At 57.9% G+C, this 57,671-nt stretch carries 41 protein-coding genes and 2 pseudogenes (1 of these 43 running past the window's edge); 22 read left to right on the top strand and 21 right to left on the bottom strand.

The genetic code is table 11. From position 1 onward, the window contains the following. Positions 1 to 1,354, top strand: the 3' end of a protein-coding gene (locus KGB14_RS06945; RefSeq protein WP_223485130.1) for an efflux RND transporter permease subunit. 1,733 nt of this gene lie to the left of the window's left edge; only the last 1,354 of its 3,087 coding nucleotides appear in the window; its start codon lies beyond the left edge, outside the window; the stop codon is at positions 1,352 to 1,354. A gap of 208 nt (positions 1,355 to 1,562) precedes the next feature. Here the strand turns inward: KGB14_RS06945 and KGB14_RS06940 are convergent, their stop codons facing one another. Further along, positions 1,563 to 2,771 carry an MFS transporter gene (locus KGB14_RS06940; RefSeq protein WP_223485127.1) on the bottom strand — a complete coding sequence of 403 codons (1,209 nt, stop codon included), beginning with the start codon at positions 2,769 to 2,771 and terminating at the stop codon, positions 1,563 to 1,565. 146 nt (positions 2,772 to 2,917) lie between these two features. Then, entirely contained in the window at positions 2,918 to 3,988 is a 1,071-nt protein-coding gene (locus KGB14_RS06935) for an NAD(P)-dependent alcohol dehydrogenase (protein ID WP_223485125.1), read from the bottom strand. A 164-nt stretch (positions 3,989 to 4,152) separates the two neighbouring features. On the opposite strand from KGB14_RS06935, the gene KGB14_RS06930 reads away from it, so the two are divergent. Continuing rightward, complete coding sequence (locus tag KGB14_RS06930; protein ID WP_223485123.1) at positions 4,153 to 5,061, top strand: AraC family transcriptional regulator; 909 nt, start codon at positions 4,153 to 4,155, stop codon at positions 5,059 to 5,061. Positions 5,062 to 5,235: 174 nt separating this feature from the next. Here the strand turns inward: KGB14_RS06930 and KGB14_RS06925 are convergent. From KGB14_RS06925 to KGB14_RS06905, 5 genes and pseudogenes are all read right to left on the bottom strand, one after another. Beyond that, positions 5,236 to 5,595 (bottom strand): annotated as a pseudogene (locus tag KGB14_RS06925) (lactonase family protein); the annotation flags it as partial. A gap of 114 nt (positions 5,596 to 5,709) precedes the next feature. Next, on the bottom strand, positions 5,710 to 6,666 hold the full coding sequence (locus KGB14_RS06920; RefSeq protein ID WP_223485121.1) for a 2-hydroxyacid dehydrogenase: 957 nt from the start codon (positions 6,664 to 6,666) through the stop codon (positions 5,710 to 5,712). Between the two features lie 33 nt (positions 6,667 to 6,699). Continuing rightward, positions 6,700 to 7,458 (bottom strand): SDR family oxidoreductase, encoded by a 759-nt coding sequence (locus KGB14_RS06915; RefSeq protein ID WP_223485119.1) that lies wholly within the window; start codon positions 7,456 to 7,458, stop codon positions 6,700 to 6,702. Positions 7,459 to 7,500: 42 nt separating this feature from the next. After that, positions 7,501 to 8,193 (bottom strand): fumarylacetoacetate hydrolase family protein, encoded by a 693-nt coding sequence (locus tag KGB14_RS06910; RefSeq protein ID WP_223485117.1) that lies wholly within the window; start codon positions 8,191 to 8,193, stop codon positions 7,501 to 7,503. Positions 8,194 to 8,291: 98 nt separating this feature from the next. Next, positions 8,292 to 9,641, bottom strand: a complete 1,350-nt coding sequence (locus tag KGB14_RS06905; RefSeq protein ID WP_223485115.1) for an MFS transporter — start codon at positions 9,639 to 9,641, stop codon at positions 8,292 to 8,294. A gap of 585 nt (positions 9,642 to 10,226) precedes the next feature. Here KGB14_RS06905 and KGB14_RS06900 point away from each other — a divergent pair. Then, positions 10,227 to 11,159, top strand: a complete 933-nt coding sequence (locus KGB14_RS06900; protein ID WP_223485113.1) for a helix-turn-helix transcriptional regulator — start codon at positions 10,227 to 10,229, stop codon at positions 11,157 to 11,159. Positions 11,160 to 11,331: 172 nt separating this feature from the next. Here KGB14_RS06900 and KGB14_RS06895 read toward each other — a convergent pair whose 3' ends face one another. The 3 genes from KGB14_RS06895 to KGB14_RS06885 form a co-directional block, all read right to left on the bottom strand. Further along, a complete protein-coding gene (locus KGB14_RS06895; RefSeq protein WP_223485111.1) occupies positions 11,332 to 12,747 on the bottom strand; it encodes an amino acid permease in 1,416 nt (471 codons plus the stop codon). Between the two features lie 174 nt (positions 12,748 to 12,921). Further along, positions 12,922 to 13,977, bottom strand: coding sequence for an ornithine cyclodeaminase (locus KGB14_RS06890; RefSeq protein WP_223485109.1), 1,056 nt, complete (start codon positions 13,975 to 13,977; stop codon positions 12,922 to 12,924). A gap of 50 nt (positions 13,978 to 14,027) precedes the next feature. Further along, positions 14,028 to 15,062 (bottom strand): histone deacetylase family protein, encoded by a 1,035-nt coding sequence (locus tag KGB14_RS06885; RefSeq protein ID WP_223485108.1) that lies wholly within the window; start codon positions 15,060 to 15,062, stop codon positions 14,028 to 14,030. 119 nt (positions 15,063 to 15,181) lie between these two features. Here KGB14_RS06885 and KGB14_RS06880 point away from each other — a divergent pair, with 119 nt between their 5' ends. The 8 genes from KGB14_RS06880 to KGB14_RS06845 all read left to right on the top strand — a co-directional run bounded on the left by KGB14_RS06880 (position 15,182) and on the right by KGB14_RS06845 (position 24,357). Next, complete coding sequence (locus KGB14_RS06880; protein ID WP_223485107.1) at positions 15,182 to 15,682, top strand: Lrp/AsnC family transcriptional regulator; 501 nt, start codon at positions 15,182 to 15,184, stop codon at positions 15,680 to 15,682. Between the two features lie 366 nt (positions 15,683 to 16,048). Next, positions 16,049 to 17,326 carry a cystathionine gamma-synthase family protein gene (locus tag KGB14_RS06875; protein ID WP_223485106.1) on the top strand — a complete coding sequence of 426 codons (1,278 nt, stop codon included), beginning with the start codon at positions 16,049 to 16,051 and terminating at the stop codon, positions 17,324 to 17,326. A gap of 150 nt (positions 17,327 to 17,476) precedes the next feature. Further along, positions 17,477 to 18,907, top strand: a complete 1,431-nt coding sequence (locus KGB14_RS06870; RefSeq protein WP_223485105.1) for an amino acid permease — start codon at positions 17,477 to 17,479, stop codon at positions 18,905 to 18,907. Positions 18,908 to 18,967: 60 nt separating this feature from the next. After that, entirely contained in the window at positions 18,968 to 19,858 is an 891-nt protein-coding gene (locus tag KGB14_RS06865; RefSeq protein ID WP_223485104.1) for a LysR substrate-binding domain-containing protein, read from the top strand. 16 nt (positions 19,859 to 19,874) lie between these two features. Continuing rightward, positions 19,875 to 21,254 (top strand): threonine synthase, encoded by a 1,380-nt coding sequence (gene thrC, locus KGB14_RS06860; protein WP_223485103.1) that lies wholly within the window; start codon positions 19,875 to 19,877, stop codon positions 21,252 to 21,254. A gap of 22 nt (positions 21,255 to 21,276) precedes the next feature. Further along, a complete protein-coding gene (locus KGB14_RS06855; protein WP_223485101.1) occupies positions 21,277 to 21,714 on the top strand; it encodes an Lrp/AsnC family transcriptional regulator in 438 nt (145 codons plus the stop codon). Between the two features lie 176 nt (positions 21,715 to 21,890). Then, positions 21,891 to 22,934 carry a homoserine dehydrogenase gene (locus tag KGB14_RS06850; RefSeq protein WP_223485099.1) on the top strand — a complete coding sequence of 348 codons (1,044 nt, stop codon included), beginning with the start codon at positions 21,891 to 21,893 and terminating at the stop codon, positions 22,932 to 22,934. 10 nt (positions 22,935 to 22,944) lie between these two features. Further along, complete coding sequence (locus tag KGB14_RS06845; protein WP_223485097.1) at positions 22,945 to 24,357, top strand: aldehyde dehydrogenase family protein; 1,413 nt, start codon at positions 22,945 to 22,947, stop codon at positions 24,355 to 24,357. A 49-nt stretch (positions 24,358 to 24,406) separates the two neighbouring features. Here the strand turns inward: KGB14_RS06845 and KGB14_RS06840 are convergent, their stop codons facing one another. Continuing rightward, positions 24,407 to 24,652: a LysR family transcriptional regulator gene (locus KGB14_RS06840; RefSeq protein WP_411740776.1), complete on the bottom strand. Its 246-nt coding sequence runs from the start codon at positions 24,650 to 24,652 to the stop codon at positions 24,407 to 24,409. A 64-nt stretch (positions 24,653 to 24,716) separates the two neighbouring features. After that, entirely contained in the window at positions 24,717 to 25,595 is an 879-nt protein-coding gene (locus tag KGB14_RS06835) for an alpha/beta fold hydrolase (RefSeq protein WP_223485095.1), read from the bottom strand. 259 nt (positions 25,596 to 25,854) lie between these two features. Here KGB14_RS06835 and KGB14_RS06830 point away from each other — a divergent pair, with 259 nt between their 5' ends. Next, the gene (locus KGB14_RS06830) at positions 25,855 to 27,150 is read left to right on the top strand and encodes an MFS transporter (protein WP_223485092.1); all 1,296 of its coding nucleotides are present in this window, start codon (positions 25,855 to 25,857) and stop codon (positions 27,148 to 27,150) included. A 137-nt stretch (positions 27,151 to 27,287) separates the two neighbouring features. On the opposite strand, the gene KGB14_RS06825 is transcribed toward KGB14_RS06830, so the two are convergent. The 7 genes from KGB14_RS06825 to KGB14_RS06795 form a co-directional block, all read right to left on the bottom strand. Next, complete coding sequence (locus KGB14_RS06825; RefSeq protein ID WP_223485090.1) at positions 27,288 to 28,169, bottom strand: alpha/beta fold hydrolase; 882 nt, start codon at positions 28,167 to 28,169, stop codon at positions 27,288 to 27,290. Positions 28,170 to 28,185: 16 nt separating this feature from the next. Then, positions 28,186 to 28,977 (bottom strand): substrate-binding domain-containing protein, encoded by a 792-nt coding sequence (locus KGB14_RS06820; protein WP_223485088.1) that lies wholly within the window; start codon positions 28,975 to 28,977, stop codon positions 28,186 to 28,188. Between the two features lie 29 nt (positions 28,978 to 29,006). Continuing rightward, positions 29,007 to 29,945 (bottom strand): SMP-30/gluconolactonase/LRE family protein, encoded by a 939-nt coding sequence (locus KGB14_RS06815; RefSeq protein WP_223485086.1) that lies wholly within the window; start codon positions 29,943 to 29,945, stop codon positions 29,007 to 29,009. A gap of 24 nt (positions 29,946 to 29,969) precedes the next feature. Further along, entirely contained in the window at positions 29,970 to 30,914 is a 945-nt protein-coding gene (locus tag KGB14_RS06810) for an amidohydrolase family protein (protein ID WP_223485084.1), read from the bottom strand. A 63-nt stretch (positions 30,915 to 30,977) separates the two neighbouring features. After that, the gene (locus KGB14_RS06805) at positions 30,978 to 31,796 is read right to left on the bottom strand and encodes an SDR family NAD(P)-dependent oxidoreductase (protein WP_223485081.1); all 819 of its coding nucleotides are present in this window, start codon (positions 31,794 to 31,796) and stop codon (positions 30,978 to 30,980) included. 10 nt (positions 31,797 to 31,806) lie between these two features. Then, complete coding sequence (locus KGB14_RS06800; RefSeq protein ID WP_223485079.1) at positions 31,807 to 32,367, bottom strand: carboxymuconolactone decarboxylase family protein; 561 nt, start codon at positions 32,365 to 32,367, stop codon at positions 31,807 to 31,809. A 12-nt stretch (positions 32,368 to 32,379) separates the two neighbouring features. After that, positions 32,380 to 33,720: a cation:dicarboxylate symporter family transporter gene (locus tag KGB14_RS06795; protein ID WP_223485077.1), complete on the bottom strand. Its 1,341-nt coding sequence runs from the start codon at positions 33,718 to 33,720 to the stop codon at positions 32,380 to 32,382. 166 nt (positions 33,721 to 33,886) lie between these two features. Between KGB14_RS06795 and KGB14_RS06790 the strand changes: the two genes are divergently transcribed. The 10 genes from KGB14_RS06790 (at position 33,887) to KGB14_RS06745 (ending at position 50,729) form a co-directional block, all read left to right on the top strand. Further along, complete coding sequence (locus KGB14_RS06790; protein WP_223485075.1) at positions 33,887 to 34,828, top strand: LysR family transcriptional regulator; 942 nt, start codon at positions 33,887 to 33,889, stop codon at positions 34,826 to 34,828. A gap of 464 nt (positions 34,829 to 35,292) precedes the next feature. Beyond that, positions 35,293 to 36,312, top strand: a complete 1,020-nt coding sequence (locus KGB14_RS06785) for a substrate-binding domain-containing protein (protein WP_223485268.1) — start codon at positions 35,293 to 35,295, stop codon at positions 36,310 to 36,312. Next, a complete protein-coding gene (locus KGB14_RS06780) occupies positions 36,300 to 39,323 on the top strand; it encodes an EAL domain-containing protein (protein WP_223485073.1) in 3,024 nt (1,007 codons plus the stop codon). Before KGB14_RS06785 ends, KGB14_RS06780 begins: the two co-directional genes overlap by 13 nt. Positions 39,324 to 39,970: 647 nt before the next feature. Further along, on the top strand, positions 39,971 to 41,068 hold the full coding sequence (gene nspC / locus KGB14_RS06775) for a carboxynorspermidine decarboxylase (protein WP_223485070.1): 1,098 nt from the start codon (positions 39,971 to 39,973) through the stop codon (positions 41,066 to 41,068). Between the two features lie 26 nt (positions 41,069 to 41,094). Then, positions 41,095 to 42,339: a saccharopine dehydrogenase family protein gene (locus KGB14_RS06770; protein WP_223485068.1), complete on the top strand. Its 1,245-nt coding sequence runs from the start codon at positions 41,095 to 41,097 to the stop codon at positions 42,337 to 42,339. Positions 42,340 to 43,178: 839 nt separating this feature from the next. After that, entirely contained in the window at positions 43,179 to 44,582 is a 1,404-nt protein-coding gene (locus tag KGB14_RS06765) for an MFS transporter (protein ID WP_223485066.1), read from the top strand. Positions 44,583 to 44,800: 218 nt separating this feature from the next. Continuing rightward, positions 44,801 to 46,591: a type I secretion system permease/ATPase gene (locus tag KGB14_RS06760; RefSeq protein WP_223485064.1), complete on the top strand. Its 1,791-nt coding sequence runs from the start codon at positions 44,801 to 44,803 to the stop codon at positions 46,589 to 46,591. Further along, complete coding sequence (locus tag KGB14_RS06755) at positions 46,557 to 47,882, top strand: HlyD family type I secretion periplasmic adaptor subunit (protein ID WP_223485062.1); 1,326 nt, start codon at positions 46,557 to 46,559, stop codon at positions 47,880 to 47,882. Before KGB14_RS06760 ends, KGB14_RS06755 begins: the two co-directional genes overlap by 35 nt. A 38-nt stretch (positions 47,883 to 47,920) precedes the next feature. Then, positions 47,921 to 49,264 carry a TolC family protein gene (locus tag KGB14_RS06750; RefSeq protein ID WP_223485266.1) on the top strand — a complete coding sequence of 448 codons (1,344 nt, stop codon included), beginning with the start codon at positions 47,921 to 47,923 and terminating at the stop codon, positions 49,262 to 49,264. Between the two features lie 721 nt (positions 49,265 to 49,985). Next, the gene (locus KGB14_RS06745; protein WP_223485060.1) at positions 49,986 to 50,729 is read left to right on the top strand and encodes a LuxR C-terminal-related transcriptional regulator; all 744 of its coding nucleotides are present in this window, start codon (positions 49,986 to 49,988) and stop codon (positions 50,727 to 50,729) included. Between the two features lie 93 nt (positions 50,730 to 50,822). Here KGB14_RS06745 and KGB14_RS06740 read toward each other — a convergent pair whose 3' ends face one another. Beyond that, on the bottom strand, positions 50,823 to 56,900 hold the full coding sequence (locus KGB14_RS06740) for a DUF5801 repeats-in-toxin domain-containing protein (RefSeq protein WP_223485058.1): 6,078 nt from the start codon (positions 56,898 to 56,900) through the stop codon (positions 50,823 to 50,825). A 223-nt stretch (positions 56,901 to 57,123) separates the two neighbouring features. Further along, positions 57,124 to 57,671 (bottom strand): annotated as a pseudogene (locus tag KGB14_RS06735) (hypothetical protein); the annotation flags it as partial.

The following is a 57,671-nucleotide window of genomic DNA, read 5'->3' as shown; positions in this document are numbered from 1 at the left end:
GGCCAAGGTCGAGGCGTGGTTGGCTCAGCAGCCGGAAGCCAGGATCGTCACCGCTTACATTGGCCAGGGCGCGCCGCGATTCTATTTGGCGATGGCCCCTGAGCTCCCCGATCCATCCTTCGCAAAAATCGTCGTCCTGACGGCGAATCAGCAAGAGCGTGAGGCGCTCAAGATTCGCCTCAGACAAGCCACGGCCGATGGTTTGGCGCCTGAAGCCCGCGTGCGGGTGGCGCAGTTGGTATTTGGTCCTTATTCACCATATCCGGTGGCCTTTCGGGTGATGGGCGCCGACCCTGCGGTGTTGCGGGATATCGCCGCGCAGGTGCGTGAGGTCATGACCGCCAGCCCCATGATGAGGACCGTCAACACCGACTTGGGCGAGCGCGTGCCGGCACTTCATCTCACGCTGGATCAGGATCGCCTGCAAGCATTCGGCTTGACCTCGGCCGATGTCGCGCAACAGCTGCAATTTCTGCTCACGGGGGTGCCTGTCACCGAGGTGCGTGAGGACATTCGTTCGGTTCAGGTGGTCGCTCGCTCCGCGGGTGAGACGCGTCTGGATCCGTCGAAAATTGCCGCCTTCACGCTGACCGGCGCCCAAGGCCAGCGCGTGTCGCTGTCCCAGGTAGGGGCGGTGGATGTGCGCATGGAGGAGCCCATCCTGCGGCGTCGTGATCGGACGCCGACCATCACCGTGCGCGGTGACGTGGCTGAAGGTCTTCAGCCTCCCGATGTCTCCAACGCCTTGATAACGCAGTTGCAGCCGATCATCGAAAAACTGCCGGCGGGCTACCGCATTGAGTTTGCCGGCGCGATCGAGGAGTCGGGTAAAGCAAACAAGGCATTGCTGCCGTTGTTCCCGATCATGATCGCGCTGATGTTGCTGACCATCATCATTCAGGTGCGCTCGATGTCGGCAATGATGATGGTGTTCGCCACCGCGCCTTTGGGCCTGATTGGTGTGGTGCCAATTCTGCTGCTGTTCCAGCAACCGTTCGGGATCAACGCCTTGGTGGGACTGATTGCCTTGTCAGGGATTCTGATGCGCAACACGCTGATCCTCATTGGCCAGATTCACGCCAATGAGCAAGCCGGCCTGTCGCCTTATAACGCCGTGGTCGAAGCCACTGTGCAGCGCGCGAGGCCCGTGATTCTCACGGCATTGGCGGCGATGCTGGCGTTCATTCCGCTGACCCATTCGGTGTTCTGGGGAACGCTGGCCTACACCCTGATTGGCGGTACGTTTGCCGGCACCGTGCTGACCCTGGTGTTCCTGCCAGCGATGTACGCCCTTTGGTTCAAGATCAAGTCTGAAGCCTCACAGGAATTCTCGACGCATGTACGTCCTGTCTGATCGAGCGGGCAAACGTTCGCTTGGGCGAGCGTTAGGCCCTCTCAAGGCTGGCCGAAGACAATACGAAATCATGGCCCTGATAAACGGGGCCATGACGAAGAGAGCATCCCGGCATCCTCGGCTGCAGTGAATCGCTCAGGTTTGAACCACCCCATCACCTTTGCTCCACCGGAACCACAAGAAACGCCTTGGCGTATCTTGTGGTTTTTCATGCGATGTTGACCGATGCAACCGGCTCCCGCGTGGCTGCGCGTGCAGCCAGGAAGGCAAGAGCAGCCGCCACGCCCAGCAACGCAGCGCTCAACTCGAAGGTTGCTCGATAGCCGCTCGAGTCAAACACCAGCCCGCCAACGGTTGCGCCCGAGGCAATGGCCAGTTGAATGATCGCCACCATTAAGCCGCCTCCCGCTTCAGCAGCCTCTGGCAATGTTCTGGCCAGCCATGTCCACCATCCCACTGGAGCTGCCGTTGCAACCAGTCCCCAGAGACCCAACAAGACAGTGGTGGTGGTCGCCGAACTGCCGAATGAAACGAGCGCCAGTGCGATCACCGCCATCAATATCGGGATGACGATGAGGGTGCGATGCAGGCCATTTTTCAAGAAGGCTTCTATCAGGAAGGTTCCTGCGAGGCCCGCCAGCCCCAGGACGAGCAACATCAGCGACAGCATGGAAACACTGACGTGCGTAACCGTTTCAAGGAACGGGCGCAGGTAGGTAAACAGCATGAACTGACCCATGAAAAAGACACTGACCGCCACCATGCCTAGCGCGACCGGTAGGCTTTTCATCAGCCTGAAGACACTCCCAGTGCTTGAACTGCTTTGCGACTTCATCGCCGGAAGGCTAAACAGCAGCCAGACAGAGGCGATTACCGCGACCGGGATGACGCACAAAAATGCACCGCGCCAGCCGATCAACGCGCCAAGGAAACTGCCCAACGGCGCTGCAATCACTGTTGCCAGAGCGTTGCCGCCATTGACGATTGCCATGGCGCGAGTGATCTGGTCTTCAGGCACCAGGCGCATGGCGGTTGCCGCCGACAGCGACCAGAAGCCGCCTATCGCTACCCCGATCAACGCACGGCCGATCATGAATACCCAGTAATTCGGCGCGAAAGCGACCACTGTTCCCGAAATGATCATCAGCACAGTCAGTGACAACAGCAGAGGTTTGCGGTCGACCCGCGCCGCCACCGAAGCGATCAGGAGGCTGGCGAACAGCGCAAACAGCCCAGAGACAGAAATGCCCTGGCCTGCTTGCCCCTCGGTGATATGCAAATCGGCGGCAATCGGCGTCAGCAGGCTGACGGGCATGAATTCCGACGCCACCAGCACGAAGGCTGCAAGCGACATGGCAAATACGGCGCCCCACGATTGTTCAGCTTTCCGGGGGGCGTGGAGGGAGTGGCTGGTCATTGATTGAATCCTGTCATGCGCGAAGCGTCGCGGCCCCGTAAACGAGGCCGCGAGAGAGAACCGGCACCCATTGAAGAAAAAGAGGCAACAAGCAGCCCGAGGGCAAGCAAAATGCCTTTCACTGGATAGTCCTTTCGATTGAGTGGTTATTCGCTGGCGCCTTTCGCTTCGCCCGCCAATGTGGCGTTGTCGATCACGAAGCGATATTTGACGTCGCCCTTGAGCATCCGCTCGTAGGCGTCGTTGATCTGATCGGCTCGAACCAGTTCGATGTCGGCGACGATGCCGTGTTCGGCGCAGAAATCGAGCATCTCCTGCGTTTCAGGGATGCCGCCGATCATCGAGCCGGCAATCGTTCGGCGCTTCATGATCAGGTTGAACACGTTGGGCGACGGATGTGGCGATGCCGGTGCCCCGACGAGGGTCAACGCACCATCGCGCTTAAGGAGTACCAGGAAAGCATCCAGATCGTGGGGCGCTGCGACGGTGTTGAGGATGAAGTCGAAGCTCTTGGTATGCGCGGCCATCTCCTCAGCGTTGCGCGATACCACAACTTCGTCAGCGCCCAACTCCTTCGCCGCTTCGCGCTTGGATTCGGACGTGGTGAACGCCACAACGTGGGCGCCCATCGCATGGGCCAGTTTGATGCCCATGTGGCCCAGCCCACCGATGCCGACCACACCGATTTTCTTGCCCGGCCCGGCGTTCCAGTGACGCAGCGGGGAGTACGTGGTGATGCCCGCGCACAGCAGCGGTGCGACGGCGGCCAGTTGCTCCTCCGGGTGGCGGATGCGCAACACGTAGCGTTCATGCACCACGATGTTTTGTGAGTACCCACCCAGCGTCCAGCCGGGTGCGTCCGGGGTCGGGAAGTTGTAGGTGCCGATCATGCCATCGCAGTAGTTTTCCAGACCGGTTTCACACTCGTCACAGTGTTTGCAGCTGTCGACGATGCAACCGACGCCGACCAGGTCTCCAACAGTGAAATCCGAAACATGCGCACCCACCGCCGATACACGACCGACAATTTCGTGCCCCGGTACGCAAGGAAACTGCGTGCCTGCCCATTCGGCACGCACCTGATGCAAGTCCGAATGGCAGATGCCGCAGAAGGCGATATCGATCTGAACGTCATGGGCGGTTGGGGAGCGGCGGCTGATCAGCAAAGGCTCAAGGGGGTTGTCGCCCGCATGAGCACCATAGGCTTGTACAAGCATGGGAGAGTCCTCGATGGTGTGTCGGATGAACATTTTCCCGCTCGGCCCTGACTGCAAACAGTGCATTACGCTGGATTACTTGCCTGATTCTATGAGTCTGCGTTCTATTGCAGGACGGTTGCGTGCGGGCGAGTTAGAGTTCAGCGAAGAGGTACGAGACGAACATGATGCCCCAACACGAAACCGCCACATCGCCCCAGGAGGCGCTCGCCCAGGTCATTGGCTCGCGGGTCTTGAAACCCGGTGACTACGCAACCTCGATTGCGGGCCTCGGCTTCTTTAGGCGCGAACATCCGTCGCCGCCCGTTGTTTGCATGGTCGAACCGAGCATCATTCTTGTCGCCCAAGGCGAGAAACAGCTGTGGGTAGGCGGTGAGGGTTATCCGTATGACACCTCGCGTTTTCTGGTCACCTCACTGGATTTGCCGGCCAACTCGGAGGTGCTCGAGGCGAGCCCGGAGCAACCGTGCCTGGGGCTGACGTTCAAGCTCGATTTGCGCATGCTGGCAGAGCTGATAGCGCAGAGTGACCTGCCGCCCACCCGTGAACGCTCGGTCGCGAAAGGGGTAGGCATCGGTTCAGTGACCGCAGCCATGCTGGCGCCGTTCGAGCGCTTGTTGGCGCTGCTCGATGAGCCGGAAGCTATTCCTGTTCTCGCCCCTTTGATCCAGCGTGAAATTCACTACCGTCTCTTGAAAAGTGACCAGGCGGGCAGGTTGCGACAAATCACTTCTGTCGATGGTCAGGGCTATCGAATCGCCAAAGCCATCGATTGGCTGAAGTTGAATTACACCTTGGCCCTTCGCGTCGACGACCTTGCCGCCCGGGTACAGATGAGCACGCCGACCTTTCACCACCATTTCCGCCAGCTCACCGCGATGAGCCCGTTGCAGTACCAAAAATGGCTACGGCTAAACGAGGCGAGGCGCTTGATGCTCAACGAGCATCAGGATGTATCGAGCGCGGCGTTCAAAGTCGGCTATGAAAGCCCTTCGCAGTTCAGCCGCGAATACAGCAGGCTGTTTGGAGTCGCGCCTAAACGAGATATCGCAGTGTTGCGAGGGGCAGGCTAGCGCCATGGTGACGGAGAGCTACCAAACCAGCGTTTGCAAGACCGTGTCCGGAGAAACCCACGGGGATTCACGGCAAACACCTTACGCTGCGTTTTATGGATGACCACCAAACCATGGAGGTCGGAATGAGCCAACTCCCGACCGCCATGCGTCGCGCCATTTTCCGCCCGAAGATTACTCCGCCGACGTTTGCAGTACCTCAATCCATAACGCACCTTTGCCCGACGTCGCTTCACTGACACGTTTCAAGGTGCCGTTGTTGCTGACCGCGTAAGTGCCGACTTTTTCGCTTTTCTCGCCCGTCACTAGCAACCAGCGCCCGTTGGGTGAAAAAGCGATATTGCGTGGCTGCTTCTCTTCCACTGGATAGTTCTCGAGAAAGCTCAAGCCACCTGTTGAAGGGTCAACCGCGAATGCTGATACCGAACTGCTGGTGCGCTCGGTCATCAACAGTAGCTTGCCATCGGGCGAGATCCGCAGGTCCGCCGCCCAGATGCGTGGTGTGGGGTCGTCCTTCAAGTCGTTGTTACGTGCCCTTGGCCCGGTTCGGCTATGCGCAGCTGAATCCCTTTTCGCCAGTTGGGTGTCGATCTGTTTACCTGACACCGAGCCGCCAAGGGGACGCAACGTCTCCTCGCCAGCCAACGTTCAGTCAGTCACAGACCCCTGAGGTATTCTCCCGGCGAAACTGTCCACCAGGCTCGCCACCACCATCTCTCCCATTCGCGTGCGGGTCTGCAGCGTCGCACTCGCGCGATGAGGCTGCAGCACCACGTTCTCGTTACCAAACAGTGCCTCGGGGACGTTCGGTTCATCGACAAACACATCCAGCGCCGCACCCGCGATCTCTCCAGCGGCAAGCGCCGTCACCAGATCGACCTCGTTGACCAGCTTGCCGCGCGCCACGTTGATCAGATACCCGTCCTTGCCCAGCGCCTGCAGCACCTCGGCATTGATGATGGCTTCAGCCTTGTCGGCGGCGGCCGCGAGAATCAGCGCATCACTGTTGCTGGCCAGCTGCTTCAGATCGGCGATGAAAGTGTGGCTCACATCGCTCATCGGCTGCAGATCGGTGTAGCTGATCGGGCAGCCAAACGCGGCGGCTCGAGTCGCCACTGCGCGGCCGACCCGGCCCATGCCGACGATGCCGATGCGCATGCCCGACACCTGACGCGCCAACGGCAACGGGGCCAGCGGTGTGGGGCTATGGGGCCATTGGCCCGAACGCACGTAGCGATCACTGGTGCACAGGCCCCGGCACACGGCAATCAACAATCCGATGGCCAGGTCGGCGACGTCTTCGGTCAGCGCGCCGATGGTTGCGGTCACGCGGATACCGCGATCCCGGGCATACGCCAGATCCACCGCATCGGTGCCCACGCCGTTGACCGCCACCACTTCCAGTTTCGGTAGCTGCGCCATCAGCGCCTGGCTGATACCGGTATGCCCGCCGGTAATCACCCCGCGAATGTTCGCGCCGTGTGCCTGCAAATAAGCCTGCTTGTCGGCCTGCTGGAAGTAACGTCTGACGGTGAACAGCTCATCGAGCCGCGCGTTGATTTCAGGGATCAGGATCGGGCTGAGCTGCAAGACTTCTGGCTTCATGTAAACCTCGCGTAACGGAATAAAAAGGCCGGTTCAACCGCGACCGGCAAACGGCATGGCGCTAGCCATGACGGTCATGTTCAGGACGTTCGCCTCCAGCGGCAGACCGGCGATGTAGCGCACGGCATCGGCCACATGCTTGACGTCCACCATCGGCTCCACGGCGATGGTGCCGTTGGCCTGGCGCACGCCTTTGGTCATGCGCACCGACATGTCGGTCAAGGCGTTGCCGATGTCGATCTGGCTGCAGACGATGTTGAATTCGCGCCCGTCCAGGGCCAGGGATTTGGTCAATCCCAGCACCGCGTGTTTACTGGCGGTGTAGGCGCTGCTGAACGGTCGTGGGGTATGGGCCGAGATCGAGCCGTTATTGATGATGCGTCCGCCCTGTGGCTGTTGCCGGCGCATCAGTGCGAACGCTCCACGGGCGCAGAGGAAAACGCCGTTGAGGTTGGTGTCGATCACGTTTCGCCACTGCTCGAATGTCAGCTCATCGAGCGGTACGGCAGGGGCGTTGACCCCGGCGTTGTTGAACACCACGTCGAGGCGTCCGCATACCTCGGTGATGGTTGCAAACAGCGCATCGACACTGGCCGGATCACGTACATCAGTGGGCACCGCCAAGGCTTCGCGTCCCTCGCTGACCGCCCATTCGACCAAGGCCTGCAATGGCTCTGGCCGACGTCCGGCCAACACCAGGGTGAATCCGTCGGCCATCAGGGCCAGGGCCACGGCGCGGCCGATTCCGCTGCCGGCGCCGGTGACCAGGGCCACTTTCAAAGGACTGTTCATGTTGTTATCTCCTTTTTCAATTCACGAGGGCGTATGCCGGGCTCAAGGTCGCTGACCGACGCGCATTTCCAGTTGGCCGATGCCGTCGATCCCGGCGTTGATGATGTCGCCCGGTTGCAGCACATCGACGCCTGCCGGGCTGCCGGTCATGATCAAGTCACCGGCCCGGAGCGTTACCGACTGCGAGATGCGGCTGATGATTTCACTGACCGACCAGATCTGGCTGTCGAGGCTGTCGCGCTGGCGCTCTTGGCCGTTGACGTTCAGCCACAAATCGCCGTCCGGGTGTCCCGCGCGAGTCACCGGCACAATGGTGGTCATCGGCGCGGCGCCGTCGAACACCTTGGCACCTTCCCACGGCAAACCATTGCTTTTGGCCGCGCGCTGGACATCGCGACGGGTCAGATCAAGACCGGCGGCATAGCCCCAGACATAGGCCAGTGCCTGACTCTCCGGGATATTGGCGCCGCCCTCACCGATGGCCACGACCAATTCGATTTCGTGGACAAACTCTTCGGTCAACGGCGGGAAAGTCACTTCACCCGCCGCATCCACGACGTTGCTCGCCGGCTTCATAAAGAACACTGGCGGCAGGCGGGACTGGCCTTGGGTATCTGGCCAAGGGTAGTTGCGGCCGACGCAAAATACCCGGCCAACGGGAAAGCGCTGCTGGCTGCCAGCAACCGGCAAGGTCACGGGCAGATCCGGGGTAAACACGTACTCGGTCATCGTCATTTTTGTAGTCGTCCTGTTAGAAGCATCAGCGTACGGCGGCAATCTTTTGCGAAGTTGGACGAAGGCCGCCTCGTGTTGGAGAAAAACGGTTTCTTGGCTCAGCGCGCCTTGAGTTCGATGCGATACAAGCGACCGAGCAGCAACGAATAGGACAAGGTACCGACTAGCGCCACGCCGCCGATGAACCAGAAGGCATAGGCAAACGAACCTGTCGCGTGGACGATCCCGCCAATCACAATCGGAGTGACGATCCCGCCGATGTTGGCGGCCAGGCTGGTGACCCCGCCGGTCAGTCCGATCAATTCCTTGGGCGCGACTTCCGATACGGCCGCCCACGACGACGAAGCGATTCCCTGGGCGAAAAAAGCGATGGTCAACACGGCAATGCAGATCACGTTCGAGTCGGTGAAATTCACCAGCACAATCGACATCCCCAGCATCGACCCGACCACCAAGGGCAACTTGCGAGCGAAGGACATTGAGTAACCACGGCGTATCAGCAAGTCGGAGACGATGCCGGCCAGCAGAATGCCGACCGTTGCACCCACGAACGGCAGCACGACGAAGATCCCGGCCTTGATCATGGTCAGCTTGCGTTCTTCGATCAGGTACGTCGGGAACCAGGTCAGGAAGAAGTACAACGCCGAGGTGCTGGCGAACTTGCCGATGCAAATCGCCCAGATCTGCCGATAGCTGAACAGCTCGGCGATCTGCCGCCAGTTGAACCGGGTGCGCTCCTGACTGCTCTTGACCAGTCCACCCCCGGCTTCGATGTATTTCAGTTCTTCCTGGCTGACGTTCTTGCAGCTCAACGGATCGCGGTACACGTAGAGCCAGATCACACCGAACACAATGCCGAGTATCCCGGTGCTGTAGAAAACATGGCGCCAGTCATAGGTCGTGGCCAGCCATAACAGCACGCCGGTAAATAGTGCCGTGCCCAGATATTGGCCGCACACGTAAATGCTGCTGGCCATGCCCCGTTCGCGGGCCGGGAACCACACCGTGACCGCTCGGCTGTTGGCCGGAAACGCTGGAGCCTCCATGGCGCCGACGGCCAGACGCAGCCCGAACAGCGAAGCGAAGCCGGTGGCAAAGCCCTGGCACACGGTGACCGTAGACCAACTGATCAGCGACACCCCGTAGGTGAACCGGGAACCGAAGCGATCGGCAATGAACCCGGCGGGGACCAAGGCAAGTGCGTAGGTCCAGGCAAACGCGGAAAAAATCAGGCCCATTTCGATCTTGTCCAGGCCCAGATCCTTGGCCATGAACGGTGCGGCAATCGAGATGTTCACGCGGTCGATGTAGTTGATGATGGTCGCAATCAGCAGCAACGACAGCATGAACCAGCGCCGACGCGTCGGCAGTCGCTGAGGCAGCAGAGCGTCCCGGGTGCGGGCACTCGCCGACGGCGCGGTGGACGGGGAGGTTTGCGAGTTCGACATGAGTAGACCTCTTTATTGTTAGAAGAATCGAGATGTTGGCGCGCAGCCGAAGCCGATGCCCCCAGTCCCGGGGCAGAGCAATCGCTACTTGAATGAGAGGCGCGGACAGCCGCTGTCAGGCGCTCAGATACGCCTTCGGACTGGCTCGATCGGGGGAGGGTTAGCGAGGGAAAAAAGCTGGTTCATCACGTGCACACCTTTTGATTGTTTTTGGAAAGGTTGGGCTGCATTGCCTGTCACAGTGGTCGTACAACCTTTCAAAATCAACGGGGCGTTAGATCGTTTTTTCTCCTGGAAACAGCGAATGATGCAGGTGTCCAAGAAAACGAAAATCAGATCATTTGCACGGATCTACTTAATGCTCTTCATAACATGATGTTTTTAAATGATTAATTATTGTTTTGTGCGTCTGGTTTTTTTGGACAGACGCCACATCACACACGGATACAATTAACGCGCCGTATGCCATTGTCATCCTATGACTTGTTGAAGCCAGCGGTATCTGCCTTCACAATCACCGCAGTCGCCGCCAGCTTCGCGGCGCGACGACAACCTGTCCATGTACCTGTCGAGGAATCCCAGGCGATGTCGTCACCCGATCGAGTGCCCACTTACGTCATGCAGCAACGCAGCGAATTGACGGACTTTTACATTCGCGACAAAAAGGGCCGGCGCGCCGAAACCAGTCCGCATCGCCATGAGTATTTCCAGATCCAGGTCAATCTCGGTGGCGATACCGTGCAGCACATCGGGAACGTCAAACGTCCGTTTCCGCGCAATACGCTGGCCTTCATCCTGCCGCATCGCGTGCACGTGATTCCGCATCCGGACGACAGCAATTTCATGGTGATCAATTTTTCCCAGACCTTTCTGCTGCCGCACTTGCAGTGCGATCCGATGGATCTGGAGGAAGTCTCGATTCTGCTGGCGCCGGAGTTGTCGCCGTTCCGCTTTCAGGAACATCTGGATTTCATTCTGGCCGATGAGGACTTCCGCAAAATCTGTGCCCTGATCGAACAGATGCGCGTGCTCGATGAAAACCGTCAGTTCGGCACTCGCGAGATGCTCAAGGGGTTGTTGCTGCAACTGGTGGGGAGCGTTTGCGCCTTGTATGCCGAGCCGCTCAAACGGTTGGCCGAAGAGAATGCCGCCGAAGTCAGCCGACGCGATGCGCTGGGCAGGATGTCCGAATACTTGCGCAAGAATATTGCCGACCCTGATCTCAACCTGATCAAGGTGGCTGCCGCGACCTACCTGTCACCGACGTATCTGACGCACTGTTTGCGCAAGGAAATCGGCAAGACCTTCACGGAGCTGGTACTCGAGCGCAGGATGCACGCGGCACGCAATTATTTGCTCAATGGGACACGACCGGTGGGGGAGGTGGCGAGGTTGTGCGGTTTCGCTGACGAGGCTTATTTCTCCCGGCGCTTTCGCCAGATACATGGCCAGCCACCCCGGCAATTCAGACGTCAGCAACTCAATCCCGATACTCCGCAATCACCGTCCAACACGTGATCGACGATGCAGCACAGCGCGCTGCACTGAGCGAATCGTTCATTCGCAGAGTTGGCCGTCAGTAAAATTTGACGGCCTCCGCTTGCCACGCTTCAACCTGCAGGCGCCCCATAAACGCCACGTTGCCCAAGCGCATTTCACTGCATCGGCACCTGGAGGCGGCAGGTGAACATCAGCTGTACTGATTTGCCGAACTGGCAGCGGATTTTAGCTTCCTGGAATGGGTCAGCTGATAAGCAATTGCCAGCCAAATGAACCACCCTGGCATGACCAGTAAGGCAATACGAGTGTCAGGTCTTAATGCCAGAAGACAGAGAACAAACCCCAGGAACGCCAGGGAGAACCAAGCCATCGGCACGCCGCCAGGCATCTTGTAGGCCGATTTCGCATGCAGGTCAGGCCGGCTTTTTCGATAGGCAATGTATGACGCGAGGATGGTCGACCAAGTGAAAATCACCAGGATCGCCGACACGGTAGAGACGATGGTGAAAGCTGTCATGACTTCCGGAACGATGAAAAGCAGCAGTACACCCACCAGCATCAACAGTGTGGTGAACGCCAGGCTTAGCAAGGGCACGCTACTGCTCGACAGGCGCCGAAAAATCCTCGGAGCATTGTCGTGATTAGCCAATCCAAACAGCATGCGACTGGATGAAAATACGCCACTGTTGGCCGATGAGGCGGCAGACGTCAGCACCACAAAGTTGACGATACCTGCTGCTGCGGGAAACCCTGCAACCAGAAACAGTTCGACGAATGGACTCTTGCTGGGCGAAACCTGTTGCCAGGAAGTCACCGCAATAATGCAGGCCAGTGACAGAACATAAAACAGGATGATTCTCAGCGGAATCGAGTTGATGGCTTTAGGCAGGGTTTTTTCGGGAGTGCGGGTTTCGGCGGCTGCAATGCCGATCAGCTCGGTGCCGGCAAATGAGAAGATGGCCATCTGGAAACCGGCGAAGAAACCGAACAAGCCGTTAGGGAAGGTTGCCTGTTTATCCAGCAGATGGCTCAGGGATGCCGTGACGCCATTGGGTGAGACAAAGGAGCTGGCAATCAGCACCATGCTGACGCCAATCAGGGTGATGACGGCAATGATCTTGATGATTGCGAACCAGAACTCCACTTCACCGAAAAGCCTCACGGTCAGCACGTTCAAGGCAAACAGCGTCATTAGCATACCGATGGCCGGTATCCAGGCAGGTACATCGGGGAACCAGTACTGAAAGAATCCGCCGACCACCACGGAATCGCCCACCACCGCGACGCTCCAACTCAGCCAGTACGACCAACCGAGGAAAAATGCCGCGCGTGGTCCGAGGTAAGCACCGGCAAAATCCGCAAAGCTTTTGAAATTCAAGTTGGACAGCAACAGTTCGCCCATGGCGCGCATGACGAAGTAGACGAACATCCCGATGATCATATAAACGAGGATGATCGACGTGCCTGAGAGGGCAATGATCTTTCCGGAACCCATGAACAGGCCGGTACCGATGGCGCCTCCCATGGCCATTAATTGGATGTGACGATTGCTGAGCGTGCGCTGCAGCGCGGGCTGTTCAACCCGCTCGGACGGAGTCGATTTCATTACAAAACCTCTTGATTTTATGTTTTTGAGTTTTGGCAGAAAGTGGGTGCCTAGCGTTCTTGTTAGAGATGCAACAGCTACTGACGGTGGTGGTTTGGGGGCTGCGGAGTTTCTCCTCAACGAACAAGGTGCGTGGCCCGTTGGCACCTTGTTCAGGGGCATCACCTATGGCCGTCAGCTGGCCGTGCGTAGGCGAGAGGGGATGATTGCTGGCTGCTGATCAAGCAGTTGGTAGAGGTTTTTTATATTGGCAGGTGTCGGCACCAGATGGATGCGCTCACCGATGGCGTGCTCTCGCGCCAGGTCGTGCACGTAGCGCAGTGACGAAAAGTCTTCCAGGGCAAAACCCACCGAATCGAAAACGGTGACCTGTGCGTCGTTCTCGCGCCCCAGTGCCTCGCCCAGAACAATCCGGAAAAACTCTACGACCGGAAAGTCGGGCTCCAGTTGTTGAATATCGCCTTCAATTCGGGTTTGAGGTTCAAACTCAACGATGACTCGGGCATTACGCAGGATCTCGGCGTGCAGTTCGGTTTTCCCGGGGCAGTCACCGCCAACGGCATTGATATGCATGCCGGGCTCAATCATCTCGGGCGTCAGAATCGTCGCATAGGCTTTGTCTGCGGTGACTGTGGTGACGATGTGCGCGCCCTTGACCGCTTCCTGTACCGAGTTGGCCAGAATCACCTCAATATCCGGGAATGCGGACAGGTTGTGCTTCAACTTGAGTGAAGCGTCGCGATCGATATCGAAAATGCGTATTTCCTTGATGGACAGCATTTCGTGGAAGGCGAGGGCCTGAAACTCGCTCTGGGCGCCATTGCCGATGATGGCCATGGAGCTCGCACCCGGGCGCGCCAGGAACTTGGCGACCAAGGCAGAGGTCGCGGCAGTGCGCACGGCTGTGGTCAGCGTCAGTTCACTGAGCAAGGTTGGATAGCCACTGTGGACATCGGCCAGGACACCGAAGGCCATGACCGTCAGCAAGTCCCTTTGACCATTGTCCGGGTGGCCATTCACGTATTTGAACGAATACTGTTGGCCATCGTCGGTCGGCATCAACTCGATCACACCGTCGGCCGAATGATTGGCGGTGCGGGGCGACTTATCAAACTGTGCCCAGCGTGAATAGTCAGCTTCGATGTAAGTCGCCATTTCGCGGATTACGCGGCGGATTCCCACCTTGGCGAACAGGCGTGCGGCATGATCGACGTCTATAAAAAGAGTCATGTTTTTATTCTCCGGTTCAATAGTTGAAGCACTGCGATTCAGGGGGTGACTCAGGCGCGTTTGCTTTCGTAGCCATGCAGCACGTTGACCGCATTGATCCCGATTTCATCGACCATGTAGCCGCCTTCCATCACAAACAGGGTGGGGCAGCCCACGCCCGCTAGCAGCTCGCCGATGCCGATGAAGTCTTCGCTTTCCAGCAGGAAATGGCTGATGGGGTCGTCCTTGAACGTGTCGACGCCCAGTGAAATAACCAGCACTTGAGGGGCAAATTGCTGGAGTTTCTTGCAGGCGTGGAGCAAGGCGTTGCGGTAGCTTTCCCAAGTGGTGTTCTTCGGCAACGGATAGTTCAGGTTGTAACCTTCGCCGTGGCCAGCGCCGACTTCGTGGCTGTAGCCTGAGTAGTACGGATAGGACACCGTCGGTTCGCCGTGCAGCGAGACAAACATGACGTCACTGCGCCCGTAGAAAATGTTCTGGGTACCGTTGCCATGATGAAAGTCGACGTCCAGTACCGCGACACGTTTGGCGCCTCGGGTGATGGCCTGTTGTGCGGCAATGGCGGCGTTATTGAGATAGCAGTAGCCGCCCATGTACTCACGCGCGGCGTGATGGCCGGGCGGGCGGCACAGGGCAAAGGCACTGTCGTGGCCTTCATCGATCAGCGCCAGTCCGGTCAGCGCGATATCGGCGCTGGTTTTTACCGCGTGCCATGTGGTGGCGGTAATGGGCGAGCCGGCGTCCATGGCATAGAAACCCAGTTTGCCGTCGATGAAAGTCGGCACTTGCTCGTTGGCCAGGTCGCGCACCGGCCATACCAGCGGCAAGGCATCGTGGGTGCGACCGGTGGCGCTCCATTCAGACCAGGCGTTTTCCAGAAAGGCTACATAGCGCTCGCTGTGCGCGTTGACATAGCACGCCCTGTCAAATTCTCGCGGTTCGATGACCTGGCCAAGCCCTACCTGCTTGACCCGTTTATGGACGGTATCGGCCCGACTGGGCTGTTCGAAGGACGGCTTGAGCACGCCGTCTTTCAACTCGGTGCCGTGGTGCAAACGGTGGGAATCACTGAAAACTGTGAACATTGTGCGCATCCGTTGATGTGGGCCAGTGCAAATATTCTGTTCCGGCTGGGATGCGCTTTCTTTGCTTTGTTTTCGTGGTTTGCTAGTTTATTCGGGAATATTTACTCGGGAATGGCGTAATGCAGAAAAAATCATCCAAACGCATCAGTCTCGACGACACCGACCTGGCGATTCTCGCGTTGCTGCAGGAGGACGCGAGTATTTCCAACGCCGAGCTCAGTGAGCGGCTGTCGTTAAGCCTTACGCCTTGCTGGCGGCGGCGTAAGAGAATGGAGGAGGCGGGCGTGATAAAGGGCTACCAGGCCAACCTTGATCGACGAATGCTGGGGCTGGATATCATGGCGTTCGTGCACATCCGTTTTTCTACCCACGCCGATCACGCTCCGGACGCCTTCGAGGCAGTGATTGCGCAATTGCCCGAAGTATTGTCCTGTCACAAAGTCACCGGGGATGCCGATTACGTGCTGCAAGTGCTGGCAGAGGATCTGGATAGCTACAGCGACTTTATCGAGCAGGTACTCAGGCGCCAGACTGGTATTGCATCCATCCAGTCCAGTTTGTCGTTACGCGAGGTCAAGACCAGTAGCCGTATAGCGATCCCCCAATCGAGCAGGGGGTAAAACGATTGAGGTAGTCCGCAGCCACGACGATGGCCCGGTCGACATTGGGCGACAGCCACCGAACAATCTTGTCCTCTGGAACAGACGCGACCAAACGAATGCCTGTATCGTGGCCGTCTCCAATCACGTCGACCCATTTTATTGGGTCACGCTGAGGTCAAACTCAATGCCCGGGTCGTGGTCGACAAAGACCGAAAAACAGGCCCTGAAAAAATTCTTCGCCATCGCTTAATACGTTCAGCCATTAAAAAAAGCAGCCCTTTGGCACCGATAACATCGTTTCTCGGGCGCACCGCTTTTCAATATATTGGCCGCCAGATCTGGTGAATGACTCAACACTCACCACCCTCAGTGCGAGTAATCCTAATGAACAATAAACCTGACAACGCAGGGCTAGATAACGCCGGAGCGGGGACCCGAGCGGTCTGGGGTGGGGAGCAAGTCAGGCACCCCTACAACGCCACTCAAACACCGATCGTGGTCAGCGCCGCTTACGGTTACGACGACATCGACGTCTGGTACGACGTTGCGTTGGGCAAGACGCCGGGCTTTATCTACAGCCGCATGAGCAACCCGACGGTCGAGACCCTCGAAGCAAAAATTCGCGAGTTGGAAATGGCCGAGTCCGCCGTGGCCTTCAGCAGCGGCATGGCGGCAATCAGCAGTGTACTTTTCACCTTCCTGGCCAATGGCGATCGTGTGGTGTCGACCAAGGACAGCTACGGTGGCACCAACAAGATTTTCGAAGAATTCCTGCCGCGCACGGGCGTTGAGGTGACCTTGTGCGAGACGTTCGATCACGAGGAGATCGAGCGTGAAATCGCCAAAGGCTGCCAGTTGGTGTACCTGGAAACGCCGACTAACCCGACCCTGAAAATACTCGATATCCAGCGTTTGGTGGCTGCGGCCAGGCGCGTCGGTGCCGTGGTGGTGGCGGACAACACCTTTGCCACGCCGCTGAATCAGAACCCCTTGGCATTAGGGGTGGACGTGGTCATCCACAGCGCGACCAAGTTCCTCAGCGGTCATGGTGACGTGCTTGGCGGCCTGGTGTGCGGCAGCGAATCCTTGATGGCCAAGGTTCGTCATTATCGGGAAATCAACGGTGCGACGCTCGACCCGTTCTCGGCCTACATGATCATCCGGGGCATGAAAACGCTGGTGCTGCGCATGCGTCAACAGCAACGCAGTGCCCGTGCCCTGGCGGAGTTCCTCTGCACCGAACCGTTGGTGGAGTCGGTCAATTATCCTGGCTTGCCCGGTCATCCGAACCACGCTGTGGCGTGCACGCAAATGTCCGGTTTCGGCGCCATCGTCAGTTTTGTTCTGGTCGGTGGGATGGACACGGTCAAGGTGCTCTTGCCACGTCTGCGATTCGCCCACTGCGCGGGCAATCTCGGTGCAGTGGAAACCATTTACGGCCCGGCCCGGACCACCAGCCATGTCGAGAACACGCTGGAGGAACGACTGGCTCTGGGTATCTCCGAAGGACTGGTGCGGGTCTCGGTCGGCATTGAAGACACTGACGATCTGCTCGACGATTTGAAGCAGGCGTTCGCTTTTGTCAGGTGTTCGCGCGATGAGCTGGCACAGGCAAACACACAGCACTCAAACAACAAAACGTGCATCGAGGCAGCAAGCTGAAGTTCTAACGTTAGTACCTCACGACAAGGCCGTTAGTGAGGCGTTCATGAAGTGGAATAATAATAAAACTAGTGGTGATCTGTTTTGACTCTGCCCCGTAACTCATCGCAGACGTTAATGCGCGCCCTAACAACTTTCATGAGAACAACCATGTCCATAAAAGAAGAACAACTCAACACACGTACCGGTTTTAAACAGGAAATGCAGACGCGCCATATTGTCATGTTGGCATTGGGTGGCGTCATTGGTACCGGGCTGTTTCTCACGTCCGGGTACACCGTTAACCAGGCCGGTCCGTTGGGTGCGGTCATCGCTTACATCATCGGCGCACTCATGGTTTACATGGTCATGATGTGTTTGGGCGAATTGGCGGTGCAGATGCCGGAAACGGGTTCGTTCAGCACCTATGCCACGCGTTTTCTCGGACCTGGCACCGGCTACACCGTGGCGTGGTTGTATTGGCTGACCTGGACTGTGGCAATCGGCTCTGAATTTACCGCCGCCGGGATTTTGATGGCGCGCTGGTTTCCAGATACACCGGTATGGATTTGGAGTGCGCTGTTCGCAGGCTTGGTGTTTCTGACCAACGTGATATCGGTGCGCTTGTTCGCTGAGACCGAATTCTGGTTGTCTCTGGTCAAAGTGGTGACCGTGGTGGTGTTTCTGCTAATCGGTGGTGGCGCGATTCTTGGCCTGCTGCATATCGATCAGGCCCACAGTATCGGGCTGAGCAACTTCACTCGCGAGGGGCTTTTCCCTACCGGTTTCATGCCGATTGTCATGACGTTACTGGCGGTCTCCTTTGCGTTCTCCGGCACTGAACTGATCGGCATTGCCGCGGGTGAAACCAAGGACCCCCAGCGTAATGTGCCGCGTGCCATTCGCACTACAGTGCTACGCCTGGCAATCTTTTTCGTGGGGACCATTTTTGTCCTGGCGACCTTGTTACCCCGTGAACAGGCCGGTCTCGTAGAGAGTCCATTCGTCACCGTATTCACCTACATCGGGATTCCGTACTCCGCAGACATCATGAACTTCGTGATCATCAGTGCCTTGTTGTCGGCTGCCAACTCAGGTTTGTACGCTGCTTCACGGATGCTCTGGACCCTGAGTGACCAAGGTCACCTGCCCAAGCAGTTCTCGGCCCTGACCCGCATGGGCACACCACTCAACGCCATTATCGTCAGCATGGCCGGTGGCGCCGCATCGTTGCTCAGTAGCGTGTTTGCCGCCGATACCATCTATCTGGCACTGGTGTCGATCTCCGGATTGGCGGTGGTAGTGGTGTGGATGAGCATTGCCGCGAGCCAGATTGCTTTTCGCCGTCACTATGTAGCCAATGGAGGCGATGTCCGCGACCTCAAGTTCCGCGTCCGGGGTTATCCGTGGGTGCCACTGGGAGCGCTAATCTGCTGCAGCCTGGCGTGTGTGGGGATCGCGTTCGACCCTGAACAGCGGGTAGCTCTGTACTTCGGTTTGCCATTCATCGCCTGGTGCTATTTCGTGTATTACATTACCCGCAAAAGCCGCGAGCGACGCTTGTCGGTTACCCCCTTGGCACAACCTTCCGATGCGTACTAGGCACTGTCGACGGGGTGGGCAAGCGTGCTCGGTGGAGGGGGCGTCATTGAGGTTCAGACCATGAAGCAAAAGACGTTACCCCCATTGAACTGGTTGCGGGCATTCGAGGTGTCCGCCCGTTGCCTGAACTTCACCCATGCCGCCGAAGAACTGTTTTTGACCCAGGGTGCGGTAAGCCAGCAGATCCGCCAATTGGAAAGCCATCTGGGGGTTGCGCTGTTCAAGCGCTTGCCCCGTGGCCTGGGGCTGACCGAGGAAGGACAGGCCTATCTGCCGGTTGTGCAGGACGCGATCACTCGACTGGCGGTGGGGACCAACGAGATTTTTGGCCAGCACAAACGCCGGCCGATCAAGGTGCGCGGCAGCCTGGCTTTTTTCGTGCACTGGCTGGCGCCCAAGCTGGTGGGTTTTCGCCAGGCCCATCCACAGGTCGACATCCGCTACATCAGCAACATCTGGGTCAAGGAACTGGATGGTGAGGACGACATGGAAATTCGCTGGGGCCATGGTCAATGGCCCGGCCTGGTGTCGCAGCGCCTGACTTGGGACACCTTGTTTCCGGTCTGCTCACCAGCCCTGATGGCGAGCTCGCCGCTGACGGTGCCAGCGGACGTGGCGCACCATCCGTTGTTGCATGTCCTGGGTTACGAAGAGGGCTGGGGTTACTGGTTGAACATGGTCGGTGCGGATACCGTCGATTCGTCGACCGGCATGCAGTTCGACACACTGATTTCCACCTTGCGCATGGCCGAGTTGGGACAGGGAATTGCCCTGGCCCGGTCCTCGATGGTTGATGAAATGCTTCAGGACGGGCGACTGGTCGAACCCTTCGACCAGCGCATCGAAGCCAGCGAGTCGTTTTACCTCGTACGCGGTTCCGGAGCCGACCAACACCCCGACGCGGTCATGTTTTCCACCTGGCTGGTCGAGCAGGCACATCGCTTCAAATGAATGGCCGGAGCCAACCATGCGCTATGTAAGTACCCGAAATTCGGCTGTTCAGGTCAATTTCGAAAGGGTCGTGTTGTCTGGAATTGCCGATGACGGTGGGTTGTTCGTGCCGCTCGAACTGCCGCTGTTCGAACCGCAGGACATTGCCAACTGGTCGACCTTGCCCTACGACGAATTGGCCTATCGAGTGATCAGTCCGTTTGTTGGCGAGACGATCCCCGAGGCGGACCTCAAATGCATGCTCAAGGAAGCTGGCAGCCAATTCAGCCATCGGTCCCTGGCACCTTTGCATCAGGTAGATCGCAACGAATGGGTGTTGGAGCTGTTCCATGGGCCGACCCGCTCCTCGAAGGATTTTGCCGCCCAGTTGCAGGCACGGCTGGTGCAATACTTTCTGCGCAAACGCGGGCGCCGCGGGGTAGTGATCGGTGCCACCAACGGCGATACCGGGCTGGCGGCTATCGAGGCATTCAAACACTGCGACGAGACGGACGTGGTGGTGTTTTACCCGGAGGCAGGTGTACCGCAAGACCAACTCCAGCATCTGCAAGCGGTGGTGCATCCCAAGGTTCACCAGTTCGCAGTGAATGGCAGCTTCGACGAGTGCCAGACCATCGTCACTCGGCTGTTCCGACAGTGGCCGTGCACTCAACACGAGGCGATCAGTTTCAACTCCAGCAACTGGGTCAGTGTGTTGGCGCAACTGGTGTTTTACTTCCACGCCGTGCTGCAACTGGGAGGGGGGCAGCGTCCGATCGGTTTCAGCGTGCCAGCCGCGAGTTTTGCCGAGGTCTATGCCGGTTACATCGCGCAGAAAATGGGCTTGCCGATCACCCAGATGATCGTTGCGACCAATCAGAATGACGCGTTGCATCAGTTGTTTCTGAAGAACCACTACTCGAGGTCGCGAGCCAACAAGACCTTGTCGCCGGCCATGGACCTGTCGATCTTTTCTAACCTGGAACGTTTTCTCTGGGAGCTCTACGGGCATGACGATCAGGCCGTGGGCGCGCTAATGGCCGCGTTCGAATCCAGCGGCGAGATGAGCATCGCCAACGAGTTCTGGTTGCAGGCGCGGATGATCATCGACTCTTACGCGGTCAGTGATGAGGAGACGTTGAAGGAAATCACCTCGCTGTATCGCGACACCGGTTACGTCATCGACCCGCATACCGCCACCGGTGTCCTCGCAGCCAGGATGTATCGCCGAAGCCTGGTGGCGCCGATGGTTACCCTGGGGGAAATCTCGCCAGCCAAATCGGCGGTGCTGCTCGGCGAGCTGGGGATCAGCACGCCGGCGCAATACAGCCCGGTCGCGAAGCAAGGGCCGGCGCAGCTTTACCGGATTAAACCGGACGACCTCGACACCATCCATCAGCTGCTCGGCGCGCTGTGAAGGCGCGGCAACAGGAGGCCAAGTGAAGCGAATTCTGGACCCTCTCGATGAACGCATCATCGCGGAACTGCGGCTCAATGCCCGGGCTGCACACGCCGAGCTGGCGGCGAAGGTCAACCTGTCGCGCAATGCCGTGCGCCAACGCATTGAACGGCTTGAGCGCGACGGGGCGATACAGGGTTATACGGTACGCACGGGGGAGGGGCGACAAGCTTCTTCGAACATCAATGCGGTGATTTTCGTCTACCGCTACGACCGCATGCGCGGCGCGGAAGTACTGCAGGCCCTGCGGGCAATACCGGAAGTCATTCAGTGCGATGTGATGAGTGGCGAGTTCGATCTGATGCTGCGGGTCGGCGCTGCCAGTGCGGAGCGGGTGCATAAGGTCTGGAATGAAATCTCTGCGTTGCCCGGAGTGGAAAACACCGTGACCTCATTCGTGCTGTCGTCCGTTGTCTAATCCTTTATCGTTCTGAAAAAAGCCAACCTGTGTTGGCTTTTTTTTATGCTTGGCGTTTTGCCCGGGTGCTGGTCAAAACGCCCACAAAATAGAGCAAATTGGCCTATTTCACTGCCCTGGCCGCGCCCCTAACCTAGAGCCCAACAACCCATCACCCGGATCAAGGGCACAAAAAAATGACTGAATACAAACTGGCGCTTGTCGGCTTCGGCGGTGTGAACCGGGCATTGGCTCAGCTGATTGCCGAACGTAACGAAAACTGGAAAACCGAACTGGGTTTCACTCTGAAAATCGTTGGCGTGACCGACCTGTTTCTCGGTTCGGTGATTGGCCGCGAAGGGCTGGACGCCGCGTTGCTGGCCAAGCTGCCGGCAGTCAAAGGTGCATTGGCGCAGCTTCCGGGTGGCGAAGCAGATGCCCTCAACGAAGCGGTGATCAAGGACTGCGGTGCAGACATCATTGTCGAAGCCACCTTCACCAATCCGGTAGACGGCGAGCCGGCCACCTCGTTCTGCCGTTGGGCGCTGGAACGCGGCAAACATGTAGTCACCACTAACAAGGGACCCATTGCCTTGCACGGCGCCGAGCTGAAAGAACTGGCCCGACGCAATAACGTCGCCTTTGAATACGAAGGTTCGGTGATGAGTGGCACGCCGGTTATTCGCCTGGCCAAGCAGTCGTTGGCAGGCAGCTCGATCGTCGGTTTCGAGGGGATTCTCAACGGCACGTCCAACTTCGTTCTCACCTGCATGGAAGGCGGCCTGGGGTTCGCCGAAGCGGTCAGCAAAGCACAGGACCTTGGGTATGCCGAAGCCGATCCGACGGCGGATATCGAGGGGCATGACGTGCGCCTCAAGGTGGTGATCCTGGCCAATGAACTGCTGGACGCCAAGCTGAACGTCAGCGATGTCAGGTGCAGCGGTATTTCCTCACTCGACCTTGGCGACATTGAAAAAGCCCGGCAGGACGGGGCTCGCTGGAAGCTGATCGGCGCAGCCATGCGTCATACCGATGGTTCGATCAGTGCCAGTGTCGAACCGCGCTTGTTGAACAGCGATCATCCGCTGGCCAGTGTTTCCGGTGCCACCAATGCCGTGTCGTTTACCACCCATCTGCTCGGCGCGGTGACGGTTTCGGGGCCGGGGGCAGGGCGCATGGAAACAGCGTTTGCGCTGCTGTCGGACATCATCAGCATCCACCAGTCTGTTGCGCGCAACTAGGAGAAAGCCTGTGAACCTGTCACGTCTGTCCCTGGCTGTTGTGGAGCCGCAAATCGAAGTCTTTAACCCCTTTGACGGCACCGTCATCGGGACCGTCGCGGATGTCTGTGCGTCGCAAGTGCCGCAGCTGATGGAGACCGGGCGCAGCGGTGCGCGGGTGTGTGCCGGGTTACCGCGTCATCGTCGGGCACGCATTCTCGAGCAGGCTGCATTGAGCATCGAGCGTGATGCCCAAGCGTTTGCCCGGCTGATCGTCGACGAAGCCGGCAAGACCCTCAAACAGGCAGAAAAAGAAGTCAAACGCTGCGTCAACACCCTCAAGCTTTCTGCCGAAGAGGCCAGGCGTAATGCCGGGGAAGTGGTGCCTTTCGACGCCTATGAGGGCTCTGAGTCACGCCAGGGCTGGTTTTCCCGCGAACCCCTGGGGCTGATCGTCGCGATTACTCCGTACAACGATCCGCTGAATCTGGTGGCGCACAAGCTCGGTCCCGCCATTGCCGGCGGCAACGCGGTGATTCTCAAACCGTCTGAGCTGGCGCCGTTGTCGGCCATCAAATTGGTGTCGTATCTGGTCATGGCAGGGTTGCCCGAATCGGTCGTCACGGTCGCCACCGGGGGGGCGGAACTGGGCAAGGCCTTAGTCGCCTGCCGTGAGGTGCGGATGATTTCCTTCACGGGCGGCTTCGTCACCGGGGAGCAGATCGCACGCACCGCCGGCCTGAAGAAACTCGCCATGGACTTGGGCGGCAATGCGCCGGTGATCGTCATGGGCGACTGCGACCTTGAGTCTGCCGTCGAGAGTTGCCTGTCGGGAGCCTTTTGGGCGGCGGGGCAGAATTGCATAGGTACTCAGCGCCTGCTGATTCAGGCACCGATTTATGAAGCGTTCCGTGAGCGTTTCGTCAGCCAGGCCAAGGCGCTTGTGAACGGCGACCCTATGCGTGCCGACACCGATATCGGCCCGATGATTACCCCGCAAGCCGCGCAGAATGCCGAGCAAGTGGTGAACGACGCGTTGCAAGAGGGCGCCACATTGCTCTGCGGCCATCGGCGCCAAGGTTCGTGCTACGCCGCTACGGTATTGGAAAACGTCGATCATTGCAGTCGGCTGTGGCGCACCGAAGTCTTCGCGCCGGTGGTGGTTTTGCAGCCTTTCGAAACCTTCGATGAGGCCATCGCATTGGCCAACGAGCCCGAATACAGCCTGCATGCGGGGATCTTCACCAATGATCTGGCCACGGCCATGAGCGCCGCACGAAGAATCGAAGCCGGGGGAGTGATGATCAACGACTCCTCCGACTACCGCTTCGATGCGATGCCGTTTGGCGGCTCCAAGTACGGCAGCCTGGGCCGGGAAGGGGTGCGCTTCGCCTATGAGGAAATGACCCAACCCAAGGTGGTGTGCCTGAACACGCTGGGTTAATCGATTCGAGGAACCTCTAATCAGGTCGTTTTGCATTGGGAAGGTCTGGTCACCCGCCCAATGCATTTTTTTTGGCGTTAGCTGCATTTATTGCCACGAGAACCGGCCCAGCCGCAGTCAATTCTGCGCCTTGCGCAATTCGGTGAAATAACCGGGTGCCCATCTCACGCTCCAGGTCGCGGATCTGCAGGCTCAATGGCGGTTGTCCGATGCCGATTTGCTGAGTAGCACGGGTGAGTTCTGCTCTTGAGCGACGGCTAGAAAGTAGCGGATGACCAGAGGAGGCGAAGTACACCCAATGGTGCGCGGTTTGAGTACAAGCGCTTTACTGTAACGACAGCCCCTGAGTTATTTAGAGTTCAGGGTGCCTCGTAAACTTTTTTTGCAAACAGAGCGATGGCGTTTGCCATTTCACGGGGGCGTTCCGGGGCCATGGCGTGTCCTGCACCCGCGATAGTTTTGTGTTCAACCCTGTCTCCAAGCATCGACTTCAAGATGTTTGGGATTACGACCGCATCCTTTTCCGCCTGTAGATCCAGAATGGGCACAACCGCACCTGCAGACCAGTAGCTGTCGATGGGAGTAGTGTCCCGAGCGTGGTCTTGGGCTTGATGGGTCTTGTCATACCATCCGGTAAGCCAGGCGCGAGGATCATTTCCAGGCGCAAAGAAGGCCTGTTTCAGGTATTCGATTCGCTTGGTTTCTGGCAACGCATAATTGCCCGCTCCCTTGATGGCTTCGAGCATACGGCCATAGGGTTTTTCCGATGATCCAGGCGGAAGTTTGCCGATCGAAGCTGCGGCAAGAACAACTCCTTTGACCAGATCTGGGCGGTCGACCGCCAGAACGCGAGCAGGTTGGCTCCCCCAAGCGTGCCCAACCACGACGGCGGGCCCTGTTTTTGCCTGATCCATGACCAAGGCAACGTCTGCAGCAAAATCATGCAACGTCGGTGTATCCATCGGCGCTTTACTGCCGTTCACACCACGAGGTTCCGGACGTATAACACGATATCCATCGTCGGCCAGGTAACGTGCCACCTCGTCATAATCGTGAGCGCCGCGTCCTTTAGAAGGCAGGATGACGATCGCTTTCCCTTTGCCTTGGTCTAACGCCTCGATATGTACTTCACCTTTCTCCGCAGTAATTGTATGAACAGAATCCCAAGAGTTTGCCGAAGCATTATTGGCGAAAAAACCGACAAGTATGAATGACGCTAAGAATTTTCTGGAGCGCATAGGACGACCTTTTATTTTTGTTAAGCAACGAAACGTGGCGGGGACGCCTTTACGAGACTATTCGTACGCATGTAAATATCAAATACCTTCTCGTAATGGCTTGTTATGTTTATTGGGTATGGGCTGTTGAATGTCAGGTGCTTACTTGCCGAAGCCATGCTTCAGGGCTATGGATTCCTATGGTTTAAAGGTGTTGGCGCTCCAAGAAATTACTCCCATATGCTGAGGCGTCTCTGACCACAAAAATAATGGGAACGTGATGTCAACGATATCGACTTTAGAAGTACCGCTACGAGAATCAGTTGAGGCTCGAGCCTGTCGTAAGGCGGCGATTCGGTTAATTCCACTCTTGGCAATCGCTTATTTTTTCAACTATCTGGATCGAACTAATGTCGGCTTTGCTGCATTGACGATGAACGACGATTTAGGCCTGACAGCCTCACAGTTCGGATTTGCTGCGGGTATTTTTTATATTGGCTACTGCCTGTTTGAAGTTCCTAGCAATCTTGCGCTTTATCGCTATGGCGCTCGCCGATGGTTGGCAAGAATCATGATTACATGGGGCCTGTTTGCTGCAGGTACTGCGTTTGCTCAAGGCCCCACCAGCTACGCAGCGATTCGGTTGCTAGCAGGTATCGCCGAGGCGGGATTCTTCCCCGGCGTTATCTTTTTTCTTTCACTTTGGTTCCCCATTCAGTACCGCACGAAGGTTATGGCGTGGTTCCTGTTTGCCATTCCGATTTCGTCAGTAATTGGTGGGCCGTTGTCGGCCGCTATGCTGGCATTAGATGGGCTTGGCGGCTTTGCCGGTTGGCAGTGGTTGCTGGTTCTTCAGGGCTTGCCGGCATGTTTCATTGGACTTCTCTGCCTCAAGCTTCTGGCTGATAGACCGGCCAACGCTCGCTGGTTAACCATTGAGGAGCGCCAGGCACTTCAAGCGGCATTGGATGCCGAGCATGAAGCAAAGGGCTCGCACAGCTTCCGTCAGTCCATCGCGGATAAGCGGGTTTGGCTGTTAGCGGCAATCCTCTTCTGTTACATCATTGGCATTTTGGGCATCGGTGTCTGGTTACCCCAAATCCTCAAAAGCCATAATCTGAGCACTATCCAAATCGGCTGGATTTCAGCCATTCCATACTTGATTGCCAGCGTTGCCATGCTCTTGTGGGCCAGGATTTTGGCTCGGAAGCGGCGCTATATTCTCCACTTGGCAATCACCTGTGGAACAGGCGCAGCGGGTTTCATTTTCTCGGTCGTCTACAGTGATCTCCTACCAGCATTGATTGGCCTGACGGTTGCGTTGATTGGATTGAGTTCCGTGCGCACTTGCTTCTATAGCATCCCTGCGACTTTTCTAAGCAAACAGGCAGCGGCAGGAGGCATTGCATTCATCAACGCCGTTGGCAGTCTCGGTGGTTTGGTTGGCCCACTCGCGGTGGGTTGGCTGAAAGATCTGACCAACTCTTTCAACGCTGGATTGATCGCTATGGCAGCAATGCTTTGCCTGGCCACTGTATTGACGATCATCCTGAAATTGGTTGTTAAGGAAAGGTAACAACAAGCCGTCGTCTGTGGATCAGGAACTCTCTGCTCACATGACTCGCCGAAAAGCTTTTCACGATAAATGAGCTGACGGGCAAACAAAAAACAGGCGCCTAACTGGCGCCTGTTTCATTTCTCAAGTAGCCAGTTTTACTTGGCGTACTGAGCCTTGGCAAAAACAGAAATCGCATCTGCCATGGCTTTGGGTTGTTCCGGCGCCATGGCATGACCTGCGTTCTTGAGAACAACGATCTGAACGCGATCACCGAGCATGCTTTTGAGCACTCCAGAGAATCGCCGTGGTGCGACGGTATCTGACTCACCTTGTAGATCGAGTATCGGTGCTGTGCCTGCAGCGAAATAGTCATCTACGGGAGTGGTATTTCGAGCATGAGATTCTGCGTTGTGAGTTTCATCGTGCCAACCGCCGAGCCACACAGTCGGGTCGTTGCCGGGGGCGAAAAATGCCTTGCGCAGATAGATAAGCCGCTGTTCTTCAGAGAGGGACATATCGCCGGCACCATCAATTGCTTGGCGCATCTCAGCATTGATTGGCTTTTCAGTTGAACCCGGTGGCACTTTCCCCGCTGATGCAGCAGCCATCACCACTCCGCGAACCAGGTCGGGGCGATCAGCGGCCAGCATGCGCGCCGCAAAGTTGCCCCAAGCATGGCCGACAACGACTATCGGGCCTTTGTTTTCATGATCGACTACAGCCGCAACGTCCCGAGCAAAATCGTGTACGGAAAGGTTATCCATAGGCCCTTTGCTTTGACCAATGCCTCGCGGTTCTGGTCTTACAACCCGGAACCCGTCAGCCTGGAGGTAATTGGCAACCTGATCGTAATCGCGACCGGAGCGACCCAGCGATGGCAGCATCACGATGACAGGCCCCTCACCTTGGGAGTTGACCTCAATTTGCACGTTGTCATAGCGCACCACCTCCTGCTTGAGGGCGGGCGTGCTGGCCATTGCAATTGCGGCAGCCAGACTTAGCGTTGCTCCGAATAAAAAGCGCGAGATGGTTTTCATTGTTGTTCTCCTGGACTTAGTGGGATTTCGCAGGCTCAAGACCGCTTTCTACTAACAGTTGACGGGTAGCAGGATTGATGAGGAAAGCGATGAACTCACTCGCCGCTGTGGTGTTATTGGTTTGTTGTGCAACAGCTGCACTGAAGCGACTGACCTTTTGAACTTCATCGGGAAGCGGCCCCAGGTAGTCAACGCCAGGCGTGACTTTCAATTCGCTAACCTGCTGCATGCCAATGTCCGCATCTCCGCGTGCCAGAGCCGTACCCACTAGCTCCTTGCCTTGGATCTCCACAGTCTTTCCCTTGACCTGATCGGTGATGCCCAGACGCTGGAACAACTCGGTGCGAATGAATACGCCGCTAGCCCCTTGGGAATAAGCGATTTTGTCAGCGCTCAGAAGCGCTGATTTAAGCGACGACACACTGGAAACATCCGGATGTGGTCTTCCATGAGGTACACCCACCCCGATGCGTGAGTCAGCGATTTCACGACGTGTAGCAAGGTCAAAAGCGCCAGAAGGTGACAACAGATCAAGTGTCTCATCAGCCATGATGGCCAAGTCCATTGGCTCTTTGTGCTTGATACGTTGAGGAATCGATTCGAGTGATTCGCCCATTGAAGGCCCCCAACTGATAGTCAGGGTGTTGCCACTGGCTTTTTCGTATACGGGTTGAATATGTGCCATGGCTCCCTTGAGGGCGCCGCTGGCAATAATTTTCAACTCGGTGGCTCCAGCCATCTGAGTAAATGTGAGCAAGCTGGCGAGACCTGTTGAGAGCAACAGCGGGGTGTTTTTTATTTTTTTCATAGGACTACCTTCAGAGAGTGACGCCGTTTTCAGGCGCCGCGAGTGTTGACGAACAGGGAATACAGAGAAGTTGTTGAAGTCATCAGCAGGCGATTTCCGCGTGGCCCTGCGAAGCACAAATTGGCGCAACGTTCCGGTAGGTCGATGTGACCGATAGGCGTACCGTCAGGCGCGAAGATGCGTACTCCATCGAGGCCGGGTTCCGACGCCCCCCAGCCACACCAGAGGTTGCCGTCGACATCAATACGCAGACCATCAGGTAGCCCGGTCCCCGCATCGATCAGTTCACGACGATTGCTGACCTGACCTTCTTCGTCGACGCTGTAGGAAACGATTCTGCGAGGACGCGCCCTGGACTCGACCAGGTAAAGGGTTCGTTCGTCGGGAGAGAACGCCAGGCCGTTCGGGCCCTCAAGATCTTCCGCTACGCAGTGGAGTGATCCGCTCTTATCCAGGCGGTAAAGGTTTGCCGGAAGCGAAGGGGCTCCCTGGCGTCCCATGTAGTCACTGATCAGTCCGAATGGCGGATCGGTAAACCAGATGCTGTCGTCCGACTTCACCACGATGTCATTGGGTGAGTTCAACGGTTGGCCGTCGAAGCTATCGGCCAGCACGGTGATACTGCCATCGTATTCAGTACGGGTGACGCGACGCCCACCGTGCTCACATATAAGTAACCGGCCCTGGCGATCGCGGGTCATCCCGTTAGCTTGCGTAGCGGGCTGCCTGAACACGCCTATGACACCCGTGGCTTCGTCCCAGCGCATGATTCGATCGTTCGGCAAGTCTGTGAATAGTAGAAACCGACCGTCCGCAAACCATACCGGGCCTTCAGCCCATCGAAGGCCGCCTCCCAGACGCTCCACCTTCGCGTGAGCAAGTCGATAGTGCGCGAAACGCGGATCTAATTCCCGTACAGCGGGATCGGGCACGCGGGTGCTGGGACGCCATGAAATCTCGTCCATCATTTCATCTCCTGCGGTGACTGAAGTTCAGGTGTAAAGGCGAGCCGGATTGTCGATCAGTACGGCCTTCTGCAAAGCAGGGCTGTCGCAAACTTGCAGAATGAAATCGAGTAGATCGCTGTCTCTCGGCACGGGGCCTTTGATGTTTGGGTGAGGCCAATCCGATCCCCAGATTGCTCGCTCCGGCGCGCACTCCAACAGCCCTCGAACTTGATCCAGTGCCTGCGGCCAAGGCCCAGCGGCACCTTGCATGGCGCGGTCGATTCCAGAGAGCTTGATCCATCGATTGGAGCGACCCAGTTGAGATCGAAGTTCGTTCATCATGGTGGTGTCGATCGGTTTGGTGAGGTCGGGCCGCGCCATATGGTCGATCACCAGAGGCGTGGCGAGGTCTTCCCAAGCCTTTAGGAAGGGCAGCAGGTCTTGCAGTTCACCATGGACAAGGACATGCCAACCCAGGGGCGCCACACGCTCAGCCAAACGCCGTAGCTTTTGTGGATCCCGTGCACCGGGTAAATGCCCCATCAGGTTGAAACGAATACCGCGCAAGCCACCGTCGTGGAGAATCTGCAACTGGGCGTCAGTTGTGTCTTCATCGATAATTCCGACGCCACGGTAGCGTCCTTTACTGTTAGCGATTGCTGCCAGAATTGCGGAGTGATCAGTGCCATAAGGCGCTGCTTGCACCAGCACACCGTGGTTGATACCCAGTCGCTCATGGATGGCCAGCAGCTCAGGGAAGGGTGCTGGTTCAGGCGTATAGGCTGCATTGGCCGGGAGAGGGAATTGATCCCAAGGGCCGTAGATATGGGTATGGCAATCCCACACACTCGATGGCTTGGATGAAGTGGACACGGTAGCTCCGAGAGTCTGATCAAACGTACCGCCGACCAAGCTGATGCCGGCTGCGGTGATCACGGTTTGCTTAATGAACAGGCGGCGCGCCACCTGAACGGGGGATAGGTCGTCCATCGTCGATTGACTCTTGTTTTTGTAGAAGGACGAGGCTTCGATCTGCGAAGCCCTTGTGGCGAATCAGTCGCAGCGGGCGGTCATGCCACCGTCGACGATGATTTCCGTCCCGGTGACGAAGCGGGCCTCATCACTGGCCAGGTAAAGGGCGGCAAAGGCTGTGTCTCGGCCATCACCCATGAATCCCAGCGGAATGCGTGCCAGACGCGTGTCGAGCAGTTTGCTGACATCGCCGCCCGTGCGTTGTCCAGCCAGGCGCACCTCTACCATTGGTGTATGAAGCTGGCCCGGCACAACGGTGTTCACCCGGATGCCCTTAGGGGCATATTCCACAGCGGTGACGCGAGACAGCTGTATCACGCCAGCCTTGCTCGCTGCATAAGCCACTTGCGCTGAGCCAGTCCAACGGATGCCGGAAGTTGATGCGGTGTTGATGATCGAACCGCTGCTCTGTGCTTCCATCAGAGGCAGTACATGCTTACAGGTCAGGTAGACACTTCTGAGGTTGAGGGCGATCTGAGCATCGAATTTATCTTCAGCCAAAGCGACAGCGCCACCGGCAGCGGAACCGCCGACGTTGTTGACTAGAATATCGACCGTGCCATAGGTCTCTTTGCAGGCCGCGACCATGGCGGCGACAGCCTGACTATCCGTTACATCGCAGGCAAACGGAGTCACCTCACCGCCAGCTTCGCGGATGCGGCCCAAGGTTTCTTCCATTGCGTTGAGGTCGCGGTCGACCGCGAAAACCTTAGCGCCAGCGAGGGCGAAAAGTACGGCTACAGCACGGCCATTACCCCAACCGCTGCCAACACAACCGGCGCCGGTGACGATAGCAACCTTGTCTTTGAGACGGTCACTGGTGGGAAGAATATCGGTCATGGTGCAATCCTCAGTTAATAGTGGTTGGCAGTTCGGGAGTCGCGCCAGCCGGTGGCGGAACTTCGAACACCTTGATAGTCATTGAAATCAGGGTGTAATAGCCGGCAATACCGACCAGGTCGACAGCCGCGTCGGTACCCAGGCAATCGATAAATTCGCGGTAGAGCGCGTCGCTAATTCCACGCTGAGCGTGTAATTCACGAACGAAGCGGTACACCAGCGCTTCATCTGCATTTTCGAACCCTGGTTGCTGGTCATCGCGGATAGCGTCGATGATGTGCGACGCCAGACCCGCCTCGAGCGCGAAGGGCTTGTGTGCGGCCCATTCGTATTCGGCCAGCCAATGACGGCCCATCATCAATATCGCCAGTTCCGAAAGGCGCGGTTCCAAACACGTGTCGTAGCGGCAGTAACGTCCCAGTGCCTGGGCACATTCGGCCAGCTCGGGGCGGTGAAGCCAGATAGCCAGTGGGCCTCGTACGCCTTTGCGCGGGCCATTGGCAATGCGGTCGTAAACAGGACGTTGCGCATCGCTGAGATTGTTCGGGTCAATAGGGGGCAGACGATTCATGGGGCTTTCCTGTCAGGAGCGCTGGGACTGAATTTGGGGTTTCTGGGTAGGCTCATGCGGAGTCTCACGTGATGCTGCGATCACAGGCGGACGTAGCAGACTGCGGCTCGGCTTGCGGCCTGTTTCGCGCTCAAAGTCTGCAGGGGTGAACGCGCCTTCCCACCGGGCAATTGCAAATACTGCAATGGTGTTGCCGACGATATTGGTCAGCGCAGTGGCGGTAGCCATGATTCGGTCAATACCGAACAGCAGACCCAGACCACTCAGCGGCAGGGTTTGCACCGATTGCAGAGTGGCGGCCAGTTTGATGAAAGCGCCGCCTGCAACGGTGGTGCCGCCCTTGGAAGTAATGCTCAGGATTGCCAGCAAGCCGAGCTGCTGTAACAGAGAGAAAGGCGTGTCGGTGGCTTGTGCGATGAAACCGATCGCAACGGCCATGTAAATCGCAGTGCCGTCGAGATTGAAGCTGTAGCCGGCTGGAAGTACGAAGCCGACAACGACCTCATCACAGCCGCTGCGCTGGAGTTTTTCAATCAAACGCGGAAATACCACTTCACCGGATGCCGTGCCGAACACCAGCAGGATTTCATCGCGAATCAGGCGTAAAACGCTGCCGAACGGTAGGCCAATCGACCAGCTGATCGACCCCAGGATACCGAATACGAAGATCAGCGAAGCAGCGTAATAAACGGCAATCAACTTCAGAAGATAGAGCAGCGTGTCGCCGCCGTAGCTGCCAATCGCGGCTGCCATGGCTCCGAATGCACCCAGAGGGGCCAACTTCATGATGAAGCTGAGCATTTTGAAGAGGATGCTCTGCGCCTCACCAATCGCCTTTACAGCAACCGAGTCCGGGCCACAAACGCGGTTGATCGCAATACCAGCCAAAACAGAGATGATCAAAACCTGGATGATGTCCCCTTTGGCGAAAGCATCGACAAGGGTGTGCGGGATAAGCCCCAGCAGATAGTTGACCATGGAGACACTGCCAGCGGCAGCGGTAGCCTTGATCGCTTCGCTTGATTCGTTCATGCCCGTCGCGTGGAGACCTACACCAGGTTGAACGACGTTCACGAGTACGAAGCCAATGAGCATCGCAACGGTGCTGACGACTTCAAAATAGATAAGCGACTTGATGCCCAGACGGCCCAATTTGCGCATGTCCTGGACATGGGTCAGGCCGTGCACGAGCGTCACAAAGACAATCGGCGCGAGCATCATCTTCAGCAGCGCGATAAACGCTTGGCCGAGGGGCTTCATGGCCATGGCCCATTCAGGCGCCGCGAACCCTAGTACAACCGCAGCAACAAGCGCTATCAGCACTTGCACGTGGAGCTTCTTCAACTGATTCATGGCATTTCCTCGCCCTATATCGGGCGTAATTGTTCTTGTGATGTTGCACACGGAGATGGCCAGTCCCCGGTTTCGAGGTATCTGTTGGGAGCATAGAAAAAACTAAGGCTAGGCACAAAAACCTTATTTTGATAAAAAGCTATGCTCGTACGGCATGGTGAGCGTGATGGATATTAGAGAGCTTCGTTCCTTTGTTAAGGTCGCCCAGTGCGGTGGCTTCAGTCGGGCGGCTAAACAGCTTTTCATTGCCCAGCCAGCGTTGAGCCGGCAGATCGCCAAACTGGAGGAGCAGCTTCAAGTCGAACTTTTTATTCGCCATGGACGAGGTGTCGAGCTGACCGCTGCAGGATCACGATTGCTCGAACGCGCTGAAGTCATGCTGCGTTATATGGAAGAAACCACTGACCATGTTCGCAACAGTGCAGCTGAGGAGCGTGGTCATCTGGCGATAGGTCTGCCTCCTGCGATCGGAACCATCGTGGGCCCACAACTTATTCGTCGTTTTCACGAACGTTGGCCAAAAGCTTCACTTCATGTATTGGAAGGATTAAGCACCTCCTTGCAAGAATGGCTGCTGGACGGACGCATCCAGGTAGCCGTGGTTTACAACCAACCATTGCTAGAGGCTTTCGATGTAAGACCGTTATTCAGTGAACGAATGGTGCTGGTGGGGCCGCCCGGTGAGATCTCGAGGTCGGTTCGCATAACGGGGCTTGCGGAGTTCCCATTGATCCTTCCGGGATTGCCCCATAGCAATCGTCGGCTGATTGAGCAGGTGGCGGCACAGAATGGTTTCCAGCTCAACGTCATATTTGACGTGGACAGCGTGGGCTTGACCAAGCGATTGGTTGCCGAAGGAATGGGGTATTCAATCCTTGCGCATGCGGCGGTTCAAGAGGATGTCGCAAAAGGAACATTGGTTGGACACGCCATTGAACGACCGGGGATCCGATCGACTGTTTCACTGACAACGCTCAAAGACCGTCGCAGCAGCCGTTTGGCGCTCAGCTGGGAAAAGATTTTGCTGGAGACCCTGGAAGAGCTTGTTACCACTGGAGCTTGGAAAGAGGCGACCCTTTGGCTCTCCAGGGAAGGACATACAACATAAGTTTTTTGAGCTTTGCGCGTCGGTAAAGCTCTGTCGAGACGTTCCAGAAACACAAAAGCGCTGCGGGCGCCTTTTTTTTGCCTGGTGTTTATGCAAAGTCGAAGCCTTGTAAAACCACTCAATGTAGTCAACGATGCAATTGGCCTTCGTCCTTTTGTTGTGCCAAGGACCCTGTCCCATTTCCTGAATGTTCAGGACTAAAGTTCGCGCACGTTACCCACAAAAGACCTGATGACGGCAGAACCGACTATCCTTTCGGATAGTGAACGCTGCACTCTTTGGCAAAAAGGGACGCCATGCCAGACTATGATCGCGTTATCGGCTCCAGACCCGGCATCACATGCGGTGATCGAACTTGGCGACTCTGGGTGGCTTCAATTACGGTTTCCTGTCTTTTCGCGGCAACTCCCGGATACGGCCAGAACCTGCCAGCCGAAGCGGGTGGCGAAAACGCCACGGTTACGGTGATTCAAGCGCAGGAAATCGTTTCCAGGGCCACCCTCGAAGCCGTTCGCTGGAGCGGCCCTGAATCCGGCCCGCAAGCGCCGCGGGGCAAGAACATCGCCTTTGTCGCAGAAGATTTGCGTAATGGAGGAATTGTCGGTGTTGCGCAGGGCGCTCGCGAGGCAGCCAAGGCGATGGGCTGGACGCTGAAGATATTCGATGGCGCCGGGTCATCGGCCGGGCGCGCAAAGGCCTTTTCCGATGCCCTGGCCGCGAAACCCGACGGCCTCATTCTGTGCGGCTCCGATGCCCTTGAGAACAATGCGGCGCTGATCCTCTTCGCCAACAGGGATGTGCCGGTGGTTGGCTGGCACGCCGGGGCACACCCCGGGCCGATTGACGGCACGCCGGTGGCCATGAATGTCACGACCGACCCGCTCGAAGTGGCTCGCCTCACGGCCATGGCGGCAGTGGCGCAGTCAAACGGACACGCCGGCGTGGTCATCCTGACCGACTCCAGGTTCAGCATCGCCATGGCGAAAGCCAAGGCCATGGAAAATGTCATTCGGGGCTGTCGGGAATGTACGTTGCTGGAAGTGCGCGATGTCGCGATCTCCGAAAGTGGCGAAAAGATGCCGGCGATCACCAAGGAGCTGCTTCAGCGCTATGGCAAGCGCTGGACCCACACGCTGGCCATCAACGATATCTATTTCGACTACTCGATTACCTCATTGACCAACGCCGCAATACCCAGCGACGGCATCAGTCTGTTGTCTGCCGGTGATGGCAGCGCTTCGGCTTTCTTGCGCATACAGGCAAAAACCTACCAGACCGTCACCGTGGCCGAGCCGCTCAACCTGCATGGCTGGCAAGTGATGGATGAATTGAACCGGCTGTTTGCAGGTCAGCCGGTGAGCGGCTTCGTAGCACCGATTCACTTGGTCAATGCCGACAATATCGCCTTCGACGGCGGGAAGAAATTCCAGTACGACCCTGACAATGGCTATCGAGACATCTATCGCCATCAATGGAACCCCTGACAGTGGACGTTACTTCCCGGCTCGGACGCCAGCTATTGCCGCAATCGCTGCGCGCACAGTTCACACTGGCGTTTCTGACGCTGGCGCTGCTGATCCTGGCGGGTGGTGCCACTGCGGTCTACGCGTTGCGCACGTCAAACAGCGCCACCCGCCAGCTGACGGATGAACGACTGGTCCGCATGCAAGATGGGCAAGACATGCTGCAGCGTACCTTGCTGATCGAACACCAGACCGATCAGCTTCTGACAACCCGCTCCCCCGACACCCTGCGTGCAAGCTACGCGGCGACCGTCGAACAGCTTGAAGCCCTTGATCAACTGGTGCAGCAGCTGACTGCCGCGAACAGTGGCGTGGCGATACTCGACATGCATCAGTCGAGTCAGATGTTCCGCAATACCGCCAACATCGTTGCGCAGCTGCGAGAAAGCCTGCTGCAAACCGAGGTCACCTTCGAACAAGCCCTGGAGGATCACTCCGCCCGGTTAACCGCGACCCAGACCCGGGCCAGCCTGGAACTGGCGGTGTTACTTTTCGATCTGCCGCAGGCTGTTGACAGTGATGCCGTGCAACGGCTGCGGACCCGATATGAGCGCCTGTCACGCACCGCAGGCAAGTTACCCGAGGCTGATGTGCAGACGCCCGATCTCTTTTCCCTGCGACTGAGGCTCATCAATCAGCACAACGTGATACAGCGCTTCAATGAGGAACTGAAGGATGAGGCCGGGGTTCTGGTCGCGGTGGCCCGTGCGCAATCCAATGCTTACACCGAAGAGTATCGCGAAGCCGTGCAGCGCCTGGTCGAGGCCTCAAATCGTAGCCAGCAATGGGTGTTGATCATGTTGGGCGCCAGCCTGGTGTTCGCCTGGTTCGTGACCCGGGTCTTCATGGGCCGTCATGTGCTCGTGCGCCTGAATGAAATAAGCCGGCAATTGCGTCAGGAACACACTGACAAAACGCATTTGATGATGGCCGAACACGGGAAGGACGAGATCGGCAACATGGCTCGCGCGGTGAATCAATTCCTCAAAGACCGACTCCAGCTGGAAAAAAAAACCGTCCAATTGAGTATCGCCACAGAGCGGCTCGCCGTGCAAAACAACCGACTAGAGCAAGAAGCCGTCATCCGTGCCGGACAAGGTCATGTCCTGGAGCTGATCGCCAGGAGCACCGAGCTTGCAGAAGTCCTCGACAGCCTGGCTCACCTGGTCGAGTCGCAACTGGAGGGGATGATGGTGTCCATCCTGGTGCTGGATGAGGATGGCAAGCACCTGCTGCACGGGGCGGCCCCCAGCTTGCCGAAAGCCTATAACCAGCTCATTGACGGGATTGCGATCGGTCCGAACGTCGGTTCATGTGGCACCGCGGTGTATCGACGAGAGCCGGTCATCGTCACGGATATCGAGCTGGATCCGCTGTGGGAGGAGTACCGTTCAGCCGCTGCGCCCTATGGATTTCGCGCCTGCTGGTCGACGCCGATTCTGTCCCATGAGCGAAAGGTATTGGGTACGTTTGCCTTGTATTCCAACACCATACGCAGCCCTAGCTCGACCGAGACGCGACTGATCGACATGGCGACACCTCTTGCCGGCATTGCGATAGAACGCCAACTGACCGAAAAGCGCATTCGCTATATGGGCGACCATGACGCACTGACCGGGTTGCCGAATCGCACACTGCTCGAAGACCGTCTCAAGCAGGCAATACTTTATGCGCAGCGCTACAACCGGCTGGTGACGGTGGTGTTTCTTGATCTGGACAAATTCAAGCTGGTGAATGACAGCCTTGGGCACAGTGCCGGAGACGAACTGCTGAAAACCGTCGCCCAGCGCATGCTGGAGTGTGTGCGCCGCACCGACACCGTCGTGCGACTGGGTGGCGACGAGTTTGTGATCATCCTGTTCGACCAGCCCTCAGACCTCGACGGCGTGACTCCAGCCCTGCACAAAATCCAGGAAGCCATCCTGCAACCGATTCAGCTCAGCGGACATACACTCCATGTCACCTGCAGCATGGGGTTGGCCACCTATCCTGCAGACGGCGGCGATACCGACACGTTGCTCAGCAACGCGGACGCGGCCATGTACCGGGCCAAGGAGCTGGGTCGCAACAGTTACCAGTTCTATACGAGCGAGATGAATAACAAGAATCAGGGCAAGCTCGCCATGCAAGACGGGCTTCGAAACGCTCTCAACCATGACGAGTTCCTGCTGCTGTACCAGCCACAGGTGGATTTGCAGTCAGGTCAGATTATCGGCGTAGAGGCACTGATCCGCTGGCAGCACCCCGAGCTCGGCATGGTGTCTCCAATCAAATTCATTCCGCAGGCCGAAGAGACCGGGTTGATCGTGCCCATCGGCGACTGGGTGATTCATGCCGCGTGCAGACAGAACAAAGACTGGCAGGATGCGGGCTGTCCGCCGATCACCATGTCGGTGAATATTTCAGCACGCCAGTTCATTGAAAGGGACCTGATCGACCGGGTGATGCATGCCTTGCAAGAAACCGGACTGGACCCGAAGTACCTTGAGCTGGAGCTGACCGAAAGTCTGATCATGCAAGACCTTCAGCAAGCCATCAGCAAAATGAAGCAACTGCAATCAATGGGAATCAGCCTCTCGATCGACGACTTCGGTACCGGCTACTCCAGCCTCGCGGCATTGAAAAGTTTCCCGATCGCGAGACTCAAGATCGACCAGTCTTTCGTGCGCGATCTGCCCGACAACGAGAACGACAAAGCCATCGCCACCGCAGTGATTTCGCTGGGGCACAAACTGAACCTCAAGGTCATTGCCGAAGGTGTCGAAACCGAAGCGCAGCAAACCTTCCTGCGTGAAAACGGCTGCGATGAAATTCAGGGCCACTTTTTCAGCAAAGCGGTCAGCTGCGATGAAATCAGTCTGTTACTGCGTACGCCCCGATTGCCTCAACCGAGCCGTATTGCGAGCCCTGACTCGGTAAGGCGAAAACGCGATGTAAAACGCCCAAGCAGTCCAATGCCCGGGCATCAATGACTTCGGCAAGCTGGCACCGTTTTACGGCAGAACCCTGTAGTTCAGGGGAGGGCGCCGGGCCAGGCAATTGTTGCCGCCACAGGCGGAGCCGGTTGAGCGCGACATCACCCAGCCCGCCGGGCTGACCGAAGCTGGCAAAGCTGCTGCCAAAATCATCGGGCAAAAAAAAGCTGCCTGAAGTGGCAGCAGAAAAAACAGCAGGCGTTGAATGGCTAGAGTATTGCTATCGGAAGGTTACAAAACGATGACTGATGTTTATGTCTCGAAGACGGCACCTTGAGACGGCTCAACCACAACGCCCCCTGCATCTATCCAGACAAGCCAGCCTTCGGGCGTGCTCGCTTCTTCGATTCTGATCCGCATCACTAGCATCCCGCATGTACCTTTTCGCCATGCTCTCCTGGAAATTCACGACCGCATCAATATGTTCGTCACCGTGAAGACCCGGCAGCATTCAATGGCGCGGCGCCCAGCTATACCTCAATCTGGACAGCACTGACTGACCGCCGATTAAGCTGCCGGTGACGCCGGCACCTGGATCCAATTCAGGGCGACTCAGCGAACTGGGCTTTCTGCTCTTTCGATATGTGGCAAGTGAAGGCACAATGTGCATCCTTTTTTTGGCTGGCCTTGCCGGAGGCCTCGAAATGATCAAGACGCCGTACTACCTCATCGACAAGCAAAAGCTGCTGGCGAACATGCAGAAGATCGCTTATGTGCGCGAACAGTCCGGGGCGAAGGCCCTGCTGGCACTCAAGTGCTTCGCCACCTGGTCGGTGTTCGATCTGATGCAGCAATACATGGACGGCACTACGTCGTCGTCGCTCTACGAGCTCAAGCTCGGTCGGCAGAAGTTCGCTGGCGAGACCCACGCCTACAGCGTGGCCTGGGCTGACGATGAGATCGAGGAGATGCTCGATAACTGCGACAAGATCATCTTCAACTCCATCGGCCAGTTGCAGCGCTACACTGAAGCTTCAGCAGGCAAGGTGCGCGGTCTGCGGGTCAATCCGCAGGTGAGCAGCTCGGATTACCTGCTGGCCGATCCGGCGCGGCCGTTCAGCCGTCTGGGCGAGTGGGATCCGGTGAAGATCGAGCAAGTCATCGAGCAGATCTCGGGCTTCATGTTCCACAACAATTGCGAGAACGCCGACTTTGGCCTGTTCGACCAGATGCTGTGCACCATCGAAGAGCGGTTCGGCCACCTGCTGCACAAGGTCGAGTGGGTCAGCCTCGGCGGCGGGATTCACTTTACGGGTGAAGGCTATGCGATCGACGAGTTCTGCGCGCGGCTCAAGGCCTTTTCGCAGAAATACGGCGTTCAGGTCTACCTGGAACCGGGCGAAGCCGCCATCACCCAGAGCGCGTCGCTGGAAGTCACCGTGCTCGACACCCTCTACAACGGCAAGCACCTGGCCGTAGTGGACAGCTCCATCGAGGCGCACATGCTTGATCTGCTGATCTATCGCCTGAATGCCAAGCTGGCGCCCAGCGAGGGTGAACACACTTACATGGTGTGCGGCAAATCCTGCCTGGCCGGCGACATTTTCGGTGAGTATCAATTTGATCGGCCGCTGGCCATCGGCGATCGGCTGTCGTTCATCGACGCCGCGGGTTACACCATGGTCAAGAAAAACTGGTTCAACGGCCTGAAAATGCCGTCCATCGTAGTGAAACAACTCGACGGTACAGTCGAGGTGGTTCGTGAGTTTGGTTACAACGACTACCTGTCCAGCCTCTCGTAATCTGGCAGAAAGGAGATATAAAAAAATTGAAGAAAAACGTTCTTATCATTGGTGCAGGAGGTGTCGCCAAGGTGGTGGCCCACAAGTGCGCGCAGCACAACGATGAACTTGGTCGTATTGCTATCGCGTCGCGCAGCATCTCCAAATGCCAGGCCATCATCGACAGCGTCAAGGCCAAGGGCAGCCTCAAAGTGCCCGCCGATATCAAGGCCTTCTCGCTGAACGCTCTGGATGTCGAAGCGACCAAGGCGCTGATCCGCGAAACCGAATCGCAGATCGTCATCAACGTCGGTTCCGCCTTCCTCAACATGTCGGTGCTGCGTGCCTGCATCGATACCGGCGTGGCCTACCTGGACACCGCCATTCACGAAGAGCCGGGCAAAATCTGCGAGACGCCGCCGTGGTATGGCAACTACGAGTGGAACCACCTCGAGGAATGTCAGCAGAAGAACATTACTGCCATTCTCGGTGTGGGGTTTGACCCGGGTGTGGTCAACGCCTATGCAGCCCTGGCGCAACAACAGTATTTCGACCGTATTGATTCGATCGACATTCTCGACGTCAATGCCGGCTCCCATGGCAAGTATTTCGCCACCAATTTCGATCCGGAAATCAACTTCCGCGAATTCACCGGACAAGTGTGGAGCTGGCAGAACAGTCAGTGGACCAGCAACACAATGTTCGAAGTCAAACGCACCGACGACCTGCCGGTCGTAGGGCCCCAGAACCTGTACCTGACCGGCCACGATGAAGTGCACTCCTTGTCGAAGAACCTCGGCGTGCCCAACGTGCGTTTCTGGATGAGCTTTGGCGAGCACTACATCAATGTGTTCACCGTACTGAGGAACCTCGGCCTGCTCTCCGAGCAACCGGTCAAAACGGCTGAAGGCCTGGAAGTCGTGCCGCTGAAAGTAGTCAAGGCCGTGCTCCCTGATCCGAGTTCGCTGGCGCCTGGCTACACCGGCAAGACCTGCATCGGCGACCTGGTAAAAGGCACCAAGGATGGCCAGCCGCGCGAAGTGTTCATCTACAACGTGGCCGACCACGAGGACGCTTACGCAGAAACCGACAGCCAGGGCATTTCCTATACCGCTGGCGTGCCACCTGTGGCGGCAGCCCTGCTGGTCGCACGCGGGGAGTGGGATGTGCAGCGCATGGCCAATGTCGAGGAGCTGCCGGCCGAGCCGTTCCTCAAGGCGCTGGATGTGATGGGCCTGCCGACCCGCATCAAGGACGAGAGTGGAGACCGTCCTTGGAACTGCAACGCCTGAGGCGCGCAAAATACCGGTGAATCCCGGTTCCCGCGCTAAACACAAAAACGCCGCTCATTGAGCGGCGTTTTTGTGAGGGTTCATATTGCAATGAGATCTGATCCGTCCACTCAAAAATCACCCGATAAGGAAAACCGATACCGGCTTAAGGATTTTCCAGAGGCGGGGCAGGTACCTGCGGCTTTAGAGTCACGCCCAACGTTCGACTGTTGCTTCGGCCAGACGCCTATCAATGGCACTAGAACAGTGATCGTATGACCATGGTTGAACAAGTTGCCTGGCGTACGCCGGGAGGATTGGAGGCCTGCCGACCCACATGGCCCGAGTTATCTGGATTAAATCGAAATATTGAAGGGAGCCCTTTGAGACAGACGGCCATTTTTCAGATTGACAGTGTGGTATTGGAGTCGATATAAAAAGCGCAGTTGTACGACGACAGACGATTTATCGACTGCTCAAACCCCTAAAAATAAAAAAGTGTCGGCCCCCATCATGAATTCATCCTGTTTACTCAGCTCCCTAAACGCCCTTTCTAAAGATGCGATCTTGGCTGTTTGCGTTTCCGCGCAGCAGGTCTGTTGCACGCGATTGCCCTGCCAAACGATTGACCGCACGTCCAGTTCCCGCTTCAACCGCTGAGCCTGGAAAACCCATTTCGAGAGCGTTCGCGCATTGTGGCACTTGATAGTGGGGATTGATTATTCAAGTTAATCGGTAGACACGCAGGAGCCTGACTGCCTTGGCGCTGACTCATCGCGTTTTGGCAATGCTCCCAGGACCTAATTGATCTCGCTTAAAACCGAGAGATCATCACCCTAATCCAACAATAAAGTGATGCCATGAATCTGAACGAGCCCATCAATGCTCAGCGAGTCGGCCAGGCCGTCGGCAAATATCGCTGGACGATCTGCGCGCTGTTGTTTTTTGCCACCACGGTCAATTATCTGGACCGCCAAGTATTGAGTCTGTTGGCGCCGGACCTGTCGACGCAATTTGGCTGGAGTAACACCGATTACGCCAACATCGCCTCCGTCTTTCAGTTTGTGTACGCGATTTCCATGCTGTTTGCCGGCCGTGTGGTCGACAAGATCGGCACCAAGACCGCCTATGTGGTAGCGATCGGCATCTGGTCGACCGGCGCGATAATGCACGCCTTTGCGGTGCCGATGGGTGAGGGGATTGGCGCCGTGTGCAGCGCGTTCGGCATTGCCATGATTCCGGTTTCGATCGCAGGTTTCATGGTATCGCGCGCCGTGCTGGCGATAGGCGAAGCGGGCAACTTCCCGATCGCAATCAAGGCCACCGCAGAATACTTCCCGAAGAAGGAGCGCTCTTTCGCCACCGGCATTTTCAATTCCGGTGCCAATGTGGGCGCGATCCTGGCGCCTGTCTGCGTGCCGCTGATCGCCAGCATATGGGGCTGGGAAGCGGCTTTCATCGTGATCGGTATGTTGGGCTTCATTTGGGTGGGTGTATGGATTGCGCTGTACGAAAAGCCGGAGCAGCAAAAACGTCTGTCGGTGCAGGAACTGGCCTACATCCGCAGCGATCAGATGGGGCAGGTGGTCACCAGCCCGGTACCGGGTGTCGCCGATAAAAAAGTATCGTGGTTCAAATTGCTGACCTACCGTCAGACGTGGGCCTTTGCCTTCGGTAAATTCATGACCGACGGTGTGTGGTGGTTCTTCCTGTTTTGGCTTCCCACCTATTTGTCGGCGCAGTACGGCATGAAAGGCCAGGCCATCGTGTTGCCGCTGGCGGTGTTGTACAGCATGACCATGGTCGGCAGCATCGGCGGCGGCTGGTTCCCCAGCTATTTCATGTCACGCGGCGACGCGCCGTATGACGGTCGCATGAAAGCCATGCTGGTGATCGCTTTCTTCCCGCTGCTGGTATTACTGGCGCAGCCATTGGGTTACATCAGTTTCTGGGTGCCAGTGCTGCTGATTGGCGTGGGCGCATCGGCGCACCAGGCATGGTCGTGCAACATTTTCACCACCGTGTCGGACATGTTTCCGCAAAAATCCATTGCTTCGGTGGTCGGTATTGGCGGTTTGGCTGGCGGCTTGGGCGGCGTAGTGATGACCAAGATCGGTGGTTGGGTGATCGATCACTACAAACTGATCGGTGATATTCATACCGGCTACATGATCATGTTTGCTATCTGTGCGCTGGCCTATCTGGTGGCATGGAGCGTCATGAAGGTGCTGGTACCACGCCATAAGGAGATCACCGATCTGTAAACCGCTGGCACCCGTAAGCCAGCGAGCGCTACGCACTGCGATGGATTTTGTCGCAGTGCGTGACCTGACCCCCTTCCTCTGAACCTCCACCCCCCGCACGTGATCCTGCTCATATCCCTGACTACCCTGTCGTAACAGGCCATCGGGCCAATTGCGACGCACAGTCGTTTGGCATGATCTAAGCTCCACAAGGAATGGCTTTTCGAGCAGGGGTTTCAATGCGAAGCACACCTGAAAACAGTCTGCAAAATGCGTTGAAAGCCTGTAGAAGCAGCTTTGTTTCTGTTGGTTTTTTCAGCTTTTTCATCAACGCGCTAATGCTCGTTCCTACCTTTTATATGCTTCAGGTGTATGGGCGAGTTATAACCAGCGGAAGCCTGACGACCCTGGCAATGCTGACGCTGATCATGACCGGACTGGTGGTCACGCTCGGCTCTCTGGAATGGGTTCGTTCGCGCATCATGGTTCGGGTCAGTACCCGGCTGGATGTGTTGCTGAGTCGCGAGGTCTATAAGGCCAGTTTCAAACGGGCTCTCTACAGTGGGGGTATGGATGCGTCGGCCCAGTCGCTCAACGACTTGACGGGCTTGAGGCAGTTTCTCTCCGGTCCTGGATTGTTCGCCTTTTTCGATGCGCCCTGGTTGCCTATCTATGTTGCTGTAATGTTCATGTTCCATCCCTGGTTTGGCTGGGTAGCGACGGGCAGTGCGTTGTTGTTGTTATTGCTCGCATTTGTCAATGAGAGGATGACGGGGCCGACACTTGCCCAGGCCAACAAGGAAAATATCAGCGCGACGCTCTACACCACGAAGAATCTGCGCAACGCTGAAGTCATCGAGTCCATGGGCATGCTTGATACCCTTATGGACCGTTGGGGGCGTCGTCAAAGAAACGTCCTGTTGCTGCAGGCCCAGGCGAGCGATAGAGGTGCCATATTCAGCACGCTTTCCAGGACCTTCCGGATCCTGGTGCAATCACTGATCCTTGGTCTGGGCGCTTACCTGGCCGTGGACCATCAGGTGGGTGCAGGCCTGGTGTTTGCCGGGTCCGTGCTGCTAGGGCGCGCATTGGCCCCCATCGATCTGATCATCGGCAGCTGGAGGGGCTTTATTGCGGCCCGCTCGCAGTACCGTCGTCTCAACGACATTCTCGACAAACAACTGGCTCAGCCCGAGCGTATGTCATTGCCGGCGCCTCAGGGGCATGTGCAGGTGGAGAATTTGATCGTCACGGCACCTGGCTCGAAAACCCCGATCATCAAAAACATAAGTTTCAGCGTACCTGCCGGCTGCGTAGTCGGAATCATCGGTCCAAGTGCCGCGGGCAAGTCCACCCTGGCCAGGGCACTGATGGGGGTATGGGCGCCGCAGCATGGCGTGGTCCGGCTTGATGGCGCGGACATCAGCGCGTGGGACAAACATGAGCTTGGGCCGCATATAGGTTACTTGCCCCAGGACATTGAATTGTTCGAAGGCAGCATCGGCGAGAACATTGCCCGCTTCGCCGAGGTCGATTCGGCGAAAGTCATTCTGGCTGCCAGGACCGCTGGCGTTCATGAAATGATTCTGCTGTTGCCTGATGGCTACGACACCGTCATTGGCAGCGAGGGCCTCATGCTGTCGGGAGGGCAGCGCCAGCGCATCGGACTGGCCCGCGCCCTGTATGGCAGCCCGCGGCTGATTATTCTCGACGAGCCCAATTCCAATCTCGACGAAGTCGGTGATCGTGCCCTGGCGGCGGCCATCCAGCAGCTCAAGCAGACCGGCGCGACCCTGTTTGTCATTACTCACCGAACCAACATCGTGTCCCAACTTGACCGGCTCATGGTGATGAATGCTGGGGCTATCAGTCTCTTTGGGCCACGCGAGCACGTGCTGGCCGAACTCCACGCGCAGCAACAGCAGTTACAAAAACACGCCATGCAAGCAGGCGCCAGCATGGCTTCGGTCGCTACCAGCAGCAAGGGCGATGTCGATGAACCCTACGATTCTCAGTCCTCAAACGGATAGCTTCGCCGACCTGGCGGTATCTGATAGAAAAGTACGTCGCCTGGGTTTTGGCATTGTACTGATGACCTTCGGTGTGTTCGGCACCTGGGCGGCGGTCGCACCGCTCGATGGCGCCGCTTACGCGCCTGGCGTGGTCACCGTGCAGGCTTACCGAAAAACCGTCCAGCACCTCGAAGGCGGCATCGTCAAAGAGGTGTTGGCCCATGACGGTGACATCGTCAAGCGTGATGACCCGCTGATTATTCTCGACGATTCCCAGTTGCGATCTGAATACGAGATGGCCCGAAGTCAGCTTGTTGCAGCCAGAGCCATGGAGGCAAGGCTCATAGCTGAGCGGGACAATCTGTCGGTGATTGGCTTTGGCGCCACGGCCGATCCCGACAGCCTGCGAGGTGCCGAAGCGCGCCAGGGCGAGATCCAGGTATTCAACGCGCGACGGGGATCACGGCTGGGCCAGATATCGGTGCTGAAAGAGCGCATTGGCCAGTTAAGTCAACAGATCAAGGGGATGGAGGCGATGATCGGTGCCAAGGGCCATCTGGATAAGTCCTACAGCGGTGAAATAGTTGAATTGACCGACCTGTTGTCGCAGGGGTTCGTTGACAAACAACGTCTGCTGGAGCAGGAGCGCAAGCTTGAAATGCTCAGGACCGAAATGGTCGACCACCGTTCCACCATTACCAAGACTCGCCTGCAGATCAACGAAACACAGTTGCAGATGCTACAAATCGACAAAGACTTTAATGCCGACGTCGTCAAACAATTAGCCGATGTTCAGACCAAGATTTACGACCTGCAAGAGAAGACTTCCGCCTTGGAGGACCGGCTCAGCCATATCATCATCCGCGCACCCGATGCCGGTATGGTGATTGGCATGACGGTGCATACGATCGGGGGCGTCGTGCGCCCGGCGACACCGCTGCTGGACATTGTGCCCTCGGTTTCAGAACTGGTCATCGAGGCCCAGGTGGCGCCTGTCGATATCGATCGCATCGGCATCGGCAAGCGTGCCGATATCCGTTTCGGCGCGTTCAATAGTGCGACCACGCCGGTGATCGAAGGCGTGGTCAGCAGTGTTTCGGCGGACCGGTTGATCAATGAAAAGACCGGGACGCCCTATTACCTGGCCCGGGTTCGGGTCACCGAAGCCGGTGTGCACACCTTGGGTGAGCGCAAATTGCTGCCGGGGATGCCTGCGGATGTGTTGATCATTACGGGGCAACGCACGCTGTTGCAATACCTGATGCAGCCGGCCCGCAATGCCATCGCTCAATCGATGATCGAGGAATGATCGTGCGAGTACCTGCAGCTTTGCCCGGTGGTCTGCTCATGCTTGTACTGGGCGCCGATATTGCTTGGGCGCAAACCACTGCGCCAACGCCGACCGGGGTCAGCGCCTCAACGTTTTCCACCGACCTCATGCAGTTGTATCGTGAGTCACGGCTTGAGGATCCGCGGGTATTGGCCTCCTATGCGCAAGCGCAGGCGGGCAAGGAACATCAGCGCGAGGCCCTGGGTTCGCTGTTGCCGCAAGTCTCGCTCAACGCCGGGACGAATCGGATTCGTCAGGAGAACAAACTGATACAGCAGAGTTACGATAGCGAAAACTACAGCCTGGTGCTGCGTCAGTACCTCTACAACAAGGCCGCGTGGGAGAACTACCAAAAATTCAAAAGCCTGGCCAAACAGTCCGAATCGCAAGCGCTGGAAGCCCAGGCCGAAGCGACAGTGGACTTGGCGCAGCGTTACTTCGCCGCGTTGGCAGCCGAAGATGAACTGGAGCTGGTGAGGGCGGAGCGTCGAACCACGCAAAAGAGCCTGGACCGAGTCAATGCGTTGTACGAAAAGCAGCTGGCATTGATTACTGATCAGCTCGACCTCAAGGCCCGGGTAGATTTGCTGGCGGCGCAGGAACTCGATGCCCAGAACCAGGCCAGTATCACTCGCGAGGCACTGGCGGAGATCGTCGGCCGGCCGGTCAAGGAGAAGCTCAACCGGATTCGCGATGACGTGCAACTACGGATTTCGGCGCAGAGCCTTGAAACCTGGGTCCGCGACGGCATAGCGCTGAACCCGGCGCTCAAGGCCAACGAGAGCGGCGTCGAAGCCGCGGGTGCTGCGTTGCGCAGTGGCAAGGGCGGGCACTATCCGACCCTGAGTCTGAGTCTGAGCGCACAACAGACCAACGAGGGCTACAACAATTCCCTGGCGCCGCGCACCGACAGTTATGTCGCCGGTATTGGCCTTCAGGTGCCGCTGTACAGCGGCGGCTCGACCTCGGCGCGGGTCCGTGGGCTCTACCAGGATCAGATTACCGCCGAGCAGGAACTGGAAGCGATCCGGCGCCGGGTGGTCAAGGAGATCACCAGCGCTTACCTGACCGCCAATTCGAGTGGAGAAAAGATTAGTGCGAGCCGAAATGCCCTGGCCTCGGCACAGCTGTCCAGAGTGGCGGCAGAGAAAGCGCTCAATTACGGAATGGTCAATGCCGTCGATGTACTGACCAGCGTACGCAACGAATTCCGGGCTCGTCGTGACCTGCTCAAGACGCAATACGAATTCGTCACCAATGTCCTTACGCTCAATCGCTGGGCGGGAAAGCCGCCGGCCGAGAGTGTCGAAAGCGTTAATGGCTGGTTGAGCCCCGGCAGCTCAAACCTCACATCCCCCTGATCCTGCCGCAGTACCGACTGTGTATCCCCGTCCCGACTCGACGCCAATTTAGCCATCACCGCCAGCCGTTCAGGCGGTGGTGGCTGTGGCGTTGTCGCCAAAAACTTGAGCACTGCAGTCAGTCTGTGACCCGAGCGCACCCCAAGGAAAAACCAGCGGCGAGACCCGGAATGGGCGTATTCCCAGGGCTCGGCGAGGCTTGTTTCGCCGACAAATTGACGCCAGTGCTATTTTTATACTTGCCGGCACACCACTCGTCGGTTAATTGACGATTTTGATCGCAATCAGACTTTGGACGCAGGTCACCCCCGACGAGCCTAAGACCTTGATTTTCCGGGGCAGGGAAGCCCTTGGGCACATCGGCCGGGCTACTCGCATAAGGCTTGAATCGACGACTGGCGGATGGGCGGGCTGGCAGCGCGCTGAGCTGGCCTAGACTCAGTTGAACAGCTCGAGGGAGCACATCAATCATTCGCAAGCTATTGATGATTATTCCAATTTATGTTGCCTCGATGGCTTTGCCCGGCTTTTGGAAACGTCCGAATGCCTGCCGGTGAAGCCAGTGGAAGTGCCCCCAGGGAGAAATAGCCGGGAGGGCACCGTTAAGGCCTGTCGGCGCTCGCATCTGTCCTTCGATAACGGTCGGGTGAGGGCGCTGCTGATCCAGGAAGGCCAAGGGAGGGAGGTCATAGTTCCATTTTTAAAGGGAGTCAGGAAAGTAATGACGACCCACAGAAAACCAATAAGCGTGATGCTGATCGATTGTCGTCCTCTCGTTCTCATGGGGCTTCAAGATTTGATCAATGCCAGGAAGCCTCAGATGGAAGTGAGCGGCCAGGCCACCACCTATACCAATGCGCTGGATCTTGCCGATCAGTTGCGTCCCAATGTCATTTTTTTCAGCTTCTTTCCGGATGCGCTGAACCCGCTGGAAGTCGTCGCGGGACTCACCCGCAGTGCCGAAATGAAAGTGCTGGTGCTCAAGGGTCTGTACGAGGCCGTCCCCGTTGCCCAGGCAATAGAGGCGGGCGCACGCGGCATCGTGCTGGCGGAAGACCCGACGGAATCGATCATCCAGGCCATCATGACCGTCCACCACCGCGATATCGGGCTGGATAGAGCCTGGGCCGGTGGCCTTTCCGGCTATGCCGCGACCGGGAATATACATTTGAAATGCAATCTGGAGCATGCAAAACAGGCTCGGCTGACACTGCGCGAGAGGGAACTGATTCATGCCATTGTTGGGGATCCGTCCGCCAAATACATGAGCATTGCCGGGCGCCTGGGCATCAGTGAGCACACCGTGCACAACCACCTCAGCAACATCTATCAAAAGCTTAATCTCATCAACCGCATCGACTTGCTGATGTATGCGTTGAAGCACGGGCTCACCAGCAACGAACAACCGCCCGAGTCCACGTGGGTGGAGCTGGATTTGGTTTCACGTCAAAACAAGTCGCTCTGAACCCTTTGGCGTGCCTGGGGCCGTCACATTGGAACCGCAAAAAAATGCGAGGGTGGTTTTCGCCACCCTCGCACCTTTCACGCGCTCGCGGTATCAGGCACTGCCATGAACAATGTCGGTAGCCAGAAGATCGACCCCGACCAAAGTGATGGTCGTGACTTGCCCGCCCGTTTCGGCAATCGTCACGACGCTGTTCGCGCCGCTGTTGTCGATCGTTTGGACAACGGCGTTCTGATCGCCGTTGAGCACCAGCGTATCTCGCAGGTTTGCGCTCGCATCGAAGCCGGTGACCTGGTACTGGTTCTCGGGGGCTGACAAATCGACGTTGAAGGCATCACGCTCACCGCCGGTTCCAATCAGGGTGAAGTCGAAGGTGCCGGACAAGTCGTTGGCGAACAGGTTGGCGTCAAACGTACTTGATGCCGAGTCCCCATCCTTGTCCGTCAGCGTCGCATTGAACGTCAGCTGGACATCGCTGGCCAGGCTCTCGGTCTGATGAGTGAACTCGATCGTCGGGATCTTGATCGCGCCCCGGCCCATCGTGAGCTGAACAGCATCGATCAGATTCGTGCCATTGCTCGCAATTTGGAAGGACACCTGTCCGCCGGCCTCCGGCGTCAGGGTGTTCACCTCGGTGAGCGCCGAAAACGAGCCATCCTCGTAGTAGGCCCTGTAGTACAAGTCCTCGGTCGCCGTGTCGTAACCCCCCACGGAGTTGTCGATGAAGACCTTCATGCTCGTCAGCAGACTCTCCGGATTGATGACGAAACTTTCATCGGCGGCGCTGATTGCCGCCAGGTTGTCTCCCTGGAAAAGGTTATTGGCGATGCCGATGCCGGACGTGCTGACGTTCATCGCTGCCGGGTCAATGTACGAGGGCAGGGGGTTGGTCTGTAGGGCGGCTTCGGTGGGGTCGGGTGCTCCGAGCCCGATACCGGTCAGGATGTCCGAAGTCGATGCAAGTGCCTTCGCGGAAAAGAAGACAATCTCTTCGGATGCCGAAGGAATAGTCGGGTCATTCGTCTCCGGAATTAACAAGGTGCGTACTGGATCCGGGCCGCCGGCACTGAGCGAGCCGTCGGCACTGCTGAGCACGATCTGCGAACTGAAGCCTTGCACCAGGTCCAGTGCATAGCTGCCGTTGTCAAAGGCGGTCAGCGTGTAGTCGACGCTGGTATTGGCCGTGGCGGCGTTGTTGTCGAAATCGCCGGTCAACGTCCCTGCAAAATGGTACGCGCCATTGGCGTCCGGTGAGGGCGACAGCTCGGTGAGCGTGCCGGTTCCGGTCGTGGTCGTGTTGTCTGGCCTGACGAGGGTGAACTGGTCATTCGCCAACGAAATATCCAGACCGGCTGCACCCAGCCCATCGGCACCTGCCGCCTTGTCCCAGAACCCGTATTGTGGAAGGACGCTACCGGTTCCGATCAGGTTGCCGAACGCGAGTGATGGGCCGTCATCCAGGAACACCAGGTTCTGGCCGATGTTGAGGGTCGCATGGGCGCTGTCGCCGTCCTTGTCGGTCGCGGTCGCCGTCAGTGTCACCAGATTGTCCGCTGACAGAGTCGTCGAATCATTGGGATTGGTGGCATCGGGATGCACCAACGCCCGGATCTGGTCGAGCGTGACGTCGCCATTAGCAGCCACACTGGCCGTGAATACCAGCAGGTTGGTGATGGCCGTGCGGCCTTCCACCACGCCACCGTTGAGTGACAGGTTGACTGCCTCGTTCGTGGCCGTGTCGGTCAACCCGGAGGCACCCGCCACCACGCCCAGCGCATAGGTCAGCGTGCCCGCGCCATCAGCGCCATACGCGGAGCTGAAGTTAGCGGCAAAGTTCTTGGTGTCGTTGGTCGCCAGGACGGTCTCGTCCACCGTCAGCGTCGGCTCGGTGCCAGTGGTGCTGATACTTGGCCCGTCGTCCTTGAACACCAGGTTCTGGCCGATGTCGAGGGTCGCCTGGGCGCTGTCACCGTCCTTGTCGGTGATGGTCGCCGTCAGCGTCACCAGGTTGTCCGCCGACAGACTCGTCGAGTCGTCGGGGTTGGTGGTATCGGGATGCACTACCGCGCGGAGCTGGTCGAGCGTGACGTCACCATTGGCGGCCAAGGTGGCCGTGAACACCAGCAGGTTGGTGGTGGCCGTACGGCCTTCCACCACGCCACCGTTGAGCGACAGGTTGACCGCCTCGTTGGTGGCCGTGTCCGTCAAGCCAGAGGCTCCCGCCGTTACGCCCAAGGCATAGGTCACCGTGCCGGCTCCATCAGCGCCAAACGCCGAGTTGAAGTTGGCGGTAAAGCTCTGGGTGTCGTTGGTCGCCAGGACGGTCTCGTCCACCGTCAGCGTCGGCTCGGTGCCGGTGGTGCTGATACTTGGCCCATCGTCCTTGAACACCAGGTTCTGGCCGATGTCGAGGGTCGCATGGGTGCTGTCACCGTCCTTGTCGGTGATGGTCGCTGTCAGCGTCACCAGATTGTCCGCCGACAGACTCGTCGAGTCGTCGGGGTTGGTGGCATCGGGATGCACCACTGCCCGGAGCTGGTCGAGCGTAACGTCACCATTGGCGGCGACGCTGGCTGTGAACACCAGCAGGTTGGTGGTGGCCGTGCGGCCTTCCACCACGCCACCGTTGAGCGACAGGTTGACTGCCTCGCCCGTGGCCGTGTCGGTCAGCCCGGAGGCACCCGCCGTCACGCCGAGCGCATAAGTCAGCGTGCCGGCGCCATCAGCGCCAAACGCCGAATTGAAGTTAGCCGCAAAGTTCTGGGTGTCGTCGGTCGTTAGAACCGTTTCGTCCACCGTCAGCGTCGGCTCACTGCCGGTGGTGCTGATACTTGGCCCGTCGTCCTTGAACACCAGGTTCGACCCGATGTTGAGCGTCGTTTGAGCACTGTCGCCGTCCTTGTCGGTGATGGTCGCTGTCAGCGTCACCAGATTATCCGCCGACAGACTCGTCGAGTCGTCGGGGTTGGTGGCATCGGGATGCACCACTGCCCGGAGCTGGTCGAGCGTAACGTCACCATTGGCGGCCACGCTGGCCGTGAACACCAGCAGGTTGGTGGTGGCCGTGCGGCCTTCGACCACTGTGCCGTTGAGCGACAGGTTCACTGCCTCGTTGGTGGCCGTGTCAGTCAGTCCGGAGGCACCCGCCGTTACGCCCAGTGCATAGGTCACTGTGCCGGCACCATCAGCGCCAAACGCCGGGTTGAAGTTAGCGGCAAAGTTCTGGGTGTCGTCGGTCGTTAGAACCGTTTCGTCTACCGTCAGCGTCGGCTCCGTGCCGGTGGTGCTGATACTTGGCCCGTCGTCCTTGAACACCAGATTCTGGCCGATATCGAGCGTTGCATGGGCACTGTCGCCATCCTTGTCGGTGATGGTCGCCGTCAGTGTCACCAGGTTGTCCGCCGACAGACTCGTCGAGTCGTCGGGATTGGTGGCATCGGGATGCACCACTGCGCGGAGCTGGTCGAGGGTGACGTCACCATTGGCGGCGACGCTGGCCGTGAACACCAGCAGGTTGGTGGTGGCCGTGCGGCCTTCCACTACTGTGCCGTTGAGCGACAGGTTGACCGCTTCATTCGTGGCCGTGTCAGTCAGTCCGGAGGCACCCGCCGTTACGCCCAGTGCATAGGTCACTGTGCCGGCGCCATCAGCGCCAAACGCCGGGCTGAAGTTGGCGGCAAAGTTCTGGGTGTCGTCGGTCGCCAGGACGGTCTCGTCCACCGTCAGCGTTGGCTCGGTGCCGGTGGTGCTGATACTTGGCCCGTCGTCCTTGAACACCAGGTTCGACCCGATGTCGAGCGTCGTTTGGGCACTGTCGCCGTCCTTGTCGGTGATGGTCGCCGTCAGCGTCACCAGATTGTCCGCCGACAGACTCGTTGAGTCATCGGGGTTGGTGGCGTCGGGATGCACCACCGCGCGGAGCTGGTCGAGCGTGACATCACCATTGGCGGCGACGCTGGCCGTGAACACCAGCAGGTTGGTGGTGGCCGTACGGCCTTCCACCACTGTGCCGTTGAGCGACAGGTTCACTGCCTCGTTGGTGGCCGTGTCAGTCAGCCCGGAGGCACCCGCCGTCACGCCCAGTGCATAGGTCACTGTGCCGGCGCCATCGGCGCCAAACGCCGGGCTGAAGTTGGCGGCAAAGTTCTGGGTGTCGTCGGTCGTCAGAACCGTTTCGTCTACCGTCAGCGTCGGCTCCGTACCGGTGGTGCTGATACTTGGCCCGTCGTCCTTGAACACCAGGTTCGACCCGATGTTGAGCGTCGTTTGGGCACTGTCGCCGTCCTTGTCGGTGATGGTCGCCGTCAGCGTCACCAGATTGTCCGCCGACAGACTCGTCGAGTCGTCGGGGTTGGTGGCATCGGGATGCACCACCGCGCGGAGCTGGTCGAGCGTGACGTCACCATTGGCGGCGACGCTGGCTGTGAACACCAGCAGGTTGGTGGTGGCCGTGCGGCCTTCCACCACGCCACCGTTGAGCGACAGGTTGACTGCCTCGCCCGTGGCCGTGTCGGTCAGCCCGGAGGCACCCGCCGTCACGCCGAGCGCATAAGTCAGCGTGCCGGCGCCATCAGCGCCAAACGCTGAATTGAAGTTGGCGGCAAAGTTCTGGGTGTCGTTGGTGGCCAGAACCGTCTCGTCCACCGTCAGCGTTGGCTCCGTGCCGGTGGCGCTGATGCTCGGCCCGTCGTCCTCGAACAGCATCTTGGAGCCGATTTCGGTATTCGTAGTAGAAGCTTGGCTCAGCGTGAAGCCGCCGATATCAAAATCGGCGTGGTTATCGCCCCTCGCGTCAAGGGCCGCGCCGTTCTCGACGAGCACGCGGTTGTGATCCGACGCTGTGGTGTATTCAATCTGGTAGCCGGCTTTAACGCCGGTGATGGTTGCAACCCCACCCGTAAAGCTGATGGCAATGGTCGGGTCATTCACCGAACCGTCGGAATTTTCGATCACCAGCCCGGTGCTATTGTTGACGACGCGAACACTGGTGATGGCAACCGGCGTATCACCCGCATAGCCATTGATGAAATTCGCGCCAGGTTCAGCCGCGGTGCTGAATGCGCTGACTTGTACGACCGCACTCTTGCCGCTTTGCAACTGCACGATGTCGAAATTGGCCGATTTCGTATTGTAGACGCCGGTAAAGTCGATGTTGGACTCAACATCTGCTTCGGTCTGACTAAGGTTGGGAACGGTCAAATCCTGCCTGGCACCGGTGACGAACGAAAAGCGGATGCCTTCCTGTTCCACAATCATTTGATTGTTGGTGCCGATGGTGGTCGAGCCACCCCCCTGGCTGGTATTGACCGTGTCGCCAGTGTTTATATTGGCGCCGCTTGACTGGTCTGCGGGGTCCTTGCCGGTGGCGATGATGGTGGGGTCCGTGATCCGCAAGACACCCGCGTCATCGACAACTGTCGGGTTCGCCTTCGTGTACATCAGGAACAGGTTCTGACCGGAAGGTGCACCGGCCAGACTGAACTCCAGATCCTGGGTGGTTCCGACGAACACCTTATTCAGCAGATTGAGCGAATCATCGGGGTTCGTCGTATCTGGATGCTGGAGCGGTTGGTATTCCACGGTCCAGATTTTGCCGCCCGAGAGCGGCGATCCGGTTTCTTCGATATAGGCAGCGAACACGATCGCGCCATCTGCGGCTCCGGCTCGGCCCACAACGATGTTGTTGTTCGTATCCGTATAGAGAAGGATGCTGGTGCCATCAAGGGTATCCAGCCCGCTGTCCAGGCCATTGAGCGGTGCGCCAGCGCTGTCGACGAAGCGGATATCGGTAATGTTTGCTCCGCCGCTGATGGTGAACGCATTGCTGCCCGTGTCGCCCACGGCCCCGGTATAGCCACTCAAGGCCGCACCCGTTGCGGTACCTGCACCCAGTGCGGTCAAACGGGTGGAAAAGATCGAGGGCAGGGAGGCCAGCAGAATGTCGTTGTCGTTAGCGTCTTCCGCAGGGGTTGGAGTGGCGGTGGCGTTCTGCAGCCCGGCCGTTTCGTCCAGCGTAACGTCCGCGCCGGTCACCACGCTCAGAGCGTTGGCTGTAACCGAGGTGGTCACCATGGAGTCGAGGGTCGGAGTGGATAAGGGGGTCGGATCGCTCGTTAGCGATGAGTTTTGCTCGCGAATAGTCATGACTTTCTCCAGAGCAATTACGGTCATCGAGGCCTGACCATTGACCTCTACAACTATGACCAAGCGCCGGAGATTGCGCATTGGCCGATACTCCCAGTCCGAGTGGGAGTTTCAGCCTAGTCGTCCTCGTCGGTGGCTTGCCGCAGGGGCCCCGGGTTGATGCGATCGTGCGGATCTCTCTATTGGAACTGCAAAAAACAATGCGAGGGTGGTTTTCGCCACCCTCGCATCCTTTCACGCGCTCGCTGTATCAGGCACTGCCATGAACAATGTCGGTAGCCAGAAGATCGACCCCGACCAAGGTGATGGTCGTGACTTGTCCACCCGTTTCGGCAACCGTCACGACGCTGTCTGCGCCGCTGTTGTCGATCGATTGGACAACGGAGCTCTGGTCGCCGTTGAGCACCAGGGTGTCTCGCAGGTTTGCGCTGGCATCGAAGCCGGTGACCTGGTACCGGTTCTGGTTGGCTGCCAAATCGACGTTGAAGGCATCACGCTCACCGCCGGTTCCAACCAGGGTGAAGTCGAAGAGTGCGTTGGCCGAGTCGTTGGCGAACAGGTTGGCGTCAAACGTACTTGATGCCGAGTCCCCATCCTTGTCCGTCAGCGTCGCGTGGAACGACAGCTGGACATCGCTGGCCAGGTTCTCGGTCTGCTGAATGAACTGGATCACCGGGATCTTGACAGTGCCTCGGCCCATCGTGAGCTGAACCGCGTCGATCAGATTCGTGCCATTGCTCTCAATGAGGAAGGACACCTGTCCGCCAGCCTCCGGCGTCAGGGTGTTCACCTCGGTGA

It is taken from the genome of Pseudomonas sp. A-RE-19 (assembly GCF_019956555.1).
Classification (GTDB): Bacteria; Pseudomonadota; Gammaproteobacteria; order Pseudomonadales; family Pseudomonadaceae; genus Aquipseudomonas.
This window is presented reverse-complemented; position numbering and strand designations above follow the sequence as displayed.

Coding starts and splice junctions, on each gene's coding strand:
- KGB14_RS06940 (WP_223485127.1), bottom strand. CDS start 2,771: ATGACCAGCCACTCCCTCCACGCCCCCCGGAAAGCTGAACAATCGTGG.
- KGB14_RS06935 (WP_223485125.1), bottom strand. CDS start 3,988: ATGCTTGTACAAGCCTATGGTGCTCATGCGGGCGACAACCCCCTTGAG.
- KGB14_RS06930 (WP_223485123.1), top strand. CDS start 4,153: ATGATGCCCCAACACGAAACCGCCACATCGCCCCAGGAGGCGCTCGCC.
- KGB14_RS06920 (WP_223485121.1), bottom strand. CDS start 6,666: ATGAAGCCAGAAGTCTTGCAGCTCAGCCCGATCCTGATCCCTGAAATC.
- KGB14_RS06915 (WP_223485119.1), bottom strand. CDS start 7,458: ATGAACAGTCCTTTGAAAGTGGCCCTGGTCACCGGCGCCGGCAGCGGA.
- KGB14_RS06910 (WP_223485117.1), bottom strand. CDS start 8,193: ATGACGATGACCGAGTACGTGTTTACCCCGGATCTGCCCGTGACCTTG.
- KGB14_RS06905 (WP_223485115.1), bottom strand. CDS start 9,641: ATGTCGAACTCGCAAACCTCCCCGTCCACCGCGCCGTCGGCGAGTGCC.
- KGB14_RS06900 (WP_223485113.1), top strand. CDS start 10,227: ATGTCGTCACCCGATCGAGTGCCCACTTACGTCATGCAGCAACGCAGC.
- KGB14_RS06895 (WP_223485111.1), bottom strand. CDS start 12,747: ATGAAATCGACTCCGTCCGAGCGGGTTGAACAGCCCGCGCTGCAGCGC.
- KGB14_RS06890 (WP_223485109.1), bottom strand. CDS start 13,977: ATGACTCTTTTTATAGACGTCGATCATGCCGCACGCCTGTTCGCCAAG.
- KGB14_RS06885 (WP_223485108.1), bottom strand. CDS start 15,062: ATGTTCACAGTTTTCAGTGATTCCCACCGTTTGCACCACGGCACCGAG.
- KGB14_RS06880 (WP_223485107.1), top strand. CDS start 15,182: ATGCAGAAAAAATCATCCAAACGCATCAGTCTCGACGACACCGACCTG.
- KGB14_RS06875 (WP_223485106.1), top strand. CDS start 16,049: ATGAACAATAAACCTGACAACGCAGGGCTAGATAACGCCGGAGCGGGG.
- KGB14_RS06870 (WP_223485105.1), top strand. CDS start 17,477: ATGTCCATAAAAGAAGAACAACTCAACACACGTACCGGTTTTAAACAG.
- KGB14_RS06865 (WP_223485104.1), top strand. CDS start 18,968: ATGAAGCAAAAGACGTTACCCCCATTGAACTGGTTGCGGGCATTCGAG.
- thrC (WP_223485103.1), top strand. CDS start 19,875: ATGCGCTATGTAAGTACCCGAAATTCGGCTGTTCAGGTCAATTTCGAA.
- KGB14_RS06850 (WP_223485099.1), top strand. CDS start 21,891: ATGACTGAATACAAACTGGCGCTTGTCGGCTTCGGCGGTGTGAACCGG.
- KGB14_RS06835 (WP_223485095.1), bottom strand. CDS start 25,595: ATGCGCTCCAGAAAATTCTTAGCGTCATTCATACTTGTCGGTTTTTTC.
- KGB14_RS06830 (WP_223485092.1), top strand. CDS start 25,855: ATGTCAACGATATCGACTTTAGAAGTACCGCTACGAGAATCAGTTGAG.
- KGB14_RS06825 (WP_223485090.1), bottom strand. CDS start 28,169: ATGAAAACCATCTCGCGCTTTTTATTCGGAGCAACGCTAAGTCTGGCT.
- KGB14_RS06820 (WP_223485088.1), bottom strand. CDS start 28,977: ATGAAAAAAATAAAAAACACCCCGCTGTTGCTCTCAACAGGTCTCGCC.
- KGB14_RS06815 (WP_223485086.1), bottom strand. CDS start 29,945: ATGATGGACGAGATTTCATGGCGTCCCAGCACCCGCGTGCCCGATCCC.
- KGB14_RS06810 (WP_223485084.1), bottom strand. CDS start 30,914: ATGGACGACCTATCCCCCGTTCAGGTGGCGCGCCGCCTGTTCATTAAG.
- KGB14_RS06805 (WP_223485081.1), bottom strand. CDS start 31,796: ATGACCGATATTCTTCCCACCAGTGACCGTCTCAAAGACAAGGTTGCT.
- KGB14_RS06800 (WP_223485079.1), bottom strand. CDS start 32,367: ATGAATCGTCTGCCCCCTATTGACCCGAACAATCTCAGCGATGCGCAA.
- KGB14_RS06795 (WP_223485077.1), bottom strand. CDS start 33,720: ATGAATCAGTTGAAGAAGCTCCACGTGCAAGTGCTGATAGCGCTTGTT.
- KGB14_RS06790 (WP_223485075.1), top strand. CDS start 33,887: ATGGATATTAGAGAGCTTCGTTCCTTTGTTAAGGTCGCCCAGTGCGGT.
- KGB14_RS06780 (WP_223485073.1), top strand. CDS start 36,300: ATGGAACCCCTGACAGTGGACGTTACTTCCCGGCTCGGACGCCAGCTA.
- nspC (WP_223485070.1), top strand. CDS start 39,971: ATGATCAAGACGCCGTACTACCTCATCGACAAGCAAAAGCTGCTGGCG.
- KGB14_RS06765 (WP_223485066.1), top strand. CDS start 43,179: ATGAATCTGAACGAGCCCATCAATGCTCAGCGAGTCGGCCAGGCCGTC.
- KGB14_RS06760 (WP_223485064.1), top strand. CDS start 44,801: ATGCGAAGCACACCTGAAAACAGTCTGCAAAATGCGTTGAAAGCCTGT.
- KGB14_RS06755 (WP_223485062.1), top strand. CDS start 46,557: ATGAACCCTACGATTCTCAGTCCTCAAACGGATAGCTTCGCCGACCTG.
- KGB14_RS06750 (WP_223485266.1), top strand. CDS start 47,921: ATGCTTGTACTGGGCGCCGATATTGCTTGGGCGCAAACCACTGCGCCA.
- KGB14_RS06745 (WP_223485060.1), top strand. CDS start 49,986: ATGACGACCCACAGAAAACCAATAAGCGTGATGCTGATCGATTGTCGT.
- KGB14_RS06740 (WP_223485058.1), bottom strand. CDS start 56,900: ATGACCGTAATTGCTCTGGAGAAAGTCATGACTATTCGCGAGCAAAAC.